The 45,064-nt window shown below is 60.8% G+C and carries 37 protein-coding genes, 1 other RNA gene, 1 pseudogene and 1 riboswitch; of the genes and pseudogenes, 13 read left to right on the top strand and 26 right to left on the bottom strand.

The window, feature by feature from the left end; genetic code table 11:
- On the bottom strand, window positions 1-541 hold a 541-nt coding region (gene vgrG, locus GIV35_RS20325), incomplete at its 3' end, for a type VI secretion system tip protein VgrG (protein WP_236304793.1).
- A gap of 461 nt (window positions 542-1,002) precedes the next feature.
- On the opposite strand from vgrG, the gene GIV35_RS20320 reads away from it, so the two are divergent.
- Both GIV35_RS20320 and GIV35_RS20315 read left to right on the top strand, forming a co-directional pair.
- The gene (locus GIV35_RS20320) at window positions 1,003-2,325 is read left to right on the top strand and encodes an OprD family porin (RefSeq protein ID WP_213152763.1); all 1,323 of its coding nucleotides are present in this window, start codon (window positions 1,003-1,005) and stop codon (window positions 2,323-2,325) included.
- 102 nt (window positions 2,326-2,427) lie between these two features.
- Window positions 2,428-3,924 (top strand): GGDEF domain-containing protein, encoded by a 1,497-nt coding sequence (locus GIV35_RS20315; protein WP_105225804.1) that lies wholly within the window; start codon window positions 2,428-2,430, stop codon window positions 3,922-3,924.
- A 594-nt stretch (window positions 3,925-4,518) separates the two neighbouring features.
- Here the strand turns inward: GIV35_RS20315 and lpxC are convergent.
- From lpxC to rsmI, 18 genes are all read right to left on the bottom strand, one after another.
- On the bottom strand, window positions 4,519-5,430 hold the full coding sequence (gene lpxC, locus GIV35_RS20310; RefSeq protein WP_003171886.1) for a UDP-3-O-acyl-N-acetylglucosamine deacetylase: 912 nt from the start codon (window positions 5,428-5,430) through the stop codon (window positions 4,519-4,521).
- Window positions 5,431-5,542: 112 nt separating this feature from the next.
- Entirely contained in the window at window positions 5,543-6,739 is a 1,197-nt protein-coding gene (gene ftsZ / locus GIV35_RS20305) for a cell division protein FtsZ (protein ID WP_003188685.1), read from the bottom strand.
- A 75-nt stretch (window positions 6,740-6,814) separates the two neighbouring features.
- Entirely contained in the window at window positions 6,815-8,077 is a 1,263-nt protein-coding gene (gene ftsA / locus GIV35_RS20300) for a cell division protein FtsA (protein ID WP_003188682.1), read from the bottom strand.
- A 15-nt stretch (window positions 8,078-8,092) separates the two neighbouring features.
- Window positions 8,093-8,962 (bottom strand): cell division protein FtsQ/DivIB, encoded by an 870-nt coding sequence (locus GIV35_RS20295; protein ID WP_105225802.1) that lies wholly within the window; start codon window positions 8,960-8,962, stop codon window positions 8,093-8,095.
- A 4-nt stretch (window positions 8,963-8,966) separates the two neighbouring features.
- Window positions 8,967-9,923, bottom strand: a complete 957-nt coding sequence (locus tag GIV35_RS20290; RefSeq protein WP_014716974.1) for a D-alanine--D-alanine ligase — start codon at window positions 9,921-9,923, stop codon at window positions 8,967-8,969.
- Entirely contained in the window at window positions 9,920-11,368 is a 1,449-nt protein-coding gene (gene murC, locus GIV35_RS20285; protein ID WP_003188677.1) for a UDP-N-acetylmuramate--L-alanine ligase, read from the bottom strand. Before murC ends, GIV35_RS20290 begins: the two co-directional genes overlap by 4 nt.
- The gene (gene murG / locus GIV35_RS20280; protein ID WP_003188675.1) at window positions 11,361-12,431 is read right to left on the bottom strand and encodes an undecaprenyldiphospho-muramoylpentapeptide beta-N-acetylglucosaminyltransferase; all 1,071 of its coding nucleotides are present in this window, start codon (window positions 12,429-12,431) and stop codon (window positions 11,361-11,363) included. Before murG ends, murC begins: the two co-directional genes overlap by 8 nt.
- Window positions 12,421-13,644: a putative lipid II flippase FtsW gene (ftsW, locus tag GIV35_RS20275; protein ID WP_003188673.1), complete on the bottom strand. Its 1,224-nt coding sequence runs from the start codon at window positions 13,642-13,644 to the stop codon at window positions 12,421-12,423. Before ftsW ends, murG begins: the two co-directional genes overlap by 11 nt.
- A complete protein-coding gene (gene murD, locus GIV35_RS20270) occupies window positions 13,641-14,987 on the bottom strand; it encodes a UDP-N-acetylmuramoyl-L-alanine--D-glutamate ligase (protein ID WP_105225801.1) in 1,347 nt (448 codons plus the stop codon). The genes ftsW and murD overlap by 4 nt, the downstream gene beginning before the upstream one ends.
- 6 nt (window positions 14,988-14,993) lie before the next feature.
- Window positions 14,994-16,076: a phospho-N-acetylmuramoyl-pentapeptide-transferase gene (gene mraY / locus GIV35_RS20265; protein ID WP_003188670.1), complete on the bottom strand. Its 1,083-nt coding sequence runs from the start codon at window positions 16,074-16,076 to the stop codon at window positions 14,994-14,996.
- Entirely contained in the window at window positions 16,076-17,446 is a 1,371-nt protein-coding gene (locus tag GIV35_RS20260; RefSeq protein WP_236264886.1) for a UDP-N-acetylmuramoyl-tripeptide--D-alanyl-D-alanine ligase, read from the bottom strand. Before GIV35_RS20260 ends, mraY begins: the two co-directional genes overlap by 1 nt.
- A complete protein-coding gene (locus GIV35_RS20255) occupies window positions 17,439-18,902 on the bottom strand; it encodes a UDP-N-acetylmuramoyl-L-alanyl-D-glutamate--2,6-diaminopimelate ligase (protein ID WP_105225800.1) in 1,464 nt (487 codons plus the stop codon). The genes GIV35_RS20260 and GIV35_RS20255 overlap by 8 nt, the downstream gene beginning before the upstream one ends.
- Window positions 18,902-20,644, bottom strand: a complete 1,743-nt coding sequence (locus GIV35_RS20250; RefSeq protein ID WP_019816949.1) for a peptidoglycan D,D-transpeptidase FtsI family protein — start codon at window positions 20,642-20,644, stop codon at window positions 18,902-18,904. Before GIV35_RS20250 ends, GIV35_RS20255 begins: the two co-directional genes overlap by 1 nt.
- The gene (ftsL, locus tag GIV35_RS20245; protein WP_003188663.1) at window positions 20,644-20,937 is read right to left on the bottom strand and encodes a cell division protein FtsL; all 294 of its coding nucleotides are present in this window, start codon (window positions 20,935-20,937) and stop codon (window positions 20,644-20,646) included. The genes GIV35_RS20250 and ftsL overlap by 1 nt, the downstream gene beginning before the upstream one ends.
- On the bottom strand, window positions 20,934-21,881 hold the full coding sequence (gene rsmH / locus GIV35_RS20240; protein WP_003188661.1) for a 16S rRNA (cytosine(1402)-N(4))-methyltransferase RsmH: 948 nt from the start codon (window positions 21,879-21,881) through the stop codon (window positions 20,934-20,936). The genes ftsL and rsmH overlap by 4 nt, the downstream gene beginning before the upstream one ends.
- Window positions 21,878-22,333 (bottom strand): division/cell wall cluster transcriptional repressor MraZ, encoded by a 456-nt coding sequence (mraZ, locus tag GIV35_RS20235; protein ID WP_004371993.1) that lies wholly within the window; start codon window positions 22,331-22,333, stop codon window positions 21,878-21,880. Before mraZ ends, rsmH begins: the two co-directional genes overlap by 4 nt.
- A 355-nt stretch (window positions 22,334-22,688) precedes the next feature.
- Window positions 22,689-23,042, bottom strand: an RNA gene (rnpB, locus tag GIV35_RS20230) — RNase P RNA component class A.
- A 96-nt stretch (window positions 23,043-23,138) separates the two neighbouring features.
- Entirely contained in the window at window positions 23,139-24,044 is a 906-nt protein-coding gene (gene rsmI / locus GIV35_RS20225; RefSeq protein WP_168220162.1) for a 16S rRNA (cytidine(1402)-2'-O)-methyltransferase, read from the bottom strand.
- Window positions 24,045-24,220: 176 nt separating this feature from the next.
- Between rsmI and GIV35_RS20220 the strand changes: the two genes are divergently transcribed.
- The 4 genes from GIV35_RS20220 (at window position 24,221) to GIV35_RS20205 (ending at window position 27,668) form a co-directional block, all read left to right on the top strand.
- Complete coding sequence (locus GIV35_RS20220) at window positions 24,221-26,032, top strand: penicillin-binding protein activator (RefSeq protein ID WP_054919296.1); 1,812 nt, start codon at window positions 24,221-24,223, stop codon at window positions 26,030-26,032.
- The gene (locus tag GIV35_RS20215; RefSeq protein WP_073524108.1) at window positions 26,032-26,403 is read left to right on the top strand and encodes a YraN family protein; all 372 of its coding nucleotides are present in this window, start codon (window positions 26,032-26,034) and stop codon (window positions 26,401-26,403) included. The genes GIV35_RS20220 and GIV35_RS20215 overlap by 1 nt, the downstream gene beginning before the upstream one ends.
- Window positions 26,404-26,496: 93 nt before the next feature.
- On the top strand, window positions 26,497-27,090 hold the full coding sequence (locus GIV35_RS20210) for a phosphoheptose isomerase (RefSeq protein WP_007904374.1): 594 nt from the start codon (window positions 26,497-26,499) through the stop codon (window positions 27,088-27,090).
- Window positions 27,087-27,668, top strand: coding sequence for a BON domain-containing protein (locus GIV35_RS20205; RefSeq protein WP_003188655.1), 582 nt, complete (start codon window positions 27,087-27,089; stop codon window positions 27,666-27,668). The genes GIV35_RS20210 and GIV35_RS20205 overlap by 4 nt, the downstream gene beginning before the upstream one ends.
- 70 nt (window positions 27,669-27,738) lie before the next feature.
- Here GIV35_RS20205 and GIV35_RS20200 read toward each other — a convergent pair whose 3' ends face one another.
- Complete coding sequence (locus GIV35_RS20200; RefSeq protein ID WP_019816951.1) at window positions 27,739-28,509, bottom strand: OmpA family lipoprotein; 771 nt, start codon at window positions 28,507-28,509, stop codon at window positions 27,739-27,741.
- Window positions 28,510-28,686: 177 nt separating this feature from the next.
- Window positions 28,687-29,331: pseudogene (locus GIV35_RS20195) on the bottom strand (MBL fold metallo-hydrolase).
- A 155-nt stretch (window positions 29,332-29,486) separates the two neighbouring features.
- On the opposite strand from GIV35_RS20195, the gene GIV35_RS20190 reads away from it, so the two are divergent.
- Genes GIV35_RS20190 through GIV35_RS20175 form a run of 4 tightly spaced genes read left to right on the top strand, consistent with a single transcriptional unit; the run spans window position 29,487 to window position 32,920 of the window.
- Window positions 29,487-30,077, top strand: coding sequence for a paraquat-inducible protein A (locus GIV35_RS20190; RefSeq protein WP_186607364.1), 591 nt, complete (start codon window positions 29,487-29,489; stop codon window positions 30,075-30,077).
- Window positions 30,074-30,718: a paraquat-inducible protein A gene (locus tag GIV35_RS20185; RefSeq protein WP_014716963.1), complete on the top strand. Its 645-nt coding sequence runs from the start codon at window positions 30,074-30,076 to the stop codon at window positions 30,716-30,718. Before GIV35_RS20190 ends, GIV35_RS20185 begins: the two co-directional genes overlap by 4 nt.
- On the top strand, window positions 30,699-32,348 hold the full coding sequence (locus GIV35_RS20180) for a PqiB family protein (RefSeq protein WP_073524099.1): 1,650 nt from the start codon (window positions 30,699-30,701) through the stop codon (window positions 32,346-32,348). The genes GIV35_RS20185 and GIV35_RS20180 overlap by 20 nt, the downstream gene beginning before the upstream one ends.
- Before the next feature lie 14 nt (window positions 32,349-32,362).
- Window positions 32,363-32,920, top strand: coding sequence for a PqiC family protein (locus GIV35_RS20175; protein WP_223023139.1), 558 nt, complete (start codon window positions 32,363-32,365; stop codon window positions 32,918-32,920).
- Between the two features lie 9 nt (window positions 32,921-32,929).
- Here the strand turns inward: GIV35_RS20175 and GIV35_RS20170 are convergent, their stop codons facing one another.
- The 5 genes from GIV35_RS20170 to GIV35_RS20150 all read right to left on the bottom strand — a co-directional run bounded on the left by GIV35_RS20170 (window position 32,930) and on the right by GIV35_RS20150 (window position 42,002).
- Window positions 32,930-35,659: a LuxR C-terminal-related transcriptional regulator gene (locus GIV35_RS20170; RefSeq protein ID WP_223023138.1), complete on the bottom strand. Its 2,730-nt coding sequence runs from the start codon at window positions 35,657-35,659 to the stop codon at window positions 32,930-32,932.
- A gap of 244 nt (window positions 35,660-35,903) precedes the next feature.
- Window positions 35,904-37,268, bottom strand: coding sequence for a DUF1329 domain-containing protein (locus GIV35_RS20165; RefSeq protein ID WP_223023137.1), 1,365 nt, complete (start codon window positions 37,266-37,268; stop codon window positions 35,904-35,906).
- Between the two features lie 42 nt (window positions 37,269-37,310).
- Complete coding sequence (locus GIV35_RS20160) at window positions 37,311-39,170, bottom strand: DUF1302 domain-containing protein (RefSeq protein WP_003188640.1); 1,860 nt, start codon at window positions 39,168-39,170, stop codon at window positions 37,311-37,313.
- 333 nt (window positions 39,171-39,503) lie between these two features.
- Entirely contained in the window at window positions 39,504-41,186 is a 1,683-nt protein-coding gene (locus GIV35_RS20155; RefSeq protein WP_089041368.1) for a fatty acid--CoA ligase, read from the bottom strand.
- 183 nt (window positions 41,187-41,369) lie between these two features.
- Complete coding sequence (locus GIV35_RS20150) at window positions 41,370-42,002, bottom strand: LysE family translocator (protein WP_014716957.1); 633 nt, start codon at window positions 42,000-42,002, stop codon at window positions 41,370-41,372.
- Between the two features lie 84 nt (window positions 42,003-42,086).
- On the opposite strand from GIV35_RS20150, the gene GIV35_RS20145 reads away from it, so the two are divergent.
- The 3 genes from GIV35_RS20145 (at window position 42,087) to GIV35_RS20135 (ending at window position 44,924) form a co-directional block, all read left to right on the top strand.
- The gene (locus GIV35_RS20145) at window positions 42,087-43,052 is read left to right on the top strand and encodes a 2-hydroxyacid dehydrogenase (protein ID WP_197901435.1); all 966 of its coding nucleotides are present in this window, start codon (window positions 42,087-42,089) and stop codon (window positions 43,050-43,052) included.
- A gap of 30 nt (window positions 43,053-43,082) precedes the next feature.
- A complete protein-coding gene (locus GIV35_RS20140) occupies window positions 43,083-44,081 on the top strand; it encodes a class I SAM-dependent methyltransferase (protein WP_034126326.1) in 999 nt (332 codons plus the stop codon).
- A 50-nt stretch (window positions 44,082-44,131) separates the two neighbouring features.
- Window positions 44,132-44,252: riboswitch (yybP-ykoY riboswitch) on the top strand.
- An 87-nt stretch (window positions 44,253-44,339) separates the two neighbouring features.
- A complete protein-coding gene (locus GIV35_RS20135) occupies window positions 44,340-44,924 on the top strand; it encodes a TMEM165/GDT1 family protein (protein WP_014716954.1) in 585 nt (194 codons plus the stop codon).
- Window positions 44,925-45,064: the final 140 nt, after the last annotated feature.

Raw genomic sequence — 45,064 nt, 5'->3', positions numbered from 1 at the left:
TGAGGACCAGGGTGTGGCCGTCGGCGCGGTGTTCGAAGGTGTAGAGCAGGCCTTCTTCGGCGGCGAGGCGGGCGATGAAGTCGAGGTCGGTTTCGCCGGCCTGCACGCAGTATTCGCGGGGTTGGTGTTCGAAGCAGATTTCGCTGCGAATGTCGGTCAGTTTCTGCTCGGCCAGCAGGCTGGTGATGATGTCGGGTACGGTCTGGGCCTGGAAGATGCGCCAGTTGGAGCGCAGGTTGAAACGCTTCAGGGTCGGTTCGACCACGGCGCTGTAGCGGGTTCGGCGAAAGCCCGTGTCGCCCTGTTGGAACAGGCTGACCAAGCCATGGACGTAACGTACCGGGGTGTCGTCGCGCCAGATGGTGAACACGGCGGCCAGGTCGAGCATGCGGTAGAAGTCGATGGCCGGGTGGTGACTGACCAGCTCCAGTTCCAGTTTGAACGGCTGGGACAAGCCTTCTTCAAGGGTGAACGAGACCACTTCGAAGGGATCGCCCCGCAGCGGTTCGAAGGTGTAACGCAGGTCACTTTGACGGGGCATGAGGGCATCCTTGTAATACGCCTGAGGCAAGACGTAATCCTAGGAAGCTGTGATTTAGCACTTCAATGGTGCGGAGGAAATCGAGAGGCCTCTTACTCACGCAACTACAAAGAGCTGTCAGACCTTTCTGTACTACTCAAAGTAAAGCCGTGCAACTGTAGGCAAATCAATCGATAGCTTGAAGGTCACGCCAGAGGTCAACTGTTGCGGTTTGGGCAATAGTTATTATCTTGTTACACTCTGTATCGCACCGCTCGCCTGCGTTACTTTGACGCATCGATGAGCGCGACGGCAAAGGCAGCTGACCACTCACCCGAATTTCCCTCGACTTATTTCCAGGGCTCTACACTGGGAATCTGTCTTAAAGCCGCTGACTTCAGCGGCTTTTTTTTGCCGTGAAAAAAGGCCGGGCACACCCCCACGACACTGGCCGTTCATGATTGACCAAAGGAGCTCCACCGGTGAAGAACTCGCTGACGTTAACCCCGTTATTCCTCGCAATCGCAGCAACGATCATCCCCCTTGCCCACGCGGCAGACGCCCCGCCCGCCGAAGGTTTCGTCGAGGGTTCGCACCTCACGATCAACACCCGCAACTACTACATGAACCGCGACCGGCGCGATATTCACACCGATGACAGCAAGGAATGGGGCCAGGGCTTTATCGGCACCTTCGAATCCGGCTACACCCAGGGCACCGTCGGCTTCGGCCTGGACGTCAATGCCATGCTCGGCCTCAAGCTCGACGGCGGTGGTGGTACGGATGGTTCCAGCATCCTTCCGTATGGCAGCGGCAACGGCAAAGCGCCAGGTTCGTTCTCGACGGCTGGCGGCACCTTGAAGCTGCGCGCCTTCGACACCGAACTGAAAGCCGGCGACCTGTTCCTCAACAACCCGGTGATCGCCGGCGGCATGACGCGCATGTTGCCGCAGACTTTCCGTGGCGTGAGCCTGACCAACCACAGCTTTGACGGCTGGATGATCGAAGGTGGCCAGGCCAGTTTCACCAAGCTCTACAACCAGAGCGGCCATCGGCGCATCGGCACCAGCTACGGCACACTGCCCGCCAACACGGACAGCCAGCATCTGGACTGGGCAGGCGTGTCGTTCAGCGGGATCGAGGGGCTGACCAGCAACCTGTACGCCTCCGAACTCAAGGACGTCTGGCACCAGTATTACTACGACCTGGAATACACCTATGCCCTGAACGACCTGGTCAGCCTGACCCCCGGCCTGCACTACTACCATACCCAGGACACCGGCCAATCGCTGCTGGGGGATATCGACAACAACACCTACAGCCTGCATTTCACCGTGGGCGTGGGCAACCACAGCGTCACGGCGACTTATCAGCGGGTCAATGGCAATACGCCGTTCGACTACATTACCCAGGGCGACAGCGTGTACCTGGACAACTCCCAGCAGTACTCGGATTTCAACGGGCCCAACGAGCGCTCCTGGAAGCTCAAGTATGCCTACGACTTCGCCGGCCTCGGCGTGCCCGGCCTGACGTCCGCCGTGTCCTACATCAGCGGCAAGACCGACCTGACCAAGGTCGACCCCAACAGTCGTGGCTACAGCAACTGGTACAGCGCCGATGGCAAGGACGCCAAGCACTGGGAGCGCGATATCGACCTGAAATATGTGGTGCAGGGCGGCAAGGCCAAGGACTTGGCCGTGCGCCTGCAATGGGCGACCAATCGCGGCAGCAATGGCTACTCTGCAGTGGACCGCGATGTGGATGAATACCGTGTGATCGTGGATTACCCGATCAACGTGTTCTGAGTACAGGTAGGAGCGAGCAAACTCGCTCCTACAGGTTGGCTTTGCGCCATATTTAAGAGTTGCTACTACGCTAAGGGCATTCTCAACGCAGAAGTGTGCCCGATGAGTTCAAGCCCTACCCGCCCCAACCGCCGCCCGGAGCGCCTGCTGATCCTGGGCAGTACGCTCACAGTGTTGCTGATCGTGGGGGTCGTCACTGCGCTGCTGATTCGTGAACATGCCAACACCCTGCAGACGGCCAAGCGCACCGCCAACACCATCACTCAATTGATCGACGCTGATGTGCTGCGCAATGTCGAACTTTACGACATGGCCCTCAAAGGCTTGATCAGCGCCACCGAGCGCACCGACCTGCAAGACGTTTCAGAGAGCATCCGTCATTTGGTGCTGTTCGATCGTTCCGCAGCGGCGCCCTACAAGGGCGATATCCTGCTGTTGGACCCGGCCGGCGAGGTGATTGCCGATTCGTCCCTGCTCACGCCCAAGCTGGGTAACTTTGCCGATCGGGACTATTTTCAGGCGCACCGCACCAACCCCGACCTGGGCTTGTATATCAGCCGCCCGTTCATGGCGCGCTGCCAGTGTGCCGACCCCTGGCGCATCGCGTTCAGCCGTCGCGTTTCGTCACCGGATGGGCGCTTCCTGGGAGTGGCGGTCGCGTCCATGCGCCTCTCGTACTTTCATCAGTTGTTCAGCAGCTTGAACATCGGCAGCCACAGCACCATCAACCTGCTCAACCACCAAGGCATCCTGCTGGCGCAAGAGCCTCTGCTGGAAGTAGATATCGTCGACAAGGACCTGAGCCAGCGCCCGAATGTGGCGCGCATGCTGCGCGAACGGGACGGCAGCTTCCAAAGTATCTCCAGTGTCGATCGCCATGCACGGCTCTACAGTTTTTCGAATGTGGGCAACCTGCCGCTGATCGTGGCGGTGGCCTTGTCCAGCGATGAAATGTTCGCACCCTGGCGGCGTGCGGCGTGGCTAGTCAGCATCGCGACCGGAGTGTTGTGCGTGGGCCTGTTGTGGCTGACTTGGGCGCTGTGCATGGAACTGCGCCGTCGCCATCGGGCTGAACAGGTGCTGTCAGAACTGGCAGCCACCGATGCCCTCACCGGCCTGGCCAACCGTCGCACGCTGGACGAACGCTTGCGGCTGGAATGGGACCGGGCACAACGCTCAACCGAGTCGTTGAGCGTACTGATGATCGATGTGGACCACTTCAAGGCCTTCAACGACCGCCACGGTCACCAGGGCGGCGATGAGGCGTTGCGTGCAGTCGCGCATGTGATCGCCAGCCATATCCGCCGCCCTGCCGACCTGGCGGCGCGTTATGGCGGTGAAGAGTTCGCGGTGGTGCTGCCCAATACCGACGCCAAGGGCGCGTGGGTGATCGCCGAGCATATCCGCAAGGGGGTCCAGCACTTGCCGAGAGTGGCCGGGGATGAGCAACCGATCACCGTAAGCATCGGCCTGAGTACCTGGCAGAAGCACAGCCGTACCTCCCTTGAAGACCTGCTGCTCAAGGCTGATCAGGCGTTGTATCAGGCCAAGCACAGCGGCCGTAACCGGATAGTGGATGTTTCAAAGAACTCAAACTGATGAGGTCAAATGTGGGAGCTGGCTTGCCTGCGATGGCCATAGGTATCTACACAACTTCGGCACGACGCTAAATCTATGGCGAGGGAGCTTGCTCCCGTGACGGCCTGGCCGCCGACACAGATATAACTGATGCCCCGCGATCCAATGTGGGAGCTGGCTTGCCTGCGAAGACGGCCTGACAGTCAACACAGTTGGACCGTGTACATATCCATTCCTGCGGTAACGGCCACTTAGGGTTCCGCCCTGACGGCGGCTCACTTTCGAAAAGCGCGAAAGTAAGCAAAGCGCTCTTGCCCCACCACTCGGCACCTCGCTTAGGCTCGGTGTGCCCGTAATCCGCCAGCGTGGTTTAACGGGGCGCCTAAGATCAAAAGCAGATCAAGATCAAGAGCGGCTCGCTTCGCATCGTGATTACCGTTGAGCTAACAGAGTTATGTAGATACCTATGCTGCGATGGCGGTGGGTCAGCTACCTATAAGCTAACTGGCAGGCCGCTATCGCAGGCAAGCCAGCTCCCACATTTGGATATTCGTCGGGCATAAAAAAAGGCCACCCGAAGGCAGCCTTTCAAAACTAAAGAAAGAGAGTTGTTACTTACACCGCCGCAACGGGACGCATGTAAGAGATCGGTGCGGTGCTGGCATCTTCGAAGGTCACGACTTCCCAAGCGTCTGTCTGCTCAATCAACTTGCGCAGCAGCTGGTTGTTAAGGGCGTGGCCCGACTTGAAGCCTTTGAACTCGCCTATCAGGCTATTGCCCAGCAGGTAGAGGTCACCGATTGCATCGAGGATCTTGTGCTTCACGAATTCGTCTTCGTAGCGAAGGCCGTCTTCGTTCAGTACACCATCCGCGTCGACCACAATGGCGTTTTCAACGCTGCCGCCGAGTGCGAGGTTGTGCTTGCGCAGGTACTCGATGTCACTCATGAAACCAAAGGTACGGGCGCGGCTGACTTCTTTTACGAACGAAGTGCTGGAAAAATCCACGCTTGCACTTTGGGTGCGGTCACGGAATACCGGGTGATCGAAATCGATCTCAAAGCTCACTTTAAAGCCTTCGAACGGGACGAAGGTGGCGCGCTTGTCGCCGTCTTCTACTGTCACTTCCCGCAGAATGCGAATGAACTTCTTGGCTGCGTCCTGTTCTTCCAGGCCGGCAGATTGAATCAAGAATACGAAGGGGCCAGCGCTGCCATCCATGATCGGGACTTCGGACGCGGAGAGCTCGACGTAGGCGTTATCGATGCCCAGGCCAGCCATGGCCGAGAGCAAGTGCTCCACCGTGTCCACTTTGACGTCACCGTTGACCAATGTGGTCGACATAGTGGTTTCGCCAACGTTTTCCGCGCGAGCAGGAATCTGCACCACAGGGTCCAGGTCGGCACGCACAAACACGATGCCGGTGTCGACAGGTGCAGGCTTGAGGGTCAGGTATACCTTCTCCCCGGAGTGCAGACCTACACCTGTGGCACGAATAATATTCTTCAGGGTGCGTTGTTTAATCATGGCTTGGACCGCTTCAGCGCAAATTGCGAACTGGTATCAACAAAGGCTGGCGATAATAGCAGACCAGACCTTTGCTGAACACCAATCACCTTCATAGCCCTGATACATTCCATTAATCGGCCTGACGACGCAGGAATGCCGGGATGTCCAGGTAGTCCAGGTCATCTTGCGGATTCGGGCTACGGGACGCCGCAGCACCGGCCTGAGCCTGGTTGCGCATCACGGTCGGACGGTCCAGGTCACGGTAGTTGACCGACGGCAGTTCCTGGCGAGCAGGGGCTGGAGCGGCAGCTGCCTGGCTGGCCTGGCTGGTGTGCAGGGTGTTGTCGATGACCTTCACAGGCTTCTCGATTTTTGCACCCAGGCCGGTAGCAACCACGGTTACATGCAGCTCATCGCGCATGTCCGGATCAATAACGGTACCGACTTTGACCATGGCGTGCTCGGACGCGAAGGCTTCGATGATGCTACCCACGTCGGAGTACTCACCCAGGGACAGGTCAGGACCGGCGGTGATGTTCACCAGGATGCCGCGTGCACCTTGCAGGTTCACGTCTTCGAGCAACGGGTTGCGGATGGCCGCTTCGGTGGCTTCGCGTGCACGGTTCGGACCGCTGGCGCAGCCAGTGCCCATCATCGCCATGCCCATTTCGCTCATCACAGTACGTACGTCGGCAAAGTCGACGTTGATCATGCCTGGGCGCTTGATGATGTCGGAGATACCGCGAACGGCACCGGCCAGTACATCGTCAGCCTTGGCGAACGCGGACAGCAGGCTGGCATCCTTGCCCAGGATGGTCAGCAGTTTCTCGTTGGGGATGGTGATCAACGAGTCGACGCTTTCAGACAGCAGACGGATACCTTCGTCGGCGATCTGCATGCGCTTGCGGCCTTCGAACGGGAACGGACGCGTCACGACAGCAACGGTCAGAATCCCCATTTCCTTGGCCACTTCGGCAATGATCGGTGCAGCACCGGTACCGGTACCGCCGCCCATGCCCGTGGTGATGAACACCATGTTGGTGCCTTGCAGCACTTCGGCAATACGCTCGCGGTCTTCCAGGGCGGCTTGACGGCCGACTTCCGGATTGGCGCCAGCGCCGAGGCCCTTGGTCACTGCGGTGCCCAATTGCAGGATGGTCCGCGCGCCGATGCTTTTGAGCGCCTGGGCATCAGTGTTGGCGCAGATGAACTCAACGCCTTCAATGTTGCTCTTGACCATGTGGTTGACAGCGTTGCCGCCGCCACCGCCGACACCGATTACTTTGATAACCGGGCTAGCGGGGATGTTGTCTACGAGTTCGAACATGTTCCCTCTCCTTTCATTTTCTCTAGTTTTTTCGCCTACTGCTTATTGCGGGTGCTGCGGTGTCGCGGTAAATCTTTAGAAATTGCCTTTTACCCAAGCCTGCAGCCGCTCGAACAACGGCGCTTTCGCCTCGTCGTCGCTGCGGTAGCTGTCACGGATGCTCGGGCCCGACAGGGAAATGCCGTCGGTCTGCTTTTGCAGCCCGTACAACAGCAAGCCCACACCGGTGGAATAAATCGGATTACGCACCACGTCGCCCAGGCCCTTCACGCCATGAGGCACGCCCAAGCGCACAGGCATGTGGAAGATCTCTTCGGCCAACTCGACCGCGCCTTCCATCTTCGAGGTGCCACCGGTCAGCACGATGCCAGCCGGGATCAAATCTTCGTAGCCGCTGCGGCGCAGTTCAGCCTGGATCAGGGTGAACAGTTCGTCGTAGCGTGGCTCGACCACTTCGGCCAGGGCCTGGCGCGACAGTTCGCGCGGTGGACGGTCGCCCACGCTTGGCACCTTGATGGTCTCGCCGGCACCGGCCAGCTTGGCCAGGGCGCAGGCGTAGCGGATCTTGATTTCTTCGGCGTACTGGGTCGGTGTGCGCAGCGCCATGGCGATGTCGTTGGTGACCTGGTCGCCGGCAATCGGGATCACGGCGGTGTGACGGATCGCACCCTCGGTGAAGATCGCGATGTCGGTGGTGCCGCCGCCGATGTCCACCAGGCACACGCCCAGTTCTTTTTCGTCGTCAGTCAGGACCGAGTAGGCCGAGGCCAACTGCTCGAGAATGATGTCGTCGATTTCCAGGCCGCAGCGACGCACGCATTTTTCAATGTTCTGTGCGGCGTTGACGGCGCAGGTCACCACGTGGACCTTGGCTTCCAGGCGAACGCCCGACATGCCCAGGGGCTCGCGCACGCCTTCCTGGTTATCGATCACGTAGTCCTGCGGCAGGGTGTGCAGCACGCGCTGGTCCGCCGGGATCGCCACGGCCTGGGCAGCGTCGAGGACGCGCTCAAGGTCGGCCGAGCTGACTTCACGGTCGCGGATCGCCACGATGCCGTGGGAGTTCAGGCTGCGGATGTGGTTGCCAGCCACGCCGACGAACGCCGAGTGAATCCGGCAACCGGCCATCAGCTGCGCTTCTTCGATAGCGCGCTGGATCGACTGCACAGTGGACTCGATGTTCACCACCACGCCCTTCTTCAGGCCCCGGGACGGATGCGTGCCAATACCGACGATTTCGATCGCGCCGTCTTCCCCGACCTCGCCCACCAGCGCCACCACCTTGGAGGTGCCGATATCGAGACCGACGATCATTTTGCCGCTTTGCACGTTTGCCATGGGTCCTGCCTCTTCTTAATTCTTCGCGACAGCGGGTTGTGCTGCCGTGGGCGCAGCCGGTGTACGCCAGCCGACGGCCAGGCCGTTGGCGTAACGCAGGTCGACGCTCGCAATGTTCGTAATCTGTTCTTTCAAGGTTTTTTCATAGATGGCAATAAAGCGGCGCATCTTTTCCACCAAGCGGTCGCGTCCCAGCAACAACTCGATGCCCGGGCCGGAACTGCCTGCCCCGGTCGTCAAAAACCAGCTTCCCCGCTCACGCAATTCCAGGCGTGCAATGGAGAAGCCCAATGGCCGCAGCATCTGGCTCAAGGCCTGGTACTGCTGCATCACTTGCTGCTGCGCCCGCTGCGGCCCGAACAGCTGCGGCAGGTGTTCATAGTTGGCCAGCTCACGCGGGGTGAACGCCTGGCCCTGGTTGTTCAACAGCGCTCCATCGCCCCAACGGGCCACGGGCAGTTGTTCTTCCAGGCGGATCGTGACCTGGTCCGGCCATACCCGGCGAACTTCGGCGTGGGCGATCCACGGCATCTGTTCCAGCTCCGAGCGCATCCCAGCCAGGTCGATGGTAAAGAAGCTCGCCGCCAGGTATGGGCCGATGCGCTGCTGTACCGCTTGCTGGCTGATGTAGCTCAAGTCGCCCTGCACGCTGATCTTGGTGATCGGCCGGTCGGCATACGGCAACAGACGCTGCGCGCCTTCGTACGTGCCAAAGCCCAGCACCACCAGCAGCACCGGCCAGAACAGCGCCTTGATAAAACCAAAGTTGGCTTTTGGCAGGCGCGCCGACATCGGCTCTTTAGCCACCATTCGGCTTGCACCCCGTGGCACCGGCTTGCGGCTCGGTGCTTGTGGGGGCTGATGACGAAGCGATGCGCCGTTCATGTCTTTAGCCTCTTGGCTCAATGCTGTCGGCCAGGATTGCCAGCACTAACTGCTGGAAATCCAGACCGGCGGCACGGGCAGCCATGGGAACCAGGCTGTGATCGGTCATGCCCGGTGCGGTGTTGACCTCAAGGAACCAGAAATTCCCTTGGTCATCCTGCATCACGTCTGCCCGCGCCCAACCGGCGATACCCAGCGCCTCACAGGCTTTCGCCGTGAGGTCCATCAATTCCTGTTCCTTGGTTGCTTCGAGCCCACACGGGATCCGGTACTGAGTATCGGAAGCCAGGTACTTGGCGTCGTAGTCATAAAAGGTGTGGGGCGTGCCCAAAGCGATGGGCGGCAATACCTGGCCACGCAGGGTGGCGATGGTGTACTCGGGACCGGAAATCCACTGTTCCACCAACACTTGCGAATCGTAGGTACTTGCCGCTTTCCATGCGTCGATCAATTCGGCGGCCGAGTTCACTTTGGCCATGCCGATACTGGAGCCTTCATGGGCTGGTTTGACGATCAAAGGCAGGCCCAGTTCCTTGGCCGCAGAAATACAATCGTCTTCACTGCACAGTACGGCGTGACGTGGGGTCGGAATGCCCAGGCTGTGCCACACCTGCTTGGTGCGCAACTTGTCCATCGCCAAGGCCGACGCGAGGATGCCGCTGCCGGTGTAAGGGATGCCGGCGCATTCGAGCAGGCCCTGCATGCTGCCGTCTTCACCGCCGCGGCCGTGAAGAATGAGAAAGGCACGGTCGATCTTCTCGGCCTGCAGGCGGGCAAGGAAGTCATCGCCCACATCGATACCGAACGCGTTCACGCCAGCACTTTGCAGCGCCTCAAGCACCGCATTGCCGGACTTGAGCGACACTTCGCGCTCGGCGCTCTTGCCGCCGAACAACACGGCCACGCGACCGAAGTCGGCAGGCGCAAGGGTGGAAAACAGGGAGCCGTAATCAGTGGTCATTTCGACTTCCCCTTGGCGGCGGCTGCAAACAGCGGGCTCGCCAGCAATTTGGGCGCAAGGCCACCGATATCACCGGCGCCCTGGCACAGCAGGATGTCACCGGCACGCAGCAGCGGCTTGACGATAGGCGCCAGGTCCACGCCACGCTCGATGTAGATCGGGTCCAACTGGCCGCGCTGGCGGATGCTGTTGCACAGCTTGCGGCTGTCAGCGCCCGGGATCGGTTCTTCACCGGCCGGGTAGACTTCCATCAGCAGCAGCACGTTGGCATCGGCCAGTACATTGACGAAGTCGTCGTACAGGTCGCGGGTGCGGCTGTAGCGGTGCGGCTGGTACACCATCACCAGCCGGCGCTCCGGCCAACCACCGCGTACGGCCTTGATAACGGCCGCAACTTCGGTCGGGTGGTGGCCGTAGTCGTCCACCAGCATCACGTCACCGCCTTCGACCGGCAGTTGGCCGTAGACCTGGAAGCGACGGCCCACACCGGCAAAGCGCGACAGGCCCTCGACGATGGCTTCATCGCTGACGCCTTCATCGGTGGCAATGCAGATGGTCGCCAAAGAGTTCAGCACGTTGTGGTTGCCCGGCATGTTCACCGACACGTCCAGCGGCTCGCGATCGGGGCGCAGCACGGTGAAGAAGGTTTGCATGCCTTCCTGGCGCACATTGATTGCGCGCACGTCGGCGTCTTCGCTGAAGCCGTAGGTCACGGTAGGGCGTTTGACCTGGGGCAGGATTTCACGCACCACCGGATCGTCCAGGCACACCACCGCCAACCCGTAGAACGGCAGGTTGTGCAGGAAGTCGACGAAGGTTTTCTTCAACTTGTTGAAGTCGCCGTCGTAGGTCGCCATATGGTCTTCGTCGATGTTGGTGACGACGGCGACCAGCGGTTGCAAGTGCAGGAAGCTCGCGTCACTTTCATCGGCTTCGGCGATCAGGTAGCGACTGGTGCCCAGCTGGGCATTGGTGCCAGCTGCATTCAGGCGGCCACCGATGACGAAGGTCGGGTCCAGGCCACCGGCGGCGAACACCGAGGCGATCAGGCTGGTGGTGGTGGTCTTGCCATGGGTACCGGCCACGGCGATGCCGTGGCGATAGCGCATCAGCTCGGCAAGCATCTCGGCACGCGGTACCACAGGGATACGGCGCTCAAGGGCGGTGGCCACTTCCGGGTTGGACGTGTTCACGGCGCTGGACACCACCAGCACGTCAGCTTCGGCGGCGTTCTCGGCACGGTGGCCGATGAAGATCTGTGCGCCAAAGGACTTCAGGCGCTCGGTGACCGGCGACTCTTTCAAGTCCGAGCCGGACACCTGGTAGCCCAGGTTCAGCAACACTTCGGCAATCCCGCACATGCCCACGCCACCGATACCGACGAAGTGAATACGGCGGATGCGGCGCATCTCGGGTTGCGGCATGGCTTTCTGATTCTCAACCATGGGCCACCTCCAGGCAGATATCGACCACGGTGCGGGTTGCGTCAGGTTTGGCCAGGCGGCTTGCGGTGCTCGCCATGCTGTTGAGTCGTTCCGGTTGCATCAAAACCTCGGTCAGGCGTGCGGCCAAATCGGCGGCGCCAGTCGTTCTTTGCGGCAGCAGGAAGGCAGCGCCCTCCCCGGCCAAATATTCGGCGTTGCGGGTCTGGTGATCGTCGATGGCGTGGGGCAAAGGCACCAGCAAGGACGGCAGACCGGCGGCCGCCAGTTCACTGACGGTCAGCGCACCAGCGCGGCAGACCACCAGGTCGGCCCAGCCATAGGCTTGGGCCATGTCTTTGATGAAGGGCTGTACATTGGCCTCTACACCGGCCTCGCGATAACGCGCGGCGGTGACTTCATCGTGGTTCTTGCCGGCCTGGTGGAAGATCTCCGGGCGCACATCCTCAGGAAGTTGCGCAACGGCTTCAGGCAGCAATTTATTCAGCGGCTCGGCGCCCAGGCTTCCGCCCAGGATCAGCAGGTGAGCCTTGCGCCCCGCCAGCGCGTCACGCGCAATGGCCATGAACAGTTCGGTACGCACCGGGTTACCGGTGGTGCGAAGCTTGTCGGAGGCGGCGAAGGTTTTCGGAAAGGCTTCACACACCCGCGCAGCCAATGGCACCAGCAGGCGGTTGGCAGTACCGGCGACGGCGTTCTGTTCATGGACGATCACCGGCACGCCCGCGAGTTTCGCCGCAACGCCACCAGGGCCGGTCACATAACCGCCAAAGCCGAGCACACACACCGGCTTCAACTCGCGAATGATCTTGCGCGCCTGCATGACCGCCTTGAGCAACACGAACGGCGCCTTGAGCAATGACAACTTGCTCTTGCCGCGCAACCCGGTGACGTTGATCAAATGCAGCGGCAAACCGGCATTGGGCACCAATTCGTTTTCGATGCCACGGGGCGTACCCAGCCAGTGCACGGTGTAGCCACGGTTCTGGAATTCACGGGCGCAGGCCAGGGCCGGGAACACATGCCCCCCGGTACCGCCCGCCATGATCAGCACGTTAGCGCCCATGAGTCGGCTCCTCGGCGAAGTCGCTCTCGCTGAACTCCATCTCTTCGCTGCCCAGGTGGGTGCGACTCTCCCACTCGATACGCAGCAACAACCCGAGACAGGCGCAGCAAATCACCAACGAGCTGCCGCCGTAACTGAGGAACGGCAAGGTCAGGCCCTTGGTCGGCAGCAGGCCGACGTTCACACCGATGTTGATCAGGAACTGGCCGATCCACAGGAAGGCCAACCCATAGGCAACGTAGGCGGCGAAGAACTGCTTGGCCTTCTCGGCCCACAAGCCGATGTACATGGCGCGCACACAGACGAATACAAACAGTGCCACGGTGCACAGCGAGCCCACCACACCCAACTCTTCGGCCAATACCGAGAACACAAAGTCGGTGTGGGCTTCCGGCAGGTAGAACTGCTTCTGCACACTGTTGCCCAGGCCCACACCCAGCCACTCGCCGCGACCGAAGGCAATCAGCGCCTGGGTCAACTGGTAGCCGGAGCCGAACTGGTCGGACCAGGGGTCGGTAAAAGTAATCAGACGCGCCATTCGGTAGGGTTGCGCCTGCACCAGGATGGTCACGGCCGCCACCGCCAGCACCACCATCAAGGTGAAGCGGAACAGCCCGACACCACCCAGGAAGAGCATCGCGGCGGCGGCGCCCATCATCACGACCGTGGCCCCGAAGTCGGGCTCCATCAGCAGCAGACCAGCCATGGGCAGCAGCACGATGAACGGCTTGAAGAAGCCCATCCAGCTTTCGCGTACTTCTTTCTGACGGCGCACCAGGTAACCGGCGAGGTAGATCACCACGAACACCTTGGCGATTTCCGAAGGCTGCACGTTGAACGCGCCGAAGCCGATCCAGCGCATCGAACCGTTCACCTCGCGGCCAATGCCCGGGACGATCACCATGACCAGCAAGCCGAACGCACCGATCAGCATCAGCCAACCCAGGCGCTGCCAGGTGGCAATCGGAATCATCATGGTGACGATGCAGGCGCCCAGGCCGATCACCAGGTACACCAGGTGGCGGATCATCATGTACAGCGTGTTGCCCGACTGCACGGCAGCCACTTCGGAGGACGCCGAAGTGATCATCACCAGGCCCAGGCCGAGCAGCGCCAGGCAACCGGCGAGCATAGGGAAATCAAGGTCAATGCCGCGCCCGGTAATGATCGGCGACGGGTATGGCTTGATGATGTTTCTCAGGTTGAGGCTCATGCCAAAGCCTCCACGGCGCGGGCGAACAGTTGGCCGCGCTCTTCATAGTTCTTGAACATGTCGAAGCTGGCGCACGCGGGCGACAGCAACACCGCATCGCCAGGCTGGGCCAAGGCTTTGCTCTGGGCAATGGCATCGTCCAGGGAAGCTGCGCGTACTTGCGGTACAGCGTCACCGAGGGCGGCGGCGATCAGGTCCGAATCGCGGCCCATCAGCACCACGGCGCGGCAATGGGCGGCCACTGGCGCTTTAAGGTCCTTGAAGTCGGCGCCCTTGCCATCACCACCGGCGATCAGCACCAGCTTGCCGTCGATATCGGCACCCAGGCCTTCGATGGCCGCCAGGGCTGCACCGACGTTGGTGGCTTTGGAGTCGTTGTAATAGCTGACGTCATTGAGGTCGCGCACCCACTGGCAGCGATGCTCAAGCCCGGCAAACGTGCGCAGGCTCGAGAGCATGGCGTCGAATGGCAGGCCAACCGCGTGACCGAGTGCCAAGGCCGCCAGGGCATTGGACTGGTTGTGCGCGCCACGGATTTTCAGTTCGCGTACCGGCATCAGGTTCTGGAATTCGAACGCCAGGTACTTCTCGCCGTTCTCTTCACGAATGCCGAAGCCTTTGAAGTCCGGTTTGCCCAAGCCGAAGGTCCAGCAGGGCATGCCCTCGCCCATCAGCGGACGGCTCAGGGCATCCTGGCGGTTAACGACAAATTGCCTGGCGCCACGGAAGATCCGGTGCTTGGCCAGGTGATAAGCCGGCAGGCCGCTGTAGCGGTCCATATGGTCTTCACTGACGTTCAATACCGTCGCCACTTCAGCGCCGAGGTCGTGGGTGGTTTCCAGCTGGAAGCTCGACAACTCCATCACATACAGCTCGACGTCGTCGCTGAGCAGGTCCAGCGCCGGCACGCCAAGATTGCCGCCGACGGCCACACGCTTGCCCGCCGCCGCGGCCATCTCGCCGACCAGGGTGGTGACGGTGCTTTTGGCGTTGGAACCGCTGATGGCCACGATCGGCGCCTTCGCGTTGCGTGCGAACAGGTCGATATCGCCAGACAGCTTCACGCCACGGGCCGCAGCCGCTTGCAGGGCCGGTGTCGCCAGGGCCAGGCCCGGGCTCACGTAGAGCTCGTCGGCACGGCACAGAAACTCGACATCCAGCTCGCCACAACGCACTTCCACGTGCGGGTAGTCACGGCGCAGCGTGACCAGCTCCGGTGGATTTTCCCGCGTATCGGCCACGGCAAACGACGTGCCCCGGTTCGCCAGGAAGCGAACCAGGGACATGCCGCTCTTGCCGAGGCCGACAACGATGCGGAAGTGGTCTGAAGCGATCAGGGACACTCGTTTCTACCTCAGTTTCAGGGTGGCAAGGCCGACCAGTACCAGAATCACGGTGATGATCCAGAAGCGGACAATCACGCGTGGCTCAGGCCAGCCCTTGAGTTCAAAGTGGTGGTGAATCGGTGCCATGCGGAACACGCGGCGCCCGGTCAACTTGAAGGACGCCACCTGGATGACCACCGACAGGGTTTCCATCACGAACACACCGCCCATGATGAACAGCACGATTTCCTGGCGAACGATCACCGCGATGGTGCCCAGGGCGGCGCCCAGCGCCAATGCGCCGACGTCGCCCATGAAGACTTGTGCCGGGTAGGTGTTGAACCACAGGAACCCCAGGCCGGCACCGATCAAGGCGCCGCAGAACACGATCAACTCACCGGCGCCCGGTACATAGGGAATCAGCAGGTATTCAGCGAATTTCACGTTACCCGAGAGGTAGCAGAAAATGCCGAGCGCACCGCCTACCATCACCGTCGGCATAATCGCCAGGCCGTCGAGGCCGTCGGTCAGGTTCACCGCGTTGCTGGAGCCGACGATCACGAAGTAGGTCAGCACCACAAAACCGACACCCAGCGGGATGCTCACATCCTTGAGCATCGGGATGATCAAGGTGGTTTCCACGGCGCTCGGCGCGGTGGTGTACAGGAAAATCGCCGCAGCGAGGCCGAACACCGACTGCCAGAAATACTTCCAGCGGCTTGGCAGCCCCTTGGAGTTTTTCTCGATCACTTTGCGGTAGTCATCCACCCAGCCGATGGCACCGAACAGCAGGGTCACCAGCAACACCACCCACACGTAGCGGTTATGCAGATCGGCCCACAGCAAGGTACTGACGCCGATGGACGACAGGATCAGCGCACCGCCCATGGTCGGCGTGCCGGACTTGGACAGGTGCGACTGCGGGCCGTCGTTACGAACCGATTGACCAATTTGCAGGTTCTGCAGGGTGCGGATCATCCACGGCCCCAGGAACAGTGACAAAGACAGCGCGGTCAGCACACCCAGGATCCCGCGCAGGGTCAGGTACTGGAAGACCGCGAAGCCTTTGTGGAACTGTTGCAGATACTCAGCCAGCAGCAGCAGCATTAATGTTTCTCCGTACTTGAGCCACACAAGGCTGCGACGACGTTTTCCATCACCGCGCTGCGCGATCCCTTGATCAAAATGGTTGTGTGTTTGTCATGTTCAGCCGCCGTCAACGCCTGGATCAGCTCGGCCTGGCTCGCGAAATGCCGCGCGCCAGGGCCGAAAGCGTTGACCGCATGGGCCATGTTTGTGCCAACGGCGTAGAGCGCGTCCACTTTGCCGGCGGCGTAGGCGCCGACTTCACGGTGGCCTTGTTCAGCCCAATCGCCCAATTCACCGATATCGCCCAGCACCAGTACCTTGCGCCCATCAAAACCTTTGAGCAGGTCCACAGCGGCATTGATGGAAGACGGGTTGGCGTTGTAAGTGTCATCAATCACGCGCATGCCGTTGCCAGCCAGTTGCGCCACGGTGCGGCCCTTGACCGGCTGCACCGCGCCCAGGCCGGTGGCAATACCGAACAGCGACACACCCAGGGCATGGGCGGCAGCGGCGGCGGCCAAGGCGTTGGCGACGTTGTGGTTGCCCAGCAGGTTCAACTGCACGTGCTCATCACCTTGCGGGGTGTGCAAAGTGAAGGACGGGCAGCCACGGGCATCGACATTGATGTTGGAGGCGTGGAAATCGGCTGCGGCATTCAGCACTGCAAACGTCAGGACATTGCGACCGGCGGCGCGTACACGCCAGGTCTCGAAGGCCTTGTCATCCAGGTTAAGTACCGCAGTGCCCGAAGCGTCGAGCCCCTCAAGGATTTCGCCCTTGGCTTCGACGATTTTTTCCGGGCCGCCGAACTCACCGACGTGGGCGGTACCGGCGTTGTTGATGATCGCCACGTGAGGCTGGGTCAGCGCCACGGTGTAGGCGATTTCGCCGATGCGCGAAGCCCCCAGTTCGATCACTGCCGCCGTGTGTTCCGGGGCCAGTTCGAGCAGGGTCAGCGGTGCGCCGAAATCATTGTTCAGGTTGCCACGGGTCGCGAGTACCGGCCCGCGCGTGCGCAAGACGCCGGCGAGCAGCTCCTTGACCGTGGTCTTGCCGCTGGAACCGGTAATGGCCGCCACCGGCTTATCAAAAGCAGCACGGTTAAGCGCACCCAGTTGGCCCAGCGCCAGGCGGGTGTCGGCTACCAGCAATTGCGGCAAGGCAGAATCGGCCACTTCACGCTGCACCAAGGCACCGACGGCACCTTTGGCGGCAACGTCGTTGAGGTAGTCGTGACCATCGAAACGCGGGCCGGCCAGGGCGACAAACAGCTGCCCCGGCTGGATGTTACGACTGTCGATACTGACGCCGGTGAATGTGCAGTCGCTCGACAGCACACGGGCCGACAGGGCCTGGGCCAGTTCGCTGAACGTCATCGCCTTAAGCATGGGCGACCTCCCAGGCGGTCAGGGCGTGATCCGCCTCGACCAGATCAGAGAAGGCATGGCGCTCACCGTTGATTTCCTGATAGTCCTCGTGACCTTTACCCGCGAGCACCACGACGTCGTCCGCGCCGGCACTGGCGATCAACTGGGCAATGGCGGCGCCGCGACCAGCCACAAACGTGACGTTGGAGGCGTCTTTGAAACCGACACGGATGTCGTCGAAAATCTGGCTCGGGTGTTCGCTGCGCGGGTTGTCGTCGGTGACGAGTACGCCATCGGCCAAGCGCTCGACAATTTCGGCCATCAACGGGCGCTTGCCGCGATCGCGATCACCGCCGCAACCGAACAGGCAAAGCAGTTTGCCTTTGGCATGTGGGCGCAGGGCTTCGAGGACTTTTTCCAGGGCATCCGGGGTGTGGGCGTAATCGACCACCACCAACGGTTGCGTGCCGCCACCCAGGCGCTGCATGCGACCGGCCGGGCCTTCCAGCTTCGGCAATACCCGCAGGATTTCATCCAGGGCGTAGTCCAGGCCCAGCAGTGCACCGATAGCGGCGAGCACGTTGCTCAGGTTGAACCGCCCGAGCAAGGTGCTGCGCAAGTGGTGTTCGCCCTGCGGCGTCACCAACGTGGCGCGCACGCCTTCATCATTGAATTGGGCTTCGCGGCAGTACAGGTAGGCACTGGCATCTTGCAGGCTATAGCTGATCAGGCGCGCATCGCTGTCTTCGCCCGCCAGTTGGCGGCCGAATGCGTCGTCGAGGTTGACCACCCGGCACTTCAGGTCATTCCAGGCAAACAGCTTGGCCTTGGCGGCGGCGTACGCCTCCATGGTGCCGTGGTAGTCGAGGTGATCGCGGGACAGGTTGGTCATCACGGCCACGTCAAAAGCCAGTGCGGTGACACGCCCTTGGTCCAGGCCATGGGAAGACACTTCCATGGCTACCGCCTTGGCGCCGGCCTTTTTCAGGTCGGCCAGGGTCGCTTGTACGGCAATCGGGTTTGGCGTGGTGTGCAGGCCGCTTTGCAGCGCGCCATAGAAACCGGTACCCAGGGTGCCGACGATGCCGCAGTGCTGACCCAGCAGGTCCAAAGCCTGGGCAACCAACTGGGTCACACTGGTCTTGCCGTTGGTGCCAGTCACGCCCACCAGGTTGAGTTGGCGGCTCGGGTCACCGTAGAAACGCCCGGCGATGTCGGACAACTGCGCTGCCAGGCCCTTGACCGGAATCAACGGCACATCGGTGATCGGCAGCACGGTGGCGCCTTCCACTTCATAGGCGACCGCAGCCGCACCGCGTTGCAGGGCATCGGCAATATGCGCACGGCCATCGAGCTTGCCGCCAGGTACCGCCAGGAACAGGTCACCGGCGCGTACATTACGGCTATCCAGGGTCAGCTCACGAATCAGCAGATCGTGGCCGGCATGGGCAAAAATCTTGTTCAGGCTAAGAGACATCAGCCGCGCCCTCCATTGGCTTTAACAGCGGCAGCCGGTGGACCAGCGTTGGCTTGTTGCGTCGGCGGCAGGTTGTCCGGCGTGATATTCATCAAGCGCAGGGTGCCGGACATCACTTTGCTGAACACCGGCGCCGAAACCAGGCCACCGAAGTAGCCGGCTTTACTAGGCTCGTCGATCACCACGACGATGGCGTAGCGAGGGTCGCTCATCGGGCCGAAGCCGGCGAACAGCGAACGGTAGGAGTTTTCGGCATAGCCCTTGGTGCCCACCGAGGTCTTACGCGCCGTACCGGACTTGCCAGCAACGTGGTACGCCGGCACCTGGGCGCGGAATACGCCACGCGGTGCCTCGATCACTTGTTGCAGCATGCCTTGCATGGTCTTGGCGACGTTTTCCGGGATCACTTGGGTGGCTTTTGGCGCTTCGTCGACGTGGATCAGGCTCAGCGGAACCATACGGCCGTTATTGGCCAATACCGAGAACGCGTGGGCCAACTGGATGGCGGTCACCGACAGGCCGTAGCCATAGGAAAGCGTGGCAGTCTCGGCTTTTCTCCACTCGCGGTAGTTCGGCAGGTTACCGACCCGCTCGCCCGGGAAGTCGAGGCCGGTGGGTTGCCCCAGGCCGATCTTTTGCGCCAGGTGATAGATGGTCTCGCCGCCGATATCGAAAGCAACCTTGCTCATGCCGACGTTACTGGAGTTGATCAGGATGCCGGTCAGGTCCAGCACTGGCCCCTCGGTGCGGGACACGTCACGAATGGTGTACTTGCCCAACTGCAAGGTGCCTGGGTAAACCTCGACCTTGTCGCTGGGTTTCCAGCGGCCGGTTTCCAGGGCAGCACTCATGGAGATGGCTTTCATGGTGGAACCGGGCTCGAACACGTCGATCATCGCGCGGTTACGCATCATCGCCGGCTGCAGGTTGCGACGGTTGTTCGGGTTGTAGGTCGGCTGGTTGACCATGGCGAGGATCTCGCCAGTCTTCACATCCATAATCACCAGGCTGCCGGCCTTGGCGCCGTTCTCGATGATCGCGTTACGCAGTTCGCGGTTGGCCAGGTATTGCAGGCGCAGGTCAATCGACAACGCCAAGGGCTTGCCAGCCTTGGCGTTCTTGGTGACCTGGACGTCCTTGATCAGCCTGCCGCGCCGATCCTTGATGACCTGACGCTTGCCCGGAACCCCAGCCAGCCATTCGTCATAGGCCAGTTCGACCCCTTCGCGGCCGTGGTCATCGATGTCGGTGAAACCCACCATGTGCGCGGTGGTTTCACCGGCCGGGTAGAAACGCCGAAATTCCTCGATGCCGTAGACGCCGGGGATTTTGAGATCGAGCACTTGCTGGCCTTGCTCAGGGGTAAGCCCGCGAACCAGGTAGATGAATTCTTTATTGGCCTGGGCTTCCAGGCGTTCGGTCAGGGCCTTGCGGTCCTGCCCGAGGGCAGCGGCCAGTTCAGGCCACTTGTCCTTGGCAACTTGCAGCTCTTTGGCGTTGGCCCACAGGGTGGTCACCGGGGTACTGACGGCCAGAGGCTCGCCGTTACGGTCGGTGATCAGGCCACGGTGTGCAGGAATCGGGATGTGCCGCAGGCTGCGGGCATCACCCTGGCCGATCAGGAAGTCGCGGTCGACGACCTGAAGGTCGAAGATGCGCCAGACGATCGCGCCCACCATCAATGCCAGCAAGCCGAGCATCAGGCGAAAGCGCCATGGGTAGAGTGCCCCTTCGAGTTTCATCATGGCGCCACCATGCGAACTTCAGCCGCGCCTGGGATGTGCATCTTCAACTGTTCGGTAGCCAGCACTTCGATACGGCTGTGGGCCGTCCAGGTGCTTTGCTCAAGGATCAACCGGCCCCACTCTGCCTGGGCTTTGTCGCGCACGCTCAATTCCCCGTAAAGGGTATTGAGCAACTGACGGTTCCAGTGGGCGCTGTAGGACACCGCAATCGCGGACACCAGCACGCCGACAAACAGCAGCAACATAAAGAAGCTACCGCCCGGGAGGGGCTTGGCGAAAAGCTTGCTCACCGCAATTTCTCCGCAACACGCATGACGGCGCTACGGGAACGTGGATTGGCCTTGAGTTCGGCTTCGGAAGCGAACTGCGCTTTGCCATGGATTTTGATTTTTGGCACGAAGGCTTCGAAACGCACCGGCAGGTTACGCGGCAGGTTATCGGACTCACCCTTGACCAGACGACGCATGAAGAGTTTGACGATGCGGTCTTCCAGGGAGTGGAAGCTGATCACCACCAGGCGACCGCCCACTTCCAAAGCATCCAGAGCGGCTTCGAGGCCGGCTTCCAGATCGCCCAATTCGTTATTAACGTGAATGCGCAACCCTTGGAATGCGCGGGTGGCCGGGTTCTTGCCTTTTTCCCAGGCAGGGTTGGCGACCTTCAGCACTTCGGCCAGGTCAGCGGTGCGTTCAAACGGCTGGATTTCGCGGCGCTCGACCACGGCACGCGCCATTCGACCGGCGAAGCGCTCTTCACCGTATTCCTTGAACACACGGGCGATTTCTTCTACCGGCGCGGTGGCGATGAATTGTGCGGCACTGACCCCACGAGTGGGATCCATACGCATATCGAGGGGACCGTCGTTCATGAAGCTGAAGCCGCGCTCCGGGTCGTCGAGCTGTGGCGAAGACACGCCCAGGTCGAGCAGAACCCCGGCCACCTTGCCCGCCATACCGCGCTCGGCAACTTCGGCACCCAGCTCGGCAAAGCTGCGCTGCACAACGACAAAGCGGCCGTCTTCGGCCGCTAGCGCTTGCCCGGTGGCAATCGCTTGAGGGTCTTTGTCGAACCCGAGGAGTTTGCCGTCGGACCCGAGCTGGCTGAGTATCAACCGGCTATGCCCGCCCCTGCCGAATGTGCCATCGACATAGCAGCCATCGGCACGTACGGCGAGAGCCTCAACGGCTTCGTCAAGCAGTACGGTGATGTGGTTAAAGCCGCTATCAATAGTCACAGGATCAAATCACGCAGTTCATCAGGCATGGCGCCCGGTTGTTGAATAGCAGCCAGGTCCGCTGCAGACACAGCATCCCAGGCATCTTCGTCCCACAATTGGAACTTGTTCAGTTGGCCTACCAGCATTGCGCGCTTGTCGAGCCTGGCGTACTCGCGCAGTCGCGGCGGCACCAGGAAACGACCGCTGCCATCGAGCTCAAGGTCGACGGCATTACCGATCAGCAAACGCTGGAGGCGGCGGTTTTCTTCACGCAATGAAGGCAGCGCGCGCAACTTGGTTTCAATCAACTCCCACTCGTCGAGGGGGTAAACACATAAACAGGGGTCAACGGCGTCAATCGTGATGATTAACTGCCCTGAACTTCGCGAAATAAGCTCGTCACGATACCGGCTCGGCATGGCGAGACGGCCTTTTGCATCGAGACTGATAGCGTTAGCTCCGCGAAACACAGATGCGTTTCTCCAAATTTTAGCGTTTTACGTTCAAAAAACCCACTTTGTGCCACTTTCCGCCACTTGCGCACACTATAGGAATGCGCCCACCACACCGTCAAGGCGCGTATTCAAGGAAAAGCCTTACAGAACGGAGATTTAGGAGTGCAAAAGGAGGAGAAACGAGAGTTTGGCGATGCTTTTGACTCAACAATGGCAAATAGCTCAGAGAGCTAGAGGCTAAAGTTAAAGTAATTTATTAAGAGTAAGATTTTTTTGGTATTACGAAGATGCATCTGCCAATGATTTGGCAGGGAGGGATTCTTGCGTTACTACCGGGTTTGCGCACGAGATTCGAACGCAAGGAAAAAAGGTGGAGAGTCGATCTGTAAGCCGGGTTCTGTCTTGAACAGTCATTCGTCTACGATGGCCATCACTGGACATCTTTAGCAACCTACCCGGTCCCAGCGCGGGCCACGCCTTGGGACCCTATTTGGTCTTGCTCCAAGTGGGGTTTACCTAGCCACGAACTGTTGCCAGTCGTGCGGTGCGCTCTTACCGCACCTTTTCACCCTTACCGGCACCGAAGTGCTTAGGCGGTTATTTTCTGTGGCACTTTCCGTAGGCTCACGCCTCCCAGGCATTACCTGGCACTTCGCCCTATGGAGCCCGGACTTTCCTCCCCCCCCTAATTTTCATAGAGGGCAGCGACTGTCCAATCGACTCTCCGCCGCGCAGGTTAACGGCACGGCGGCTTGAGGACAAGTATTAAAAGTGCAGCATTGCCATCACGTTCAGACGAAATGCAGATTTGCCCCTGGAACTATTCGACCTTCTGCTTATCGAGTGCGACCTGATACAACACATTCTTGCGCACGCCGGTAATTTCCGCTGCCAGGGCGGCGGCGCGCTTGAGTGGCATTTCCTTGAGCAACAAATCGAGGACGCGCATCGCCTCGCTGCCCACCGCATCTTCATTCTCCGGCGCGGTCCAGCCTGCGACCAGCACCACGCATTCGCCACGTTGCTGATTGCTGTCGCCCTCGACAAACGCTCGCAGCTCCTCCAGCGGCAACCCCTTGAGGGTTTCGAAGGTCTTGGTCAACTCTCGAGCCAGCAAGGCCAGGCGCTCACCGCCGAACACCAGCTCCATGTCTTGCAGGCATTCAAGGATGCGATGCGGAGCCTCATAGAAGATCAAGGTGCGCGGTTCTTCTTTAAGTGCCTGCAGACGCGCCCGACGCCCTACAGCCTTGGCGGGCAGGAAGCCTTCGAAGATAAAGCGGTCCGAGGGCAACCCGGCGGCCGATAATGCAGCAATCAGCGCGCAAGCTCCGGGAACAGGCACTACATTGATACCAGCGGCACGGGCCTGGCGGACCAGGTGGTAACCAGGATCGGAAATCAGGGGCGTGCCCGCGTCGGAAATCAGCGCGACGTCATCACCCGCCAAAAGACGTGTGATAAAGCGGCTACCCTCTTCACGTTCGTTGTGTTCGTGGCAGGCCGCTAATGGCGTGCTGATACCAAAATGCTGCATCAACCGCTGGGAGTGCCGAGTGTCTTCTGCCGCGATCAATTTCACCTCGCGCAACACTTTCAGCGCCCGGGCACTGATGTCGTCCAGGTTGCCAATGGGCGTCGCCACCACAAAAAGCGAGCCAGCAGTGGAATTCAAAGGACCTGGAGCAGTCAAAGCGCACACCTCGATGATTGGCAAAAGCCACATTGTAGCGCGTAGACGCCTTGAAAATATGCCATCACGGCCGATGCCGTTTCAGCCACCATTAGCTAAACACAACATTTGCACGACCTAAATCCACGGTTTAACGCCATGAACATCGCGCCTGGGCCAGTGCTTGGGTACACTTCCACGCTAATTTGATCGGTATCAGGAACACTTACATGATCGCTTGCCTGCGGCTGCTCTCCGCCCTCTGCCTCGCTGCCTTGCTGGCTGCTTGCGCCAGTTCGCCCTCCTCCAGTCTTGGCGAACTGCCACGCACGCCCGACGCCAGTATCGAGCAACTGCTCGAACAGGCGACGAACGCCAAGACGCCAGAAAAAGCCGCGTTGCTGCGCCTGAGCGCGGCAGACCTGGCTTACCAGCAGAACAACCCCGGCCGCTCCTCGCAGATCCTTGCGCAAGTGCCCCTGGACGCCCTGAAGCCAGCCGCGCAGGTATTTGCCAGCACCCTGGCCGCAGAACTGGCCATGGGGCGCAACCAGCCCAAGGCGGCCTTGGCAGCGCTGAACCACCCCAGCCTGCAAAGCCTGAAGGAGTTGCCGACCGACCAGCAGATCCGCACCGGTACCGTACATGCACGTGCCTATGAAGCCGATGGCCAGACCCTGGCCGCCGCTCGCGAGCGGGTGTCCATGGCGCCCCTACTGACGGGTGAGGCTGCCAACAGCAACCACGAGGCCATCTGGGTATTGATTGCCGCGTTGCCAGCCGAACAGCTGCAAGCCACTGGCAACCCGACACTCGATGGCTGGATCACCCTGGCCCAGGCGGTCAAGGGCGCCGGTACGCTGGAGCAACAACAAGCCGCCATCGACACCTGGCGCGCACAGAACCCGGGCCACCCAGCGGCTGTGCAACTGCCAGCGCCGCTGACCAAACTCAAGGAACTGGCCAGCCAGCCCCTGAACAAGATCGCCCTGCTGCTACCGCAGGAAGGCCCGCTGGCGGCTGTGGGCAAAGCGCTGCGCGAAGGCTTCATGGCGGCTCACTACCAGGCTGAACAAGCCGGGCAGAAGCCACCGGTCATCGAGTTCTATGACAGCTCGCGCCTGGGCTCCCTCGACGACTTCTACGCCAAGGCCCAGGCCGCCGGCGTGCAACTGGTCGTCGGCCCGCTGGAAAAACCGCTGGTCAAGCAACTCAGCGCACGCCCGCAGCTGCCGATCACCACCCTCGCCCTGAACTACAGCGAGACCGATCAAGGCCCGGCGCAGTTGTTCCAGTTCGGCCTGGCCGCTGAAGACGAAGCCCGCGAAGTGTCGCGCCGTGCACGTGCCGACGGCCTGCACCGCGCCGCCGCCATGGTGCCCCGTGGCGAATGGGGCGAGCGCGTCTACAAAGCGTTCCGCCAGGATTGGGAAGCCAATGGCGGCACTGTCATGGGCGTTGAATATGTCGATCAGCCTGTTGCCCTGGCCCAGCAGATCGCCGATCTGTTCCAACTGCGCAAGAGCGAAGGCCGCGCCAAGAGCCTGCAAAGCACAGTAGGCACCGACGTAGCCGCCCAGCCTTCGCGTCGCCAGGACATCGAGTTCATCTTCCTGGCTGTCACGCCACAACTGGCCCAGCAGATCAAGCCGACCCTGAACTTCCAATACGCCGGCGATGTGCCGGTGTACGCAACCTCCCACGTGTTCAGTGCCAGCGGTGACCGTAACCAGTACCTGGACATGACCAACGTGATGTTCTGCGAAACCCCTTGGTTGCTTAACACCACCGACCCACTGCGCAACCAGGTTGCGGCGCAATGGCCGCAAGCCAATGGCAGCCTGGGCCGCCTCTACGCAATGGGCGTCGATGCCTACCGCCTGGCACCACGCCTGGGCCAGCTCAAGGCACTGCCTGACACCCGTGTCGACGGCCTCTCGGGCAACCTGGGCATCAGCGCCAACCAGCGCGTGGACCGCCAGATGCCTTGGGCGAAGTTCGTCGGCGGCGAAATACAGCGCCTGCCCGATACCCCACGCTGATGCCCCAGCGGTCCAGCGCACAAAGCGGCAAGGATGCCGAACTGCATGCGCTCGATTACCTGCAACAACAGGGTCTGCGCCTTCTGGCGCAGAACTGGTTATGTAAACGCGGCGAGCTTGATCTGGTCATGCTTGACGGCGATACAGTAGTATTCGTCGAAGTCCGCTACAGAAAACACGCACAATGGGGTGGCGCGCTCGCCAGTATCGACGAGCGCAAGCGTCAAAAGCTGATACTCGCTGCGCAGTTTTTCCTGCAAAAAGAGCATCGCTGGGCTGACCGCCCCTGCCGTTTCGATGTGGTTGCAATGGAAAGCACCCCGTCAGGCACAGCTGATCTGACCTGGCTTAAAAATGCCTTCGACAGCTGATTCGCCGGGCACCCTCACCACTCACTTTTGCTCTTTGCATTGCGGGCTGCACATTACCTGTGCCAAACAGCCGCGCTACTTAAGGTCACACAGATGGACATGCAATCCCGAATTCGCCAGCTTTTCCAGGCCAGCATCGACACCAAGCAACAGGCGATGGACGTACTTGCACCGCACATCGAGCAAGCCAGTCAGGTCATGGTCAATGCCTTGCTCAACGAAGGCAAAATGCTTTCGTGCGGCAACGGTGGTTCGGCCGGCGATGCCCAGCATTTTTCATCCGAGCTGCTCAACCGTTTTGAACGCGAGCGCCCGAGCCTGCCGGCCATTGCGTTGACCACCGACTCGTCGACGATCACTTCGATCGCCAACGACTACAGCTACAACGAAATCTTCTCCAAGCAGATCCGCGCCCTAGGCCAGCCGGGCGATGTATTGCTGGCGATTTCCACCAGCGGTAACTCGGCGAATATTATTCAAGCGATCCAGGCCGCACATGATCGCGAAATGATTGTCGTAGCCTTGACCGGTCGCGACGGCGGCGGCATGGCTTCGCTGCTGCTGCCAGAGGACGTGGAGATTCGCGTCCCGGCCAATGTCACTGCACGTATCCAAGAAGTTCATCTGCTGGCGATCCACTGCCTGTGCGATCTGATCGACAGCCAACTGTTCGGGAGTGAAGAATGACCGTTAATCGCCTCAGTCTTTTGGCCATTACGCTGTGCGTCGCCATCAGCGGCTGCAGCTCGGCTATCACCGCTACACGGGACACCCCTATTCAGGACGACCGGGGCACACGCACCTTCGGCAGCACCATTGATGATTCGCTGATCGAAACCAAGGTCAAGGTCAACGTCGCCAAGGCTGCTACCGACCTGGGCAACGGTGCCTCGCGCATCGTGGTGACCAGCTTCAACGGCGTGGTCCTGCTGGCAGGCCAAACACCCCGCGCCGATCTCAAGGCCCAGGCCGAGCAAGCCGCTGCCGGCGTGCAACGCGTCAAGAAGGTCCACAACGAACTACAAGTCATGGACCCGATCACTCTGCTGGCCATCAGCAACGATGCCTTGCTGACCACCAAGATCAAGGCCCAGATGCTGACCGACAGTGCAGTGCCAGGCTCGCGAATCAAGATCGTCACCGATAACGGCATCGTCTACATGATGGGCCTGCTGACCCAGGCAGAAGCCACCCGCGCCGCCAACCTGGTGCAAGGCGTGTCGGGCGTACAGAAGATCGTCAAGGTATTCGAATACATCGACTGATGTAGATCGATCGGCCACAAAAAAGGGCGCCGTGCATTGACTGCACGGCGCCCTTTTTAGTGCCCAGGGTTTACTGGTATTGCTGGTACGGATTGCCCTGGAACTGGTTGTTCTGCTGTGGCGCCTGCTGCTGGCCAGGCTGGCCGTATTGCTGGCCAGGGATCGGGCCGAGGTTGACTTCGACGCGACGGTTCTGCGCACGGCCATTCACGTCGGCGTTGCTGGCAATCGGGTTATCCGGACCGGCACCGCGTGCGCTCAGGTTGGCACCATTGACGCCTTGGGAGGTCAGGTAGTTGGCCACGCTCTGCGCACGGCGCTGGGACAGGTCCATATTCAGTTGGCGGCTACCGGTGCTGTCGGTGTAGCCAACGATCTGGATGGTGTTCTGGTTGAACTGCTTGAGGGAGTTGGCCAGGTTGTTCAGCGGCTGGTAGAAGCTGCTGGAGATCGCGTCCGAGTTGGTGGCGAAGGTAATGTTGCCCGGCATGATCAGCTTGATCTGGTCACCCTGGCGCTGCACCTCAACCCCGGTGTTCGCCATGCTTTCACGCAGTTTTTTCTCTTGCTGGTCGGCGTAGTAGCCATAGCCCGCCGCACCGGCACCCGCAACGACTGCGCCAATCAGCGCGCCCTTGCCACGGTTGTTATGGTCGATGGCCGCACCGGCCAATGCACCAGCCAGTGCACCGAGGCCGCCGTACTTGGCGGTTTTGCTCATGCCGCTTTCGGAACCATTGCTGGCCTGTCCCTGGCTGCCGTCATAAGGGTTAGGTGAAGCGCAGCCAGACAACAGGGCTACGGCGGTAGCGACAACAAGCAGACGACGCGGAGTGAACATGAAGGAAGCTCCTACTTTTGCATTCTGTGATGCAGAGGACATTGGCAATGGACCTGTGCCGAGTTTGGAACGCGACAAACGGCAAAAATTCCGTGGAGGGTGCGTAAAGCATAGCTGTGTTTGGCTCGGGCCTGTGTCTGTGTGTCTGTACCGCTTTGTATCAGAGCCGACAACCCATCACGCACGCACGAAAGGATTCTCCCGCATCTCATCGCCCAGCAACGTATCCGGCCCATGCCCAGTGACCACCGTCGCGCCCTCGTCCAGCGTATACAAGCGCTGCTTGATCGACCGCACGATCGTCGCCTAGTCGCCGCCCCATAAGTCCGTGCGCCCTGCGCCGCGACGAAACAAGGTATCGCCGGCGATCAACAGCTTGGCGTCGGCGAACCAGAAACTCATCGAGCCCGGCGTATGCCCTGGGGTGTGCAAGGCTACGCCACAGCCGCAGGCCAGTTCTTCGTCATGCTCCAGCCAGCGATCCGGCGACGGCACCGGGACGTAGGGCACGCGAAACATCTGGCATTGCATTTCCAGGTTGTCCCATAGAAATTGATCATCTTTGTGCAAATGCAGCGTGGCGCCGGTCTTTTCTTTCAATTGGCCGGAGGCGAGGAAATGATCGAGGTGAGCATGGGTGTGGATAATGCTCACCACCTTCAGGCCCAGCGCATCAAGGCGCGCCAGGATCAACTCGTGATTGCCACCGGGGTCGACTACGATGGCTTTTTTAGTGATCGGGTCGCCAATGATGGTGCAGTTGCACTGCAACGGGCCGACGGGAAAGGTTTCGCGAATCAACAGTTGTTTTTCAATAGTCATGGGTGTCCTGCAAGCTCTCTGGCGCGTTCCAAGTGCAGTATGGTGTAGCTTGGCCCTGCTCTGGAAGGAGTCGATTACGCGACCCATCCGCTGCTAAGCTACGCAAGCGCCATTGAAATCCCCTGCTGCAGTCAGTCGCATTTGGAGCAACACCCATGGCGAATCAACAGATCATCTGCGAACACTGCGACTGCGTGTACGAGAAAGTCACGCTCGCCAAACATCAAAAAGCCCTGTGCGTACGTTGCTCGGGCGTGCTGCAGCGCTATAACGGCCTGTCGGTGCAGCAACGCCTCGCCTTGACGGTGACCGCCGCAGTGCTGTGGACCTTTGCCAACTTTTATCCGGTGATGAGCATCAGCCTGCAGGGCTTGAAAAACAGCGCGACGCTCTGGGATTCAGTCGTTGCATTGAGCCTGGGGCCGATCACGTTCATTGCCTTGGTCGCGGCGATTTCCATCATTATCGCGCCGGTGTTTCAGTTGCTGTTGCTGATCTGGGTGCTGAGTTTCGCCTTGGCCGGCAGGCGCTCGCCGGCGTTCAAGCTGTGCATGCGCTGGCTCGAAGCACTCCGGCCCTGGAGCATGCTGGAGGTGTGCCTGCTGGGCGCGATGGTCGCGGTGTTCAAGCTGGCCGGCATGCTGGATGTGATCCCTGGCACCGGCCTGTTCGCCTTGGCCGCCCTGAGCCTGTTGCTGATCCGCATTGCCGGGCGCGATGTGCGCGACCTGTGGGACACCCTATGAATTCACCGCCCACCGCCCGCGAGCTGAACCTGTGCCTGTGCCACACCTGCGGCCAGCCCTGCGACATGCGCCTTGAGCCCACCGAGTGCGATCGCTGTGGCGCCGCGCTGCATCGGCGCAAGGTGCAGTCCCTGACCCGTACCTGGGCCTACATGCTCACCGCCCTCGCGTTTTATGTCCCGGCCAACTTACTGCCGGTGATGAACACCACCATGCTCGGCTCGGGCGCAGACAGCACCATCATGAGCGGCGTGCTGGAGTTCTGGCAGCATGGCGCCTGGGACATTGCGCTGATCATTTTCATCGCCAGCATTGCCGTGCCGGGCATCAAGTTCCTGTCGCTGGGGCTGCTGCTGGTCACCGTGCAGCGCAATAGCCAGTGGGCGCGCAAGGAGCGTTCAAAGCTGTTTCGGTTTATCGAACTGATCGGCTACTGGTCGATGCTTGACGTCATCGTGGTCGCCCTGGTGGCCGCGCTGGTGAAGTTTCAAGCCCTGGGCACGATCGAACCGCGCCTGGGCATTCTGTTTTTTGGCCTGGTGGTCGTGTTTACGATGCTGGCAGCCATGAGTTTTGATCCCCGGCTAATCTGGGAAAATCCACATAACGAGGAGACCTCGGATGAGCTCATCCAAGGCTGACACCCCTGCGGGGCAACCCGTGATCAAGACGCGTCGTTTCAGCGTTTCGCTGGTCTGGATCGTGCCGATTGTCGCCGTGCTGGTGGGGATCTCGCTGGTGATTCACAGCGTCATGCAACAAGGGCCGACCATCGTCCTCAACTTCAAGACCGGCAGCGGGCTGGTTGCCAACAAAACCGAGGTCAAATACCGCAACGTGGTGATCGGCCAGGTAACCGCCGTGGCCCTGAGCGATGACCAGAAAAGCGTCAATGCCACCGTCGAGCTGGTCAAACAGGCCGAAAGTTTCACCCGCGAAGATTCAAAATTCTGGGTGGTGCGCCCGCGCATCGGCGCAGGCGGCGTGTCGGGCATCGACACGTTGTTGTCCGGCGACTACATCGGCGCAGACATCGGCCAGTCCGAGACTCGCGCCAAACACTTCACCGGCTTGGAAAACCCGCCGCCCATCACTTACGGCGAACCGGGCAAGCGCTTCACGCTGCACACCCAGGCCCTGGGCTCGCTGGACATCGGCTCCCCCGTCTATTACCGCAAGATTCCGGTGGGCCAGGTAGTGGCCTATGAGCTGGACAACGAGGGCAAGGGCGTGAATGTCGAAATCTTCGTGCACGCGCCCAATGATGTGTACATCACTGAGAACACGCGTTTCTGGAATGCCAGCGGCGTCGACTTGAGCGTCGGTGCCAATGGCTTCGCGCTGAAAACCGAATCCTTGTCCTCCATGCTGATGGGCGGGATCGCCTTCCAGGCGCCGCCCTACAACCCCAATGACAAACCGGCCGAAGAAAGTCGCAGCTTTGAATTGTTCGAAGACCAGCAAAGCGCCCTCGCCCCGCCCAACGGCAGGGGGCAATACATGGTCCTGCGCTTCGATCAGGCCCTGCGCGGGCTGAAAGTCGACGCACCGGTGGAGTTCCTCGGCGTCGAGTTCGGCAGGGTTGTATCGATCAACCTGGATTTCGATGCGAAAAAGCGCACCTTTCCGGTCAATGTCGGCATCGTGATCTACCCGCAACTGCTCGGCGAGGCCCACACCAAGTTGCTCAAGGCCATGAACAATAACCCTGACGATGAGGCAGCCGGCGTACGCCTGATCGGCACCTTCATCGAAAACGGCCTGCGCGCCCAGGCTCGCAGCGGTAACTTGCTGACCGGCCAGCTCTACATCGCCCTGGACTTCTACCCCAAGGCCGAGAAAGTCGCGTTCGACCCGAACCAGCGTCCGGTGGGCATCCCCACCATCCCGGGCAACCTGGAACAGCTGCAAGAGAAGTTCGAAGGCATCGTCAACAAGATCAGCCAACTGCCTGTCGAGCGTATTGCCGGCAACCTCGACGCCAGCCTGGTCGAACTGCGCAAAGGCCTGGCGCAATTCAACGCCAAGACGCTGCCGGGTGTGCAGACGACCTTGGCCGACGTGAGCAAGACCCTGCAATCGGCCAGTTCAACCCTGGCAGAAGACTCGCCGCAGCGTGAACAACTGACCCAGACCCTCGACGAGTTGGGACGCATGTCGCGCTCCCTGCGCGAGCTTTCGGATTACCTGGGCCGGCATCCGGAGTCGCTGATTCGCGGCCGCCCCGATAACGCCGCACCGACGGACCTGCAAGGGCCACCCCGCAAATGACCATTGGAGCCGCCATGACATTGCCGTTGAAGATCACGTTACTGAGCGCCCTGCTGCTGCTCGGTGCCTGTCGCAGTGAACCCATCGCTTTTCATACACTGACCCCAGCGCACTTGAGCCCGAGTACGCGTGCAGAGGCCGGCGGTGTACGCATTGAGAGCATCAGCGTGCCGCCTCAGGTCGACCGTGCGCAGATCGTGATTCGCCAGGGCGACAGCGGCCTGGCGATTCTTGAAACCCAATGGTGGGCCGCCACCCTCGCAGATGAACTGAGGAGCGCCTTGGTGGATCAATTGGCCAACAGCAATGCCCGGCAAGCCGTAGCTTTACGCGTAGACGTGCAGCGGTTTGACTCGGTAACGGGGCAGTACGCATTGCTCGATGTGCGCTGGCGCCTGAGGCAAGTCAATGGCGATCGCCCGGCCTTGACCTGCCGCACCACCTTGCAATCACCTGCCGGGCCGAGCATCGACGAGTTGGTGGTGGCGCATCAGAACAACCTCAAGCGTTTCGCCGCGCTGATCAATCAGACCGTCGACACCTCACTCAAAGGTTGCCCGACCACGCCATAAACCCAGGGCTCAGGCCAGCAAGCCCATGGCCTTGGCCCGCGCCACCGCCTGGGTACGACGCTCCACGCCGAGCTTGCTGTTGATATGGCTGGCGTGGGTCTTCACCGTGTGCAGGGAGATGAACAGCTGGTTGCTGATTTCCTGATTTGAACAGCCTTGGGCAATCAGTTGCAGCACCGCCAGCTCTCGGGTGCTGAGGGTTTCCTGTTGAGGTGTGGCTTCAACTGCGCTGGCTTGGGGCAGCAACGCCAGCAAGCTCTGGTTGAGCAGCCCATGGGAGTCCTTGCTCAACTGATCGCGTATCCACTGCGGGTAACCCTCCAACAACCGTTGAAACGGCTGCAACGCACCGCCCGAACCGGCTTCCAGGGCACGGGCGAATACCGGCCGGGCCTTGGCTTCCTGGCCATTGTCCAGAAGTAACTGCACCTGCTGAACCAGCGCCATCAGGGCAATCATCTGGCGCCCACTGTCATGGGCCTGTTGGGCCAATGCTTCCAGGCGTTGCAGCGCGCTGTCGGGTTGATGGCGGGTGGCATCGAGTGCGGCTTGTTGCAGCTCGATATGTTGCGGCAGGTGCGGATGAAACTCGGGGGCGGCCGCGGCGTGCTCGCCGTTGTAGGTCTGCCCCAGGCGGGCCAGCCAGGCGTCGGCCAGGTCAGTGCGCCCCTGGGCCAGCCACAACTCGCATTTGATCAGGGTGATCATCGCCAGGTAATAGATCGGCGGCACATCCCAGATGTGCATCAAGCGTTCGGCCTCGGCCAGTTCGGCAAAGGCATTGGCAAACTCCCCACGCCGCCCTTCGAAGCTGGCGATGACGCAGTGCCCGATCAGCACGCTGATGTCGCGGCAGGCACGGGCCTCGGCCAGGCCGGCGCGCAAACGCGCAAGGCCGGCTTCGGGCTGGTAACGCACCAGCAGCAGGTAACCTTCGTACAGCGACAGCCGTGCGCGCACGGCATACAGGCGCTGGGGCGCCAGCCCATGCAGGCGCTCAAGGCCCTGGCGGACTTCATCCAGGGAACGCAGGATCTCCCCCCGCGCCTGCAGCACCCGCGCCCGATCGTAATGGGCCAAGGCTTCAAACAGGGGGTTACCGACGCGCTGCGCCAGCTCCAACGATTCGCGGTTCAGGCCACGGGCGCGCCACAGGTCGGCATCGACGATCGCCAGGTTGGACAGGGTCGAGAGGCACATCAGGCGCTGGCCGTAACGCTTTTGCGGCAGGCTTTCCAACGCTTCGTTGCAATAGCGCTGGGTCAGCTCACGGTCCCCGCGCCCACGGGCGATGATCCCGCTCAACGCCAACCACTGAGCCAGCATGGATTTTTGCGCGGTGGCCGATGGCGCCGGCAGGAAACGGCTGAGGTAGCTGGACAGCTCCTGCGCTGCATCCAATTGGCATGCGAGCCCCAGCGCCCAGCTGTACAGCACGATCAAACGCGGCGTACTGATCAGCAGGCTGTCGGGCAAATCCATCTTCCAACGCAATAGCATGCCCACGTTCTGCTCTGCCAGCAGTTGCTCTTCGGACAGGTTCTGCACCAGGTTCGCCGCCACATCCAGATGCCCGGCCCGCAGCGCCTGCTCCACCGCCTCGTCGATCAAGCCCTGGGCGTTAAACCAGCGACAGGCGCGCAAGTGCAAACTGGCCGGCGGCAAGGTGGCGCTTTTCTCGCGGCGGGTGCGCAGCAGGTCGGAGAACAAGTGGTGGTAGCGGTACCAATGGCCTTGCTCATCCAAAGGCACCAGGAACACTTGATGAGCCTGCAGATAACGCAGGATTTCTGCGCTGTCATGGGCCTCGCGGACGGCGTCGCATAGTTCGCTGCAAAAGCGCTCCTGAGGTGCGGTGTCGTACAGGAACGCTTGCACTTCTGCGGGAAGGCAGTCGATGACCTCTTCGAGCAGGTAATCGCGAATCAGCCCCTCGCCACCGTGCAGGCTTTGCGGCAAGGCGCTCTCACTGCCGGCTTCGGAGGCCGCCAACAGCCAGAAACGCAGGCCGGCGACCCAGCCCTCGCTACGGCGGATCAGGTTTTCCAACGCCTCGCCGCGCAATGCATTGCCGTGTCCATCCAGCACCGCCAGGGACTCGTCATGGGTCAGGCGCAGGTCTTGCTCATGCAGTTCCAACAGGTGCCGCGACAGGCGCAGGCGTGCCAGGTGCCAGTCCGGACGCTGCCGGCTGGTAACCAGCACCACCAGGCCATCAGGCAAATGATTGAGAAAAAACTGCAGGCAGCGATCCAGCACCGGACCCTGGGCCAGGTGATAGTCATCCAGCACCAGCAATAACGGCGAGCGTGCAGACAGGTGCACTGCCAGCTCGTCGAGCAGGCCATCGAGCCATTCTTCGAAGGCAAAGGGTTGGTGACGCTGGCGCATTTTCAGCAACCCCAGGGATTGGGCGCCGAGTTGCGGGAAATACTGTTGCAAGCCGTCGAGCAGCCGTTCCAGGAAACGGCCGGGGTCGCTGTCCCGAGGGCTCAGGCCCAACCACAGGCTTTGCCACTGGGCAGGCAAGCCCTGGCAGAACTCCACCGCCAACGAACTCTTGCCAAACCCCGCGGGCGCGCTGACCAGCAACAGTCGCCCATCAAGGCCCGCATTCAGCCGTTCGCACAGGCGCGGGCGCAGCACGTAGCCGTCAGGCAGCGGGGGCCGGTAGAAGCGGCCTTCCAGGGTCGGCATCACCACACTGGCAGGCCCATGGGTTCGGGACAGATCAGTCATCGCCGGGCTCTTGTAGAAGGCTGTTGTCGGCATTGCAGATGTCCGCAGACTAGCGGTAAAAGCGGCGGGATTGTAGATCTTTGCAACAAATGGCTGAAAAAGAACTGCGACAAGAAATATCCCTTCCAGCCGCCAAGCAAGAAGTAGGAGCGAGCTTGCTCGCGAAGCACTCAAAAAAAACGCGCCCATCCAGGATGGGCGCGTTCTCGTTGGCGACCTTCGCGAGCAAGCTCGCTCCTACAGGTTAGCGAACGCCGTCCTGACGCAGGGCCGCTGGGGTGAAGTCGCTGGTGCTGGCGGTGAAGCCGAAGTCATAGGCCTGCTTCTCTTCGTTCTTCATGCCCAGGGCCAGGTAGCGGCCGGACTGCAGGTCATAGAGGGTTTCCAGGGCGTACCACGGCACTTGCTTGTCGTAGTAGTTCTCGGCATGGGCTTCGGCAACGCGCCACAGTTGGCCGCGACCGTCGTAGTGGTCGATCACCGCTGCTTGCCAGGTGTCTTCGTCGATGTAGAAGTCACGCTTGGCGTAGATGTGGCGCTGGCCTTCCTTCAAGGTGGCAACCACGTGCCAGACCCGGCGCAGCTCGTAGCGAGCCAGGTCCTGGTTGATGTGGCCAGCCTTGATGATGTCGGCGTACTTGAGCTTGGGATCGTCGACCTTGTAGCTGTTGGAGGCGATGTACATCTCTTTCTTGCCTTCCAGCTTCCAGTCGTAGCGGTCCGGCGCACCGTTGTACATGTCGAGGTTGTCGGAGGTACGCAGGCCATCGGCGGCAGTACCCGGCCCGTCATAGGACACTTGCGGCGCCCGACGCACACGGCGCTGCCCGGCATTGTAGACCCAGGCCGAACGCGGCTCTTTGACCTGGTCGAGGGTTTCGTGCACCAGCAGTACACCACCGGCCAGGCGCGCTGGCGCAGTCACTTGCTGCTTGAAGTAGAACAGCACGTTGCCTGGGTTTTTCGGATCGAAGTCCTTCATCTTGTCGCGGAACACGAACTGGTCGCGGAAGTACACCAGGCTGTAGGAACCGTTGGTTTGCGGGGTGGCCTGGGTGACCAGGCGGGTCACGCTGCCGCCGCGATAACGGGTGATGTGGTTCCAGATAACCTCGACGCCGCTCTTGGGAATCGGGAACGGAATCGCGGTTTCGAAGTTTTCCAGGCCGTTGCCGCCGGACACCAGGTTGGTGGTGGTGGCGTTTTTCTTGATCGAGGCAAACACCTCGGGCGGCACGGTGGCGCCGCGATGGGTCGGGTACACCGGCATCTTGAAGCTGTCCGGGTAACGCTTGAACATCGCGTATTGCCCGGGGGCCAGCTTGTCTTTGTACTGCTCGACGTTCTGCGCGGTGATGATGAACTGCGGTTGCTCGCTGGCATACGGGTTGGCGAGGAAACCACGGGCGTCCACCGCGCCGGCATTGGTCGGCAATGGCGACCATTTTGGAATGGTGCCGGCCGCGTTACCGGCCATCTCGGCGCCCATTGGGGTCAGAGTCGTGCCGAGCTTGGCGGCTTCATCTGCCGAGACTGCCGCCATGACGTTACTCGCCAGGATCGACAGCCCAAGCACACCCACGTGCAACAGACTTTTTGTTATTTTCATGCTCTGGTCTTCCTGAATACATGCCACTTGAAAAGAGTGTGCTTAGAAGTTGGCGCCGAAGCTCAAAGCGACAAAGTCGCGGTCATCCACGGTGCTGAACTTGCCACCAAAGAAGTTGGTGTACGCCAGGCTCGCGGTGTAGGTGTTCTGGTATTCGGCATCCAGGCCCAGGCTGACCGCCTTGCGACCTTCTTCAAAGTTGCCGCCAGGGCCTGGCGAGTAACCTTTGACGTCATGGGACCAGGCTACGTTGGGCTTGAGGTTCACGCCCGCGAACACGTCCGGGTATTCCCAGATGGCACGGGCGCGGTAGCCCCAGGACGTTGCGGTGGTATAGCCGTCGTTATTGCAATTGGTGTTCAGGCCAGCAGCGTTGGGCAAGCCGGCGCCGTTGGCGGTGGAGTTGTTGAGGGCGTTGCAGAACCCACCTGGCAGCGTGCCTGGGCCGAACACCGGATCGCGGCCGTAACGAGCCTGGGATTTGCTTTCCAGGCCACCCACGTGCGTCACGCCGATTTCACCGACGGTGGTGAGGCGGCTGGCGCCCATGACCTGGTCGAAGAAGTGCGTGAAAGTGGTCTGGAACTGGGTGACTTCCTTGCGGTTGTAGCCGTGCAGGTCCTGGCCCGGCGTGCCCTTGAGCACGGACGCATTGCCAAAGCCGGGGATCGGCGTGACGCCCGCGAACAGAATGTCAGTGGTGCTCAACTGCACCGGCGCATTCGGACGGTAGCTCAACTCACCGCTCCAGGCGGTGCCGGTAGGCAAGGTGGTGGAGAAGCTCAGGCCATAGAGGCGAATATCTTCCGGGTACTCGACGAAGTAGTTCGAGCTACCCGCCACGATCAACGGCCGCAAGGCCCCCAGTGGCCCCAGCGGACGCGTGTAGGCCGCCGATGGCGCGCCCTGCGCACTGAAGATCGGCGCGCGGCTGTGGTAGTTCATGAAGTAGGCGCCAAATTCGGTATCCAGCGGTTCGAAGTTGTAGCGCATAGCCACGCCGAACTGGCCGCTGTCGCGTGCATCACGGTCCGGACCACGACGCACCAGTACGCCTTCGCTGTTCACGTCCACACCCAAGGCACCCAGCGTCGGCAGGGCGGCAGCAGGAATGGTGGAACGCTTGTTCAGTACCCGCAGGTTGTTGCTGCAACCATCGGAGATCACGTCCGGCTGCGAGAAGAACGTGCCGCAGTTATCGGTCACGGTCTGGTCCCACTCCAGTTGGTAAAACGCCTCGGCCGACAGGTTGTCGGTGAGCGACTGGGACACGTAGAACATGTTCACCGGGATCAAGCCTTCCTTGATCTCGGCCCCCGGACGACGAAACGCCGACACGTCGATCGGGTTGATGGAGTTGATGCCGCCGCCGATGAAGGTACTTTCGCCCCAGCTCACAACCTGCTTACCAAAACGCACGGAACCCGGCGCATCGGCAATCGAGTAGTTGTGGTAGACGAATGCATCGAGAATCTGCCCGCCCGAAGACTTGGCGCCTTCCTTGCGGTTGTTGTCGCTGATGTCCTTGAACGGACGGCTTTCGTCCTTGAGTTCGAAGTCGTACCAGTACTTGCCCCGCACAAACACACCGGTGTCGCCGTACTTCAGTTCCAGGTCGTGGATGCCCTTGAAGATCTTCGAGAACGTTTCGCCGCGCTTGAAGTTCAGGTGGCCGTCATCGGAGGTCTGAGACAGGCCCTTGCCGCCGTTGTTGGCACCGATCAGGTCACGATTGGGCTTGGCCGTGGACCAGCTCGCCCCCACGGAAAGCGACGAGTCAAAGCTCCCTTCGATTTCACCAATGTTGAAACTGACGCCGAATGCCGGCCCGGCGAGCGTAGAAGCGAGGCTGACGGCCAGGGGCAGTCTTGCCCGGCGCCAGAACTGGTTTACTGAGGTCATCGACGCTACTCCATGTGCATATTTTATTGTTATGGCAGTGAGCCCTTTCTTCAGATGTAACGGCCGGGATACAACGATTCCAATGCCGCATCGCCACCGAGCCTCCATGGCTCGAAGCGCAACATCCGCGAAAAACTCTGAAAGGGACTATAGCCAGAGGGGGGGGAGTGCTTGATCCCTCTAAAGTGTGATTTGCATCACCAACCTGTCTGCCACAACCCTTTCGCCACGCCGACGAAGGTCGACGCGGGAAGGATGGCTGAAATTCGGCAAATCACAAGTAAAGGCTTGATATAGAGCATTACCGCGCCCGAACGGGCGCGGCGAGAGGGTTTAGAGCGTGGACAGGAACGTGCTGTTGTTGGCCTGCCATTCGATGATGTCGACACGGATACGTTTCTTGTCGAGCTTGCCGACACTGGTCTTGGGAATTTCAGTAACAACGGCGATCTGGCTCGGAATCGCCCACTTGCTCAGATGGCCCAGCTCGACAAAAGGCTTGAGGTGTTCCTTGAGCTCTCGCGCATCGATCACATGCCCTTCACGCACCACCAACAAGGCGAAGGGGCGCTCGCCCCATTGCGGATCGGCAATGCCTACCACCGCCACTTCCCGTACGGCGGGGTGACGGCTGACCAGGTCTTCGAGGGCCAGGGAGGAGATCCATTCGCCGCCGGTCTTGATCACATCCTTGATGCGATCACGGATATCAATCACGCCAAAGGCATCCAGCGTAGCCACATCACCGGTGTGCAACCAGCCACCGGCCCACAGCTCGGCGCCCTTGTGCGGCTCGTTGTAGTAACCCTCGGTCAGCCACGGCGCGCGCAGCACCAGTTCGCCCTGGGTTTCGCCATCGGCGGGCAGGAAACGACCGTCGGTGTCCATGATTGCCGCCTCGACCAACGGGCCCGGCACACCGGCCTTGATGCGGTAGGTGGTGCGCTCATCTTCGCTGCCAGCCATCAACTCATCATTGAGGTGAGCGCAGGATACCAGCGGCCCGGTCTCGGACATGCCGTACGCGGCGGTCAGTTGAATGCCTCGGGCCTTGGCGGCTTCGTACAGCGAACGGTTCAGGGCGCTGCCGCCGATGACGATTTTCCAACCGCCGAAATCCACGTTCTGCGCAGCCTTGGCGTTGAGCACCATTTGCAGAATGGTCGGCACACAGTGGGAGAACGTCACCTTCTCCTTGCGCCACAGTTCCACCAGGTATTCCGGGTCGTAGCGGCCGGGGTACACCTGTTTCAGCCCGAGCATGGTCGCCACATACGGCAAGCCCCAGGCGTGTACGTGGAACATCGGGGTGATCGGCATATATACATCGTTGGTGCCCAGCAGCCGCACGCTGTCGACGCTGCCCATGATGGTCGCCACGCCGATGGTGTGCAGCACCAGTTGCCGATGGGTGAAATACACACCCTTGGGGTTACCGGTGGTGCCAGTGGTGTAGAAGGTGGTGGCGACCGAGTTTTCGTCGAAGTCCTCGAAGTCATAGGTGGGGCTGGCGGCGGCCAGCAGGGTTTCATACTCACCCACCAGGTTGGGTAGCTCGGCGGTGTGGGTGTCACCATCGGTAATCAACAAGGTCTTGTCGACGGTGGTGAGCTGCCCGGCAATCGCCTGGTAGAGCCCCACGAACTCACTGTTGACCAGCACAAAGCGGTCTTCGGCGTGGTTCATGGTGTACAGAATCTGTTCTGGCGACAGGCGCACGTTGATGGTGTGAATCACCGCGCCGATCATCGGGATGGCGAACATACACTCCAGGTAACGGTGGCTGTCCCAGTCCATCACCGCCACCGTGTCACCGGCCTTGACCCCGGCTTCGGTCAGCACATTGGCCAGGCGAGCGACGCGCTCGATCAGCGTCGGGTAGCTGTAGCGCAGCTTGTCGCGATAGATAATTTCCCGGGTTTTCTCGTAGCGAGTCCCGGACATCAACAGGCGCTTGATCAACAGCGGGTATTGGTACGCACCTTCGGCGGGCGGGATAACACGGGTCTGCAACATAAGAATCCCTTTAATGACTGCACAGTCTTGGCTTGAAGACCTGCACTGTAGAGCGCTTATGTTTCAGCCAAATCAGCCAAAGGAATGATTTGCAGGGGCCAGCAAATGCTAGCGTTACGCCATTACCGAGGACCTAATGAAGCCCGCTCCCACATCTGGATTGTGCTCACTTGAGAAAAATGATTATTTCATGCTGGTAAAGGCCAGTTTCACCCCGATGGCAATCAACACCGCGCCCATGGTCCGATCAAACCAATGACCCATCTTTGCAAACCCGGCGCGCACGCGCTGCTGGCTGAACAACATGGCCACCAGGCAAAACCACAACGCAGTCGCCACCGCCAGGTACACCCCATAACCGGCCTGCACTGCCAGCGGCGTGTGCGGGTTGATCACTACGGTGAACAGCGACAGAAAGAACAGCGTGGCCTTGGGGTTCAAGCCATTGGTCACAAAACCTGCGGTAAACGCGCCGCGTGGGGTGCGCTCGCCCGCTTCACGGTGCAACTCGCCCTCGGCCGCAGGCTTGGCCGGCTGGGCGCGCAGGGCCTTGAAGCCAATGTAAAGCAGGTACGCCGCTGCGGCCCACTTCAACGCATTGAACAGCACAATGGACTGGGACACGATCAAGCCGATACCCAGCAACGAGTAACCCACATGCAGGAAAATCGCCGAACCGACGCCCAGTGCCGTCCATGTGCCGGCGCGGCGGCCATGGGTCACACTCTCACGCACCACCACGGCGAAATCCGGGCCGGGGCTGGCCACCGCCAGCAAGTGAATCAAGGCTACGGTCAAAAACTCGGCGACGTACATGCTCACTCCATTAAGTAACTGATTATTTCATCTGATAGGCTCGGCAGATTACGCCTTCGAACCTCGTCGCAAAAGGTACAGTTGATCATGAACAATCGCCGCGCCGTCTTCCTCGACCACCCTTCGCTGGACTTGGGCGACCTCGACCTCAGCGGTTTGCATGACTGCTTCAGCCAGTTGCAGTTGTTTGAACAGACCACGCCAGAAAATGTGCGGGAGCGCTTGCAGGGCGCCCAAGTCGCCATCAGCAACAAAATCCCGCTCACGGCGCAAACCCTGGCGGCCTGCCCCGAGCTCAAGCTGATCCTGGTGTCGGCCACCGGCACCAACAATATCGACCTTGAAGCGGCCCGCGCCCAGGGGATTACCGTGAGCAACTGCCAGGGTTACGGCACGCCGTCGGTGGCGCAACATACGATCATGCTGTTGCTCAACCTCGCCACGCGCTTGAAGGATTACCAACAGGATGTGGCCGCTGGCAAATGGCAGCATGCCAAACAGTTTTGCCTGCTGGACCATCCGATCGTCGAACTGGAAGGCAAAACCCTCGGCCTGCTCGGCCATGGTGAATTGGGCAGTGCCGTGGCACGCCTGGCCGAAGCGTTCGGCATGCGCGTGATGCTCGGCGCGATACCTGGGCGCCCTGCCCGCGCCGACCGTGTGCCGCTGGACGAACTGCTGACCCAGGTCGATGCGCTGACCCTGCATTGCCCACTCAATGAACACACCCGCGACTTTATCGGCGCCCGTGAACTGGCCTTGCTCAAGCCCGGCGCATTTGTGGTCAATACTGCGCGCGGTGGTTTGATCAATGAACAGGCCCTGGCCGACGCGCTGCGCAGTGGTCACCTTGGCGGCGCAGCGACTGACGTGCTGAGTGTCGAGCCGCCAGTCAATGGCAACCCGCTGCTGGCTGGAGACATTCCACGCTTGATCGTCACGCCCCACAACGCCTGGGGCAGTCGCGAAGCACGGCAGCGTATCGTCGGCCAGCTTACGGAAAACGCCCAGGGCTTTTTCAACGGCGCCCCGCTGCGCGTCGTCAGTTGATAAACTGCGCCCCTTTTCAAGGAGCAGACTATGGATCCGCGCAGTGAAGTACTGCTTCGCCAGGCCGAACTTTTTCAAGGCAACCTGCTGCTGGTAGGTTTGCCTGCCGACGATTTGCTTGGGCGCCTGCCCAATGCCCACGGCTGGTGCTGGCATGCCGGTGACCAGGCGGCGCTCGATGCGCGCTTCGCCGAACGCAGCCAGTTTGGCGTGACAGTGCCCGAGCGCGCCTTTGATGCGGCGGTGATTTTCCTGCCCAAGTCCAAAGACCTCACCGACTACCTGCTCAACGCCGTGGCCGCGCGCCTGCCTGGCGCCGAGCTGTTTCTGGTCGGCGAGAAAAAGGGGGGTATCGAAAGTGCCGCCAAGCAGATGGTTCCGTTCGGCAAACCGCGCAAGCTCGATAGCGCACGGCATTGCCAACTATGGCAGGTCACTGTCGCCAACGCGCCGCAAGCCGTGGAGCTTGAGAGCCTGGCGCAGGTCTTCGACGTACCCCTGGCAGAAGGCCCGCTGAAGGTGGTGAGCTTGCCAGGGGTGTTCAGCCATGGTCGCCTGGACCGCGGCACCGAGTTGTTGCTGGAGCACTTGGACAAGCTGCCCAGCGGCAACCTGCTCGATTTCGGTTGCGGCGCTGGCGTACTGGGGGCTGCGGTCAAACGCCGCTACCCGCATAACACCGTGACGATGCTGGATGTGGATGCCTTCGCCGCCGCCAGCAGCCGACTGACGCTGGCGGCGAACGGTCTGGAAGCCGACGTGTTGACCGGCGACGGAATCGACGCGGCACCCATGGGTTTGAACGCGATTTTGAGCAACCCGCCGTTCCATGTCGGCGTGCATACCGATTATTTTGCAACGGAGAACCTGCTGCGAAAAGCAGCGAAACACCTGGCAAAAGGTGGCGAACTTCGCCTGGTTGCCAATAGCTTCCTGAAGTACCAGCCACTCATCGAAGAGCATTTGGGCATCTGCGCAATCAAGGCCGAAGGCAATGGTTTTCGCATTTACCGCGCCAAGCGCCCCTGACGGACGTTTGAAAAAGAACGCTTGCCGAATGGATTTTGCCTAGGCAGAATCCGCAGCGTCCTAGGGGAGTAGTCTCCCACGAGCCCATGCTCGTCCGGCATACGTCAACATACTTGGTCAGCAGACCATGGCGTATGCGACCCAGGAGTCCGCACAGACGGACCGGGGTTTGACAAGACCTATGACACGCACACCTTACCCGGGGCGGGAAGGCTGTACGTGTCATAGCCGTGTCGACCCGCCCCTGGAAACTACCTGATGCTGGATTCACTACTCGTTCCTACCGCAATCGTTGCCTTGGCCGAAATCGGCGACAAGACGCAACTGCTCGCACTCATCCTTGCTGCTCGCTTTCGCAAGCCCTGGCCGATCATCGCCGGCATCGTCGCCGCGACCCTGGCCAACCATGCGGCGGCTGGTGCCGTGGGCGCCTGGTTCGGGAGTTTCTTCTCGGATGCGGTGCTGCACTGGATCCTCGCCGCGAGCTTCTGCGCCACGGCGCTGTGGACCCTGGTGCCAGACAAACTCGATGATGACGAAGCCAGTACCACCCGTAAGTTCGGGCCCTTCCTGACCACCTTGATTGCGTTCTTCCTCGCCGAAATCGGTGACAAGACCCAGATCGCCACGGTGATGCTGGCGGCGCAATACCCGGAACTGTGGCTGGTGATTATCGGTACCACCCTGGGCATGTTGATTGCCAACGTGCCGGTGGTGCTGGCGGGGAATTTTGCCGCGGAGAAACTGCCGCTGACCTTGATTCGTCGCTTGGCGGCTACGGCGTTCTTCGTGCTGGCGATTATTGCGGTGTACAAGGCCATGCAGAGCAGCGGCTGGCTGTAAACCGATCACTGCGTGTAATTAGATGGACTCGCCCAAGCCGAGGCGTCTATGCGCCACGGTGGCATTCTTATAGAAGCCAACGACAGCGAGGGCGAGCCCATGAAAAAGCATACGACGATCAATCAGTCTTTGTCAGCCGA

The sequence above is a fragment of the Pseudomonas sp. PA-1-6B genome, assembly GCF_021609545.1.
In the GTDB taxonomy this organism is placed as follows: Bacteria; Pseudomonadota; Gammaproteobacteria; order Pseudomonadales; family Pseudomonadaceae; genus Aquipseudomonas; species Aquipseudomonas fluorescens_BV.
The sequence above is the reverse complement of the archived record's forward strand: the minus strand, read 5'-3'. Positions and strand labels throughout refer to the sequence as shown.

Coding starts and splice junctions, on each gene's coding strand:
- GIV35_RS20315 (WP_105225804.1), top strand. CDS start 2,428: ATGAGTTCAAGCCCTACCCGCCCCAACCGCCGCCCGGAGCGCCTGCTG.
- lpxC (WP_003171886.1), bottom strand. CDS start 5,430: ATGATTAAACAACGCACCCTGAAGAATATTATTCGTGCCACAGGTGTA.
- ftsZ (WP_003188685.1), bottom strand. CDS start 6,739: ATGTTCGAACTCGTAGACAACATCCCCGCTAGCCCGGTTATCAAAGTA.
- ftsA (WP_003188682.1), bottom strand. CDS start 8,077: ATGGCAAACGTGCAAAGCGGCAAAATGATCGTCGGTCTCGATATCGGC.
- GIV35_RS20295 (WP_105225802.1), bottom strand. CDS start 8,962: ATGAACGGCGCATCGCTTCGTCATCAGCCCCCACAAGCACCGAGCCGC.
- GIV35_RS20290 (WP_014716974.1), bottom strand. CDS start 9,923: ATGACCACTGATTACGGCTCCCTGTTTTCCACCCTTGCGCCTGCCGAC.
- murC (WP_003188677.1), bottom strand. CDS start 11,368: ATGGTTGAGAATCAGAAAGCCATGCCGCAACCCGAGATGCGCCGCATC.
- murG (WP_003188675.1), bottom strand. CDS start 12,431: ATGGGCGCTAACGTGCTGATCATGGCGGGCGGTACCGGGGGGCATGTG.
- ftsW (WP_003188673.1), bottom strand. CDS start 13,644: ATGAGCCTCAACCTGAGAAACATCATCAAGCCATACCCGTCGCCGATC.
- mraY (WP_003188670.1), bottom strand. CDS start 16,076: ATGCTGCTGCTGCTGGCTGAGTATCTGCAACAGTTCCACAAAGGCTTC.
- GIV35_RS20260 (WP_236264886.1), bottom strand. CDS start 17,446: ATGCTTAAGGCGATGACGTTCAGCGAACTGGCCCAGGCCCTGTCGGCC.
- GIV35_RS20255 (WP_105225800.1), bottom strand. CDS start 18,902: ATGTCTCTTAGCCTGAACAAGATTTTTGCCCATGCCGGCCACGATCTG.
- GIV35_RS20250 (WP_019816949.1), bottom strand. CDS start 20,644: ATGAAACTCGAAGGGGCACTCTACCCATGGCGCTTTCGCCTGATGCTC.
- rsmI (WP_168220162.1), bottom strand. CDS start 24,044: ATGTGGCTTTTGCCAATCATCGAGGTGTGCGCTTTGACTGCTCCAGGT.
- GIV35_RS20220 (WP_054919296.1), top strand. CDS start 24,221: ATGATCGCTTGCCTGCGGCTGCTCTCCGCCCTCTGCCTCGCTGCCTTG.
- GIV35_RS20215 (WP_073524108.1), top strand. CDS start 26,032: ATGCCCCAGCGGTCCAGCGCACAAAGCGGCAAGGATGCCGAACTGCAT.
- GIV35_RS20210 (WP_007904374.1), top strand. CDS start 26,497: ATGGACATGCAATCCCGAATTCGCCAGCTTTTCCAGGCCAGCATCGAC.
- GIV35_RS20205 (WP_003188655.1), top strand. CDS start 27,087: ATGACCGTTAATCGCCTCAGTCTTTTGGCCATTACGCTGTGCGTCGCC.
- GIV35_RS20200 (WP_019816951.1), bottom strand. CDS start 28,509: ATGTTCACTCCGCGTCGTCTGCTTGTTGTCGCTACCGCCGTAGCCCTG.
- GIV35_RS20190 (WP_186607364.1), top strand. CDS start 29,487: ATGGCGAATCAACAGATCATCTGCGAACACTGCGACTGCGTGTACGAG.
- GIV35_RS20185 (WP_014716963.1), top strand. CDS start 30,074: ATGAATTCACCGCCCACCGCCCGCGAGCTGAACCTGTGCCTGTGCCAC.
- GIV35_RS20180 (WP_073524099.1), top strand. CDS start 30,699: ATGAGCTCATCCAAGGCTGACACCCCTGCGGGGCAACCCGTGATCAAG.
- GIV35_RS20175 (WP_223023139.1), top strand. CDS start 32,363: ATGACATTGCCGTTGAAGATCACGTTACTGAGCGCCCTGCTGCTGCTC.
- GIV35_RS20170 (WP_223023138.1), bottom strand. CDS start 35,659: ATGACTGATCTGTCCCGAACCCATGGGCCTGCCAGTGTGGTGATGCCG.
- GIV35_RS20165 (WP_223023137.1), bottom strand. CDS start 37,268: ATGAAAATAACAAAAAGTCTGTTGCACGTGGGTGTGCTTGGGCTGTCG.
- GIV35_RS20160 (WP_003188640.1), bottom strand. CDS start 39,170: ATGACCTCAGTAAACCAGTTCTGGCGCCGGGCAAGACTGCCCCTGGCC.
- GIV35_RS20155 (WP_089041368.1), bottom strand. CDS start 41,186: ATGTTGCAGACCCGTGTTATCCCGCCCGCCGAAGGTGCGTACCAATAC.
- GIV35_RS20150 (WP_014716957.1), bottom strand. CDS start 42,002: ATGTACGTCGCCGAGTTTTTGACCGTAGCCTTGATTCACTTGCTGGCG.
- GIV35_RS20140 (WP_034126326.1), top strand. CDS start 43,083: ATGGATCCGCGCAGTGAAGTACTGCTTCGCCAGGCCGAACTTTTTCAA.
- GIV35_RS20135 (WP_014716954.1), top strand. CDS start 44,340: ATGCTGGATTCACTACTCGTTCCTACCGCAATCGTTGCCTTGGCCGAA.